Here is a 57671-nt window from a genome sequence, read left to right as displayed (position 1 = left end):
CCTGTTCCAGGTTGCACCATCCGGTCAGGGGATACAGGTGCTGGAAGGGCGGCGGCGGGGGCATCTCCGCCGCCACGCGCTCGGCCAGGGCGGCCAGTCGCGGGCGGTCGACGTCGCCGACCAGGGCCAGGGCATCGGCCAGGTCGGTGTTGCCGCCGCCGAGGCCGTACCCGTTCAGGGAGCCGTCCACGAGGTCGAAACCCGACTCCAGCGCGACCCGGGAGTTGGCGACCGCGTGGCCGAGGTTGTCGTGGGCGTGGAACCCCGCCATGCCGGGCCAGGCCGCGCGTACGCCGGTGAAGAGTTCGGCGGCGCGCTCGGGCAGCAGGGCGCCCCGTGAGTCGGCCAGGTAGATCCAGTCGGCCACGCCCGCGCGGTCGACGCGCTCGACGGCGGCGACGATTTCCTCGGGTTCGTAGGCGGTGATGCTGATGAGGTTGAGCGAGCAGGTCACCCCGGTGGATCTCACGGCCTCCGCGGCGGCGAGCACGTGCTCCACCCGCTCCACGAAGCAGGTGAGCCGGACCACGTCGAGCACCTCGGCGCGCGGCCGCAGCAGGGCGGCGACCTCGCTCGGGCTCCTGCCGTTCACACCGAGCATGGCGACCACACGAGCCCGTCCGGTGTCCTCGCCGACCTGGCGCAGCAGGTCGGGGGCGCACTGGAGTACGGGTTCGAGCGCGGGGTCGTCGTTGACGTAGCCGACCTCCACGTAGGGCACGCCCACCTCGCCGAGGACCTTGGCGTGCTCGCGCACGGTGGCGTCGGAGAAGCGCCAGGCGTTGAGATAGCCGCCGTCGCGCAGGGTGACGTCCAGGACGCGGGGTCTTCGGGGTTCGGTGGCGATGTGTCGAGCGGGCAAGGTGTGCCTCCTGACAAGCGCCGAATGTTCGCTTTGAGTAAGCTGACCACTACCCAGAGCAGTCAAACATTCGTGTGGCGGTACGCCCACTGTTTGGGTCGCCCGTTCCTCCGGGTAGTGGGGAAGCGGGGTCCGCGCCGTCCGCGGCACGCTCCGGGCGGTCACGGGCGGCGGGGAAAGGAAGACGAGGACATTCGTGGCGGGGGGCTTGTCATGGCTGGAAGAAGCGGTGCGACTGGGCGGCAGCCGGACCCGGTCGCCGGGCCGGTCGCGCCACCGGGGCCGCGCGGGGCGTCCGACGAGTACGCGGGGACCGACCGTCTCTCCGATGAGCAGGAGCTCCTGGTGGGGACCGACACCATCGAGGGCGACGACGAGTCCAGCTTCATCGTGCTGGCACGGCAGACCTGTTTCAACCTGCTGGCCACACGCGACGTCGGCCGTGTGGCCTTCACCATCGAGGGCGACGCCGCACCGACGGTCCTGCCGGTGAACTACGCGATGGTCGACGAGGGCATCGTGTTCCGTTCGGCTCTGGCGGGTGCGATCATGCGCCACGCGCGCGGCTACGCCGCCTTCCAGGTCGACAGCCTCGACGAGGAGCGCCACGAGGGGTGGAGCGTGCTCGCCAGCGGTCGCTGCGAGTGGGTCCGTGGGACCGAGGAGCTGTCCCGCATTCCGCAGGGCCGCCTGCCCCAGCCGTGGGCCGAGGGCGTACGCGACCAGGTCCTGCGCATCACCCCGGGCAGGTTGAGCGGGCGGCAGATCCACCAGCACTGACATCGCACCGGTACGGGTCCGGCCATGTTCCCGAGGGTGTGTAGCCAGCCGGGGCCCGTGCCTCTTCGCCGGGGCTTGGGTCGCGGTCAGTCGGCCGGACGGTGCAACAGGAACGCTCCCGAGTAGACGGGCCGGTCCAGGCGCTGGTCCTCGGTGGCCACGTACTCGTCCAGGACGGCGACGATGCGGCGGTCCAGCTCCGCCACCTCCTCGTCGGACAGGTGCAGCACGAAGCGCGCGAAGGTGCGCACCGACTCCGATCCGGCCTCGGCCAGTTCCTGTTGGAAGGCCTCGACCGGCGCGGCGGCCGAACCGGTGTCGGTGTCCAGGAGGGGCCCGTCCAGCCACCAGGTCTCCCCGGTGGCGCGGTAGGGCTTCTCCAGGGCGCCGCTGGCCCCGGTGCGTACGGGCGCGGGCAGGAGCAGCCCGGCGTCCACGAGCTGGCGGACGTGGTACAGGACCGTTCCCGGGGTGGTCTCCAGCCGCTCGGCGAGCTCCTTGTTGGTGAGCTCCCGGGCCAGGCAGAGCCGGAGGATGCGCACGCGCATCGGGTGGCCCAGGGCCTTGGCCTCCTGAACCGTGGCCGGGCGTCGCGTACGGGGACGGGGTGCGTCCCCACTCTGTTCCTGTTCACCCATGGCTCCGAGCGTAACAATGATCGATTTTCGTGGAATCGATTGAGTTTTCTCAATCGATCTGCCAATCTCAATCATATGACGAACGACTCCCCCCGCCGCTCCGAGCCCGCCCCGGCTCGACGCACCGCGCCGCTGGGCGCCGCCTTCTGGAACCTGTGGACCTCCTCGGCGCTGTCCAACCTCGCCGACGGCGTCCTGAAGGTGGTGCTGCCGCTGGTGGCGCTGCGCTTCACCGACTCCCCCACCCTCATCGCCGGGGTGACCTTCGCGCTGACCATCCCGTGGCTGCTGTGCGCGCTCCCGGCCGGGGCCCTGGCCGACCGGCTCGACCGGCGCCGGGTGATGCTGGGCGCCAACCTCGTCCGGGCCCTGCTGCTCACCGCCCTGGCGCTGGGCCTGGCCCTGGACCTGGGGTCGATCTGGCTGCTGTACGCGGTGGCGCTGGGCGTCGGGGTCACCGAGACCCTCTACGACACCTCGGCGCAGTCGATCCTGCCGCAGCTGGTCGACCGCGACCGGCTCCCACGCGCCAACGGACGGCTGCACACCGCCGAACTGACCGCGAACCAGTTCCTCGGGCCTCCCCTGGGCGGCCTGCTGGTGGCGGTGGGCGCGGCGGTGTCCTTCACCGCCCCGGCCGCACTGTGGCTGGTGGCGGTGGGCGCACTGTGGCTGGTGCGCGGACGGTTCCGGGTCGGGCGGGAGACACGCACCAGCATGCGCGCCGACATCGTCGAGGGGCTGCGTTTCCTGGTGCGCCACCGGGTCCTGCGCTCGTTCGCGGTCATGGTGGGTGTCAGCAACTTCGGCACCAGTGCGGCCTTCACCGTCCTGGTCCTCTTCGCGGTCGGCCCGGGCTCCCCCATGGGGCTGTCCGAGCCCGCCTACGGCCTGCTCATGACCACCGTCGCGGCGGGCAGCGTGGTCGGAGCCCTGTGCGCCGGGCGGGTCGAGGACCTGCTGGGGCGGGCCTGGTCGCTGCGGGTCTCCGTGCTCACCTTCGGCCTGCTCGTCGGCGTTCCGGCGGTGACCGCCGATCCCGTCCTGGTCGCGGCGGGCTTCTTCGTGGGCGGGCTGGGGATCGCCGTGTGGAACGTCATCACGGTGTCGCTGCGCCAGCGCGTCACCCCCGACGCCCTGCTCGGACGGGTCAACAGCGGATACCGACTGCTGGCCTGGGGCACCATGCCGCTGGGAGCCGCCGCGGGCGGGCTCATCGCCCAGTTCCTCGGCCTGACGTGGGTGTTCGCGATCATGGGGGCCCTGTGCCTGGGTCTGCTCGCCGGGCTGGTCCGGATGGACGACGCGACCCTGGCCGCCGCCGAGCGCGGGGCCGACGCGAGCCGGTGAGGACGGTGAAAAGAGGTGGACTCCCCCAACCGCCTGGTGGAGCATGGGGTGCCATGACCCCACCCGACGAAGAGGTGCTGGAGGGCGGTAACGTCGCCGACCAGGTGGTGCGCGTGGGCCGGACCGTGCGCAAACCGTGGCGGCACTCCTCCCGCTCCGTGACGCTCCTGCTCAGGTACCTGCGTCTGCGCGGCTACGAATCCTCCCCTTCCGTGCTCGCCAGGGACCGGCGGGGCCGCCAGACACTCGGGTACGTGCCCGGAACGATGGCGGACCGGATGGCGCCGATGACGGAGGAGGAACTGCGCCGACTGGGCGGGATCATCCGCCGCCTCCACGACCTGACCATCGAGTACCGCCCCGATGAGGAGCCGGTGTGGGAGGTGCCCATCCCGCACGAGCGCGAGGAGCTCGTCTGCCACAACGACCTGGCGCCGTGGAACCTGGTGCGGGACGGTGACGCCTGGACCTTCATCGACTGGGACAACGCCGGTCCGGGCACGCGCATGGGCGACCTCGGGTACGCCGCGCACGGCTTCGTTCCCCTCCATGAGGGCGGCGATCCGGAACACGACGCGCGGCGGCTGCGCGTCCTGGCCGACGGGTACGGGTGTGACGACGACCAGCGCCGGGAACTGCCGGACGCGGTCCTCCAGCGCGTGCGCGGCATGTACGACCTGCTGGTGGAGGGGGCGCGGACGGGCCGCCAGCCGTGGGCGCGCCTGCACGCGGAGGGGCACGCCGACCACTGGGGAGCAGCGTCGGAGTACGTGGAGCGCAACCGCGAGGTGTGGCTGGCGGCGTTGTTGGCGTGGTGCGGTGACCGGAAAGGCCCACCGAATTCGCCGTGATCCCGTACTCGTGGCGAGGTTCGGCGGTCGAGACGCGCCGTGAGTACGGGATCGGCGCGGGTCGGGTCGCACGCTTCACACCGGAGACGCTTCCGGCCGACTCACCGGGACGCGGTCCAGACGAAGGCGGCCGAGATCGGGTGGCCCCGGAACCTCTCCCACTTGGGTTTGGCCGCGACCCAGGTGTCGTCCACGGTGGCCTCGGACATCTCGGCGAGGGTCCACCCGGCGGCCGTGGCGGCGCGCACGTGGTCGCTGATCAGGTGGACGTGGGTGGCGATGGCGATGTCCTCGCCGGAGGCGTCGGTGTAGTGGGTGGGCATCCCCGAGACCATCGAGAACTGCGGGTGGTAGGCGACGAGCACGCAGGTGCCGCCGGGCCCGGTGAGCCTTCGGGCCTCGGCGTAGAAGGGCGCCAGGTCGGGCAGGTGCTCGTCGATGAGCGAGGCGATGACCAGGTCGTAGGCGCCGCCGGGAAGGCCGGTGTCACGCACGTCGCCCCGTGTGAGGGTGTCGTGGGCGCCGCGCTTGTCGGCCAGCGCCAGCATGCCGGAGCTGAGGTCGACGCCGTCGACGCGGTCGGCCCCGTGGCCGCGGAGCCAGGAGCCGGTGCGGCCGGTGCCGCAGCCCAGGTCGGCGACGCGGGTGAGGGACGACCAGTCGGGGACGGTGAGGCCGTCGAGGAGGGCCAGGTCCATGGCGTCCAGGACGGAGTCCTCGTAGGTGGTGGACCAACCGTCGTAGCCCGTGGCCACGTCGACGGTGCGGTAGTGGCGGGTGTCGAAGTCCGCGAAGTTCGGCATGGGGGCGAGTATGGCGTGGTCAGCGGCGCGGGGGCCAGCCCTTTTCGGTGGGAACGGCCGCCGGAGCCGGCCGCCGGAAAACCCGTTGCCCGCGTTTCGGGCGAGCTCCTAGGCTGGTCGCCATGTGCTGCTTCTGCGGTGTCACCGACCGGGCGTCCGCCTGGTCGGTGAACTCCCACTCCCTGGTCGTCCGTCCCCGGTCCGCTCGCCTGGACCGGTAGGTCGGTCCCGGCCGCCGCACCCCTTCGGGGGTGGTCCGGCCGCCGGGAGACCTCTTTCCCGCCCGCGCCCCGTGCGTGCCCTGACGGTACGCGCGGGGGTGTGCGCCGTGGCGCCCACTCCCCCGCTCCGCCGTCGGCGGAGCCCGCCCGGGTCCCTTCCCGGCCGTACCGCCGACGTTGGTCGGCGCGGTGGCGTTCGCGGGCGACGTTCCCCGCGTGGTTTCACCGGTCCAGGTCCAGTCGCGTCCTCCTCTCCTCGGACGGGCTGCCCGGACCTTCCTTCCGTGCGCGCCGTGTGGCGTGCCCGTTCGTGCCGCCCGTCCTCGTCGGCCGCCTCCGGGCGGCTGGAACGGACCTTCCTGTGGCACGTACCGAACACTCGCGGCGCACGAACACCCGTGGCGACCGGCGCCGCCTCTCCCAGAACTTCCTGACCGACCGCGCGTGGGCCCGCCGCGTGGTGCGGGTGGCGGGCGTGGGCCCCGAGGACCTGGTGGTGGAGGTGGGCCCGGGCGACGGCGCCATCACCCGCTTCCTGGCCCCCGCCGTTCGCGGGGTCCTCGCCTACGAGATCGACCCGCGTCTGGCCGAACGGCTCTCCGCCCGTTACCGCGACCCCGCGTCCGGGGTGCGGGTGGTGCGCGCCGACTTCACCCGCGTGCGTCCGCCGCGCGGGGAGTTCCACGTGGTGGGCAACATCCCCTACGCCCGCACCGCCGACATCGTGCGGTGGTGCCTGGGCGCACGGAGTCTGTCCTCGGCCACGCTCGTGACCCAGTGGGAGTACGCGTGCAAGCGCACCGGCGGATTCGGCAGATGGAGCCGGTTGACGGTGGCCACCTGGCCGGAGTGGTCCTGGTCGCTGGCCGGGCGGATCGACAGGCGGCGGTTCCGTCCGGTGCCGCGTGTGGACGCGGGGGTGCTGGTGCTGCGCAGGCGCCGCACACCCCTGGTGGACCCGGGGCGGATGGGCGGTTACCGGCGCATGGTGGAACTGGGATTCGGCGGTGTGGGCGGGTCGTTGGGCGCGTCGCTGCGCCGCGCCCATCCCGCACGGCGGGTGGACCGGGCCCTGGCACGGGCCGGGATCGCACCGGACGCCCCGGTCGGGCACGTGGCCCCCGAGCAGTGGCTGGAGGCGTTCCACGTGCTGGACACCTGAGGTCGCGCCGCCTCCGGCACGGGGGTTCGACGGACGCCCCGGGCGCGCTCCCTCAGTGCAGGAAGTCCAGGAGGGCGGCGGTGAGTTCGGCCGGCGCGTCCTCCTGGACGAGGTGACCGGCCCCGGGCAGGGTCCGCAGGCGCGCGCCGGGGATCGCGTCGGCGAGCCGCCGCCCGCGTTCCGGGGGAAGCCAGGTGTCCTCCCGTCCCCACACCACCAGCACCGGCAGGTCGAGGTCGGCGTACCCGTCCTCGACCTCGGCGGTGTGGCGCTCGTCGGCCTGCGCGATCTGCCGGTAGAACGCGGGCTGTCCGTCCGCGCCGAGCCAGGGGCGCACCAGCGCGTCCAGGGTGTCGGCGCGCGGTTCACGGTGCGCGGCCGAGGTGACGTAGGCGCGTACCAGGGCCTCGTGCAGGTGCGGGGGCAGCGCGGCGAACACGTCGGCGTTGGCGTTGACGAGACGGAAGAAGTCGCTGCCCCACGGGCGGACACTGACGGCGTCGACCAGGGCGAGGCGGTCGTAGGGCACCTTGTCCAGGACGGCCGCGCGCAGGGCGACCGCGCCGCCGAAGTCGTGCGCCACCACGGCGGGGCGTTCCAGCCCCCAGTGGTCCAGCAGCGCGGTGAACGCGGCTTGTTGGGCGGGCAGTGACACGTCCTGCCCGTCGTACTTGGCCGAGGCCCCGTAGCCGGGCATGTCCCACACGTGGACGGTGTACCGGGTGCTGAGCGCGCGGGCGACGTGGCGCCAGACGCGGGAGGAGAAGGGCGTGCCGTGCATCAGCACGAGCGGGTCCCCCTCCCCGAAGCGGGCCCAGCGCACGGTTCCGTTGTGCGCCTCGAAGCTCTGGTCGAGTGTCCAGGCGTCGTCGCCCATGGCGTGCCTTTCCGTCGTGGGGTCGTTGGCCGTACGAGGGTAGGGGGCGGCGGTGACGATCCGGTGCCGTACCGCCGCTCCCGAGCGCGACCGTCACACCCGCAGGATCGCGAAGCACTCCCCCGGCACGCTGACGGTGGTTCCGGTGGTCCTCGGCTGACCGTTGGCGAGCAGGAGTTCGCGCGGGGCCGTGTCCAGTTCCACCTCGGCGCCGTCGGGGTCCAGGTTGCACACCACCCGCAGGCCGCCCNNTTGGCCACGACCGCGAAGCGGTCCAGGCGCGGGTCGGACAGCTCCGGTTCCAGGCGGCGCAGGGCGATGAGCGCCTTGTAGGTGTCCAGGACCAGCCCGTGCGGTCCGCGTCCGGCCTGGGACCAGTCCAGGACCGCGCTGTCGCGGGTGGCCGGATCCATGGGGTCGGGGACGTCCTCCTCGGCCCATCCCAGGGCGGCGAACTCGCGGCGTCGGCCCTCGCGGACCCCCCTGACCAGGTCGGGGTCGGTGAAGGAGGCGAAGAACGGCCAGGGCGTGGTGGCCGCCCACTCCTCCCCCATGAAGATCATGGGTGTGTGGGGTGAACACAGCACCAGGGCGGCGCCGCAGGCGAGCAGGCCCGGGGAGACGTGTTCGCCCATGCGGTCGCCCCGGGCCCGGTTGCCGATCTGGTCGTGGGTGCTCAGGTAGGCCAGGAAGCGGCTTCCGGGTACGCGCACGGTGTCCACGGGCGCGCCGTGGACGCGGCCGCGGAAGCTGGAGTGGGTGCCCGCGTGCCAGAACACGCGGGTGAGTGTGGTGGGCAGCGCGTCGGGGTCGGCGAAGTCGGCGTAGTAGCCGTGGGTCTCGCCGGTGAGGGCGACGTGCAGGGCGTGGTGGAGGTCGTCGGACCACTGGGCGGTCATGCCCAGGCCGCCCGCCTCGCGGGGCAGGACGGTACGGGGATCGTTGCGGTCGGACTCGGCGATCAGGGACAGCGGTCGGCCCAGGGTCGTGGCCAGGGCGTCGACCTCCTCCGAGAGTTCGGCCAGCAGCGGGGTGGCGCGGTCGTCGCGTAGGGCCTGCACGGCGTCCAGGCGCAGTCCGTCCAGATGGTAGTGGCGCAGCCAGTCGCGGGCGTTGTCGATGACCATGCGGCGGACCGGGTCGGAGTCGGGGCCGTCCAGGTTGAGGGAGGGTCCCCAGGCGTTCTCCCCGCTGAAGTAGGGGCCGAAGCGGGGCGTGTAGGCGCCCGAGGGACCGAGGTGGTTGTAGACCACGTCGAGCAGGACGGCCAGGCCGCGGGCGTGGCAGGCGTCGACCAGGGACTTGAGGGCGTCGGGGCCGCCGTAGGGTGCGTGGACGGCCGCCCACAGGACGCCGTCGTAGCCCCAGCCGTGGGTGCCGTCGAAGGCGTTGACCGGCATGAGTTCGACGTGGGTGACGCCGAGGTCGACCAGGTGGTCGAGGTGGTCGGTGACGGCTTTCAGGGTGCCCTCGGGGGTGAAGGTGCCCACGTGCAGTTCGTAGACGACCGCACCGGCCAGGGGGCGTCCGGTCCAGGTGGTGTCGGTCCAGGCGAAGGCCGCGTGGTCGTGGACGCGGCTGGGCCCGTGGACGCCGTGGGGTTGGTGGAGTGAGCGCGGATCGGGCAGGGGCTGGGGGTCGTCGTCCAGGAGGTAGGCGTACTCGGTGCCGGGTCCGGCCCCGTCGACCCGTGCGCGCCACCAGCCGTCGTCGTCGCGCCGCATGGTGACGTCCCGCGGCCCCGGGGAGCCGGGGTTCTCGGTGCCCGGGGTGCCGTCGGGGCCGTAGAGGCGCAGGCGGACGCGGTCGCGGTGGGGTGCCCACACGGCGAATTCGCCGTCGACGCCGATCCCGGGGATGACGGGGGTGACGTGGGTGTCGGGTGTGGTCAGGACGGTTTCCGGTTCGATCACGGAGGGTGATATACCCCGTCGCCGTGCCCGCCACCCGCCCCAAGGGCCCTGCCCGTTCCGGGCCCGGTCGCGGTTGACGTCCCCTGCTGGGAATGACGGGATTCCACCATCCCTGGCGAGCGGTGGATGCGGGGGCGGCCCTGGCGGCGACGGTCGTCCACAGGCGCGGACCGGGGCTGGCGGCGCGGGTGCCCGCCGCGGTTTCCTGGATACACGGGGGTGCTCGGCGTCCGCCCGCTTCGGCGTGCCCGCACCCGGCCAGGGTCAGAGCCCCTCGCCGTGCACCGACGTCGGCTGCGGCTGCGGCGACCAGGATGGCGACGACACCGGGAACAGTGAAGGCCACCGGGACGGCCCCGCTCTGCGTCAGCGCCTGCCACCCGGGGAACCGTGCTCCCGGGCATGCGGGGACGGCCCCAGGCACCGCTGAGCGCACAGCTTCTCGTGGTGCTGCCCGCACCGTGGCGCTTCGGGGCCGCGGGCGGTGTGACGGCGCGCCTCAGGGACGCGGGCGGTAGGTGTGCAGGCGCACCGCGCCCGTGACGGCCACCGGTTCGGGTAGGGCCCCGATGCGGGCGCGCAGGTCCCCGGGGTCGATGTGGCGGGCGCTGGGTCCCATGCCGACGACGGTCGCGGTGTCCGCGTGGTCCAGGTCCATCGTGAACCGCAGTTCCTCCACCCCGGACGGGGCGAAGCGCCCGTGCAGGGACTCGGCGAGGCGCTCGTCCTTGCGCGGGTCCACCTCCAGCAGGCCCAGCGGCCCGCGGAGTTCGGCGAGGTGCCCGGCCTCGGGGACGACCACCAGTAGCACACCGTCGGGCCGCAGGACCCGGTGGAACTCGGCGGCGTTGCGCGGCGCGAACACGTTGAGCAGGGCGTCCGCCGAGGCGTCGCGCAGCGGCAGGCCGCGCCAGGCGTCGGCGGTCACGGCACCGCCGCGTTCGTGCGCCCGCGCCGCCTTGCGGGCGGCGAACTTGGACACGTCGGCGGTCAGCCCCACGGCGTTCGGCAGGGCCTCCAGCACCCGGGTCAGGTGGTACCCGGTGCCGCCGCCGACGTCGGCGACCAGCGGCGCGGACGCGGTGAGTTCTCGGTCCAGGGCCGCGGCCAGCGCCTCGGAGATCGGGGTGTGGTGCCCCGCCTCCTGGAACCGGAGGCGGTCGGCGACCATCTCCTTGCTGTCGCCGGTCCCGGGCGGGGTGGCCCCGGTGAGCAGGCTCGCGTACCCCTCCCGGGCCACGTTGAAGCTGTGCCCGCCCGAGCAGGAGAGTCCGCGCTCGCCGAGGTCGAGTCCGCGCCCGCAGGCGGGGCAGGCCAGGGCCGCCGCGACGGGGCCGGGCATCCGCAGTCCGGGGCCGGTGTGGTGTGTGGTGTTCGTACGCGCCATGATCGCGCTCAGCCTATCCACGCTTCCACCGGACCGGGGCACCCCCGTGGTTCCGCCCCGTGGTTCCGCGACGCAGCGCCCGCCTCTGGGTCCGCCAGGGCCCGGTCCTTCCCGGGCCGGTCTCCGTTCCCCGGTCCACGGCGCCGGGCCCGCTCGCCCCACCGCCACGCGAAATCCGCCCTCATCCCCGGGTCAGGACCGCCACCGGGTATCGGTCCAGCACTTCGGCGAGGCGTGCCACGGTCAGCCCGTCCGCGCGTTCGGGCGCCAGGACCCGGCCCGTGAGCCGGTCGGTCCACACACCCGGCCCCGAGGGCAGCGCCACCATGGTGTCCGCCCAGCCGCCCNCCGGCAGCCGGGTGGCGACCACCGCCAGGTCGGGTCCGGAGGATCCCGGCGAGGCGCGGGCGAAGGCCAGGGCGTGGTTCCGGGCCGGTCCGGAGGCGGTGAGCGGCAGGTATCCCGCGGGGCGCAGCTCGCGGCGGACGCGCAGGCAGGTGCGTACCAGGTGGAGTTTGGCCGCGCCGGTGGCGTCCACGGGCGGGCGCCATCCCTCCTCGATCCGCGCCAGCAGGTCGGCGCGGGCCTCGTGGTCCACGGGCCTGCGGTTGTCGGGGTCCACCAGGGACAGGTCCCACAGTTCGGTGCCCTGGTAGACGTCCGGGACCCCTGGTCCCAGCAGCTGCACGGCCTTCTGTCCCAGGGAGTTGCTCCATCCGGCCTCGCGCACCGCCTCCACCATGGAGGCCACCTCGCCGCTCAGGACCCCGTCGCCCAGGACCCGTGCGGGCCAGGTGCGGACCCGCTCCTCGAAGTCGGGGTCCTGGCGGGTCCAGGAGGTCCCCAGCCGCGCCTCCCGGGCGGCCTTGAGCAGGTACTCGCCCAGCCGTTCCTCTCCGATCGGCCAGGCGCCGACCAGGGTCTGCCAGCCCAGCAGGTTGAGCGCGGGCTCGGGCAGGGGGCAACGACCGGTCCAGCGGCGTACGGCGTCGGCGAAGTCCGCCGACACCTCGCTGAGTGCGGCCAGCCGGGCGCGCACGTCCTCGGAGCGCTTGGTGTCGTGCGTGGACAGGGTGGTCATGGTGTGCGGCCGGGCGGCCTCGCGGCGGGCCGCGCCGTCGTGGAACCCCTCCGGCGCGACCGCGAAGTCGGCGGGGTCGCCGCCCACCTCGTTGAGGGCGACGAACCGGGTGGTCCGGTAGAAGGCCGTGTTCTCGGTGCCCATGGCCACGACCATCCCGCTGGTCTGCTGGATGCGCCGCGCGGCCTCGCCCCGGGGGTCCCGGCGCACCCGCAGGTCGACGGCCTCCAGGTCGGGGGCCAGGTCCGGGCGTCGGCGGGCGGCGGTCTCCACCGCCCGGGCCCAGTCACGTTCCCCCTCGGGCAGGTAGGAGCGGTACACGTCGAAGGCGCACAGCAGCTCGGCGACGGCCTCCTCGCGCTGGCGCACCGCCTCGGGCGGGGGCTCCTCCCCGTTCCCGTCCGGTCGGGGCGGCAGCAGGGCGGCGATCCTGCGCACCTCGGCGCGCAGCAGTACGGTGGCGGCGTGGCGGCGGGCCCGTGTGTCGGCCTCGGTGACGTCCACCTCCACCCCCTGGTCCAGGGCCAGGGCTGTCAGGTCGGCCTCTCCTGAGGGGTCCACGAACACCCCGCAGATCTCGCGCAGCGCGTCGTACCCGGTGGTCCCGGCGACCGGCCAGGACTGCGGGAGGTTCTCTCCGGGGGCGAGGATCTTCTCCACCACCATCCAACCCCCGAAACGTTCGGTGAGCCTGCGCAGGTAGCCGCCGGGGTCGGTGAGCCCGTCGACGTGGTCCACCCGCAGTCCGTCCAGCTGGCCGAGTTCGGCCCAGCGCAGGATCTCGGCGTGGGTGGCGTCGAAGACGCCGGGGTCCTCCACCCGCACGGCGGCGAGTTCGCTGACGTCGAAGAACCGGCGGTAGGTGAGTTCGCCGTCACCGCGCCGCCAGGACACCAGGCGGTAGTGCTGGCGCTCGTGGACCCGCTCGACGGGGTCGCCGGGCGCGTACGTGCCGGGGGCGAGCGGGTAGCGCTTGTCGTGGTAGGCCAGGCAGCCGTCGGCGAGGGTGAGCTGGTCCAGGGCGGCCCGTCCGCCGTCGCCGTCGTCGCCCAGAACGGGGATGAGGATCGGCCCTGCGGCGAAGTCGACGTCGAAGCAGCGCGCGTACACCGAGTCCCGCCCGTGTTCGAGGACGTCCCACCACCAGCGGTTGGCGTCCGCGTGGACCACGGAGACGTGGTTGGGCACGATGTCCACGACCACGCCCAGGCCCCGTTCGCGCGCCTTGACGGCCAGGGCCTCGCGGGCGGTGTCGCCGCCCAGCTCGGGTGAGACGCGGGTGGGGTCGACGACGTCGTAGCCGTGTTGGGAGCCCGGCGCGGCGGCGAGCACGGGGGACAGGTAGACCGCGCCGACCCCCAGGCGGTCCAGGTAGTCGAGCAGGTCCGCGGCGTCCTCCAGGGTGAATCCGGGGCGCAGTTGCAGACGGTAGGTTGAAACCGGGGCGGTGGACGTGTCGTGGGTGCTCATCACGCATCTACCCGTGCCCCTCCCGTCCGCGTGTCATGCGTACCGGCCGGATGAGCGCCATCCCACACGGGTCCGCCTTGGGGGTGTTGGTCCACCGATGATTAAATTCTTCGGCGGTGCTCCATCACCAGCGACGACGCTCCCGTTCGGGATGCTCGGCGGTGAACGCAGACCAGGACCACCGACACCGACGAAGGGGATAGAAGCAGCCGTGCTCCCGTCCAACAAGCGCACCAAGACCGGCGTCCTTCGCCACCGAGGCCCCCAGTGGGGGGCGGCGTCGGCCGCGCTGGCAGGCCTGCTGCTGGCCACGACCGGCTGCGGTAGCGACCAGGCGGTTCCGGAAAGCGCCGCGCCGCCGGTCCCCGAGGACCTGGAATGCTTCTCCGGCAGCCTCACGGGGGCCGGTTCCAGCGCCCAGGAGAACGCGATGACGACCTGGATCGCCGGTTACCAGTCGGCTTGTGAGGACTCGCGCGTCTACTACAACTCGATCGGTTCGGGCGGTGGGCGCAGCCAGTTCATCGACGGGGCGGTGGCCTTCGCCGGGACCGACGCGGCGATGGACCCGGAGGAGAACGCCGACGCCCGTGAGCGGTGCGGCGGCTCGAACGTGCTCAACCTGCCCGCGTACGTGGTGCCGATCGCGGTGGTGTACAAGCTGGAGGGCGTGGAGTCGCTGAACCTGCCTCCGGAGACGTTGGCGAAGATCTTCAACCAGGAGATCACCCGCTGGAACGACCCCGAGATCGCCGAGGCCAACCCGGACGCGGACCTGCCGGACATGCGGATCACCCCGGTCAACCGCTCCGACGACTCCGGGACCACCGAGAACTTCACCAACTACCTCAACGCCGTGGCGCCCGAGGCCTGGCCGCACGAGCCGAGCGGGCAGTGGCCGATCGTCCCGATCGAGTCGGCGCAGGGCAGCAGCGGTATCGCCGACACGGTCGGACGGGCCCAGGGGTCGATCAGCTACGTGGAGATGTCGCACGCGCACGGTCTGCCCAAGGCGAACATCGGCGTGGGCGGCGAGTTCGTGGAGATCTCCTCGGAGGCCGCCGCGCAGGTGGTCGCCAACTCCCCGCAGCGCGAGGAGAACGCCAGTGAGTACGACCTGGCCCTGGACCTGGAGTACGACACGACCGAGGCGGGCAGCTACCCGCTGGTCCTGGTCAGCTACGAGGTCGTGTGCCAGGACTACCCGGACGACTCCCAGGCGGAGAAGGTCAAGGCGTTCCTGCGGTACGTGGTGAGCCCGGAGGGCCAGTCGGCCGCCTCCGAGGAGACCGGTTCGGCTCCGGTCAACGACGACCTGCGCGCCAAGCTCCTGGAGTCGATCTCCGCCATCAGCTGACGGGTGCCGCCCTCGGAAGGTGCCGCGCGGAGCGCCTCCGGCGGGCGATGGCGGGTGACGAAGAGGGAAAAACCACGGCCGAAGGCCACCGTTGAGGGCGGTAGCCCGCCCCCACGCGAAGCGCCCCCGGCGGGCGATGGCGGGTGACGGGTGGGAGGGACCACGGGCACGCCGCTGAAGCGGCGTGCCCGTCGCTTGTCCGTCCCCTCCGGGGCGGGAGCGGCGGACGCCCTCCGCCGCGCGACGTCCCGGCACGGCTCGCGCCGCGTTCCCCCTCAGTCGACGGCCGCCCGGCCCCGGCGGTCGCGGCGCAGCCGCTGGCGGGCCCGCTCCCATCCCGAGCGCAGCCACCCCGGGGACCGCGGGCCGCCCCGGCCCGGGTCCTCCTCCGCCATCCCCTGTTCACCACCCGCGACCCGCGTCGTGGAGGCGGCCACCTCCACCGGGTCCGGTTCGGCGCGCGGGGGCGGCGGCACCGAGCGGTACAGCGACAGGTCGGTCAGCGTCTCCTCCCCGGCGTGGATCCGGTAGCGGCCGTGCAGTGCGGCGACGACGTCACCCAGGTCCTCGCCCTCGTCGCGCACCCGCATGGCCCGGGCCAGGGCGCGGGTGCGCCACAGCCGCACCCCGGCGTCACGGGTGGGCGAGGCGGCGGGAAAGAGTTCGGTCAGGCCCGCGCGGGCGCGCTCGGCGCTGGCCAGCAGACGGGACAGGGCGACCTGGCCCAACCCCCAGGCCACGGGCACCTGGAGCAGGAACGGCGAGGGGAATCCGGTCCGGGGCGCCGAGGTGGCGAAGGAGACCCGGGGTTCGCCCAGGTAGTTCGCCTGGATCAGACGCAGGTCCAGGTGGGGTCCGCCGACGTCGTTCCTGCCCTGACCGGCTCCCTCCCAGTCGGCGACCAGGGTGACGGACAGGTCGGTCTCGGTGCTGTCCAGGAGCCGGTCCACGCAACCGCGGACCAGGTCGTAGGGGGCGCCGGAGACGTCGACCACGCCGTGGACGAGCGGGACGCGGCGCCGGTGGGCGGGTACCCGCTCGCGGTAGACGTGCGGATGTGGCATGAACTCGGCGAGCACCTCGGTGCGGAAGCGTTCGGAGGGCAGCCGGGTGCGCACGGTGCCCGCGCGGCCCANNNCGGGTTCGGGCAGCAGGACGGCGCCCGCCTGCCAGAGCCGGTAGCCGAACTCGGTGTCCTGGCCCAGGTTGAGGTCGGGGTCGACGCCTCCGGCGGCCTCGTAGAGGCTGCGGCGCACGGCCGCCGCCGCGCCGACGTAGGCGTGGAACCCCAGGTGGTCGGCGTCGCGCAGGCCGTCGCTCTCGGCGAGGACGCGTTCGACCCACTCGTGGTGGCGGCCGGTGTCCAGGGTCCGGTGGAGGGCTCCGGTGCGGGCCAGGGCCAGGACCTCGGTGGGGTTGTCGGGGCCGGTGTCGGTGAAGCGGACCCGTCCGAGCGTGACGGCCTCGGCGTGCACGTGGTGCCAGCGCGCCTGGGCCTCGACGAACTCGGGGCACACGACCATGTCGGCGTCCATCCACACCAGGACGTCACCGGTGCTGGAGTGGGCGCCGAAGGCACGGGCGTACCCGGCGCCCCAGCCGCCGACGGGCGCGGTCAGGACACGGCAGTGCGCGGGCCGCACCGCGGGCAGGCGCAGGGGCCGGGAGGAGTGGTCGTCCACGACCACGACCTCCAGCAGGTCCTCGGGATAGGTCTGCCCGGCCAGGGAGGCCAGGGCGAGGTCGAGGCGCTGTTGGCCGCCACGCGCCGGGATGACGACGCTGACGCGTAGTTCGGGGCTCCAGCGGCCGAGGGAGGGCGGTGTCAGCGCGCTCCAGTCGTTGCGGAAGACACGGGTGGGGACGCGTTCCACCCGGCCGCGGTGAGACACCCCGTCAACATGAGACCCTACGTGCTTATTCGGTGACACACAGTCACCATACCCCCGCTTGGCCGCACGGCGGAGACCTTCACCCATGTGTCACGAAACGGTCTCGCCCCGCTCTGCTCCGGACAACGGCGCGGGGACGCGCCGCACCGAGGTGCGACACGTCCCCGCGGAGGCCCAGAAAGACACTGACTACCGGTACCGGCCGTCGGACTGGGCCTTGAGCATCCGGACGCCCAGAAAGGCCACGCCCACGACCAGTCCGATCATCACGAGCCAGATCAGGAGGCCCACCAGGGCGGAGAGGATCCAGAAGAAGGCGATGACGACCGCGATCCCGGCGGCGACCCTGAGCAGAAGACGTCCCATGCGCCACAGAATACGTTGATCGTCCCGGTCATCGGATACCTCCGCCGGTGGTCACCGGGCCGGGGCACCTCAGCCCACGCGGACGGCCGCGGTGAGGACGCCGTTCCAGTAGCCGTCCAGGGAGACCTCCGCGATCGGCTTGGACGGGTTGGAGCCGTGGATCATGTTGCCGTTGCCGGAGTAGATCCCCACGTGGCTGGGCGCGGACTCGCTGTAGAAGAACAGCAGGTCACCGGGCTGGAGCTGGTCAAGCGGAACCTGCGTACCGGCGTTGACCTGGTCGTAGGTGGTCCGGGGCAGGTTGACCCCGGCCTGGGACCACGCGGCCTGGACCAGTCCCGAGCAGTCATAGGAGTCGGGACCGGTGGCACCCCAGACGTAGGGCTTGCCGATCTGGGCGCGGGCGAAGTCCAGGACGGCCTGGACGTCCCCGGACGCCGCGACCGTGGCGCCGCCGTCGTCGCCGCCCGTGGAGGCCTCGGAGACGGTCGGGTCCTGCCCGCCCAGGCCCTCCAGGACCTCTGCCTGCTCGTCCAGGGCCGCCTCGCCCTCCTCCTTCGCCGTCTCGGCCTCGGTGAGCGCCTCGGCCGCCTCCTCCTCCGTCTCGGCGGCCCGGTCGCGCAGAATCTCGGCGCGCTCCACCTCCGCGACGTAGCCGGCGAGGACGGCGTCCTGCCCCTCGGAGAGGTAGTTCAGGTCGGCGATGTTCTGGAGGGACGCGTCCGGGTTCCCCTCGAACAGGACCGTGAAGAGGCTGTGGGTGGACTCGGTGTAGGTGGTCCGGGCGATTCCGGAGACCTGGTCGGACATGGCCTCCAGTTCCTGCTGGGCCGCGGCGAGCTGCTCCTCGACCTCCTCCAGTTCGGCCTCGGCCGCCTCCTGGTCCTCCTGGGCCTGGTTGTAGGCCTCGTTGAGCCCGGAGAGCTCCTCCTGGAGCTGTTCGTAGCGCTCCTGCGCCTCCTCCTGGGTGGGTTCGGCGAGGGCGACGCCCGAGGACAGGACGACCGCGCCCAGGGCGGCGAAACCGACGGTCGCGACACGGCGCCTGGCACGCCTTCCGGGTTCGGGGTTGCGAGTCAAGGGATCGACTGCCTTTCTCCCACACCCGTCTACCAGCGCAGGGCACCCCGAGGACACGCCTGGTACAGGCGTGCGGGGATGTGGTGTGAGGGGGATCCCGGCGAACGGCGTGAGAGGGGCCGCGGGAGGTGTGCCGGCGTTCTGCGACGGCCTCTGCTCCTGGGAAGAAGGAGTACGGATGAGCAGAGTGCGACGGGAACCGGACGCCGTCACCCTTGTGGTGACTAACGGGGGCGTTCCGGCCTGAGGGAACACTAATCCACCACCGGGGACGTACGCGACCCTTTCGTTACCTTCCCTTGGGCAACCCTCTCACCAGCGGTTCCATAACAAGAGGCCAGGAATCCCCGCGCACGGGCCGAAACGGGGATTTATTCTCCCCGGTCGGCACGCACCAAAACGGGGTCAAGTCCACCAGAAAAGTGACGTGTCTCACTCGAATCGAGGGAAGGGGCGGGGGCGCGCCCCCGCCCCGACACGGGACGTCACAGGTGACGCTGCCACCAGTCCAGGATCGCCTCGAAACGGGCGACGCGGTGGCTGGGCAGGCCCGAACGCGACAGTTCGTGTCCCTCACCGGGGAAGAGCAGCATCTCCGCCTCGTGGCCGCGCAGCCTGAGCGAGACGAACAGGCGCTGCGCCTGCTCCACCGGGCAGCGCCAGTCCTCCTCGGAGTGGATGATCAGGAACGGGACGCTGATCTGGTCGGCGTAGGTGAGCGGGCTCTCCTCGGCCCAGGTCTCCGGCGGTCCGTACAGCGGGCCGGGGAAGAACGACCCGATGTCGGAGGAGCCGTGGAAGCTCTCGATCGCGTTGACCGCGCGCTCGCTGATCGCCGCACGGAACCGGTCACCGTGGTGGGCGGCGATCCAGGTCGTCATGAACCCGCCGTGCGAGCCGCCCATGACGCCCACCCGGGAGGAGTCCAGCCGTTCGTCCCCGAGCGCCTCGTCCAGGAAGGCCAGCACGTCGGTGGCGGTGGTCGCGCCCACCGAGCCGATGACGGCCCGGCCGTGCTCGTGACCGTAGCCCGAGGAACCGCGCGGGTTGCACATCACCACCGCGTACCCGGCCTCCGCGTAGACCTGGACCTCGTCGAAGAGCTGGTGGCCGTACTGGGCGAAGGGGCCGCCGTGGATCATCAGCAGCACCGGATGCGGGCCCTCCCCCTCGGGGACGGTCACCCACCCGTGCACGGGGTAACCGTCGGCGGTGCGCGCCGTCAGCTCCGTCATCGGCAGCGGGTCCAGCTCCCCGGCGAACTCCGTGAGCGCGCGCGTGCCCGTGTCGGTGACCAGGACCAGCTCACCGCTGCTGCGGCCGTCGGCGACCACCGCGACGGTGACCCCGCCCGCGCTGTCGAAGGACTGGACCTGCGTCCTACCACCGATGACCGTCTCGGGCTCGCCGCCCGCGAAGGGCACCAGGACCAGGTCCACCGCTCCCCTGTTCTCCGCCAGGCCGAGCACTCCGCGCCCGGTGACCACGGGGCCCCCGGCCATCCTCGGGTCGTGGTCGGGGGTCAGCCGGGTGGGCGCCGCCGAGGCGTCGGCGGGAACCGACCACAGGGCGGTGGTCTGCCCGACGAAGTCGTTGAGGTCCGGGCCGAGCTCGTCACCCCGGAAGTAGACGGTGGCGCCGTCCTCGGAGACGTCGCTCTCCACTGCGGCCAGGTTTCCGGCGGTGACCCGGCGCGGCTCGGCGTCCTCCTCCGGCGCGCACGCCCACACGTCCCCCACCAGGTCGGTGTCGCGGGTCTCGTGGCGTGCGGCGCTGAAGAGCAGCTCGGTGCCGTCCGGACTCCAGGCCACGGCGGAGTGGTCGACGTCGCCCCGTGTCACCTGGACCGGCTCGCCCACATCACCCGAGGGGTCCAGGGGAGCGGAGACGAACACGTGTGAGCGCCGGTCGTTGGTGAACCCGAGGTTGTCCAGCCGGTACTTGAGCCGCGTCACGCGCCGGGGCGGCTCCTTGCCCGGTTCGACGTCCACGTACCGGTTCGGTTCGGGGACGCGTGCGGTGTAGGCGATCCGGCTGGAGTCGGGGCTCCAGCGCGGGGCGCCCGCGCCCAGCGGGTGGGAGGTGATCCTCCACGGCTCGCCGCCGTCGGCGGGCAGCACGTGGATCTGGGGGCGCTTGTCGTCGTCGGGGCGCAGGAAGGCGATCCACCGCCCGTCCGGGGAGAAGACCGGGCCGTTGTCCCTGGTCCCCCGGGTGAGCCGTGAGGGCGGGGCCGAACCGTCCGTGGGGACGGACCACAGGGAGCCCAGGTAGGCGTCCTCCACCAGGTCCGGGCGGGTCACGGCGAAGACCGCGCGACGGCCGTCCGGGGACAGGGTCGGCGCGCTGAGACTGTGCAGGTGGGCGATGTCAGCAGGTTTCATACACGAAGACGGCCGTCCCGGCGCGGGGAGCGCCGCGGCCGCTCCCTTCCTTTCCCTCTGCGGCGGAACCGTCGTTCGGGGCCACCGCGTGCCAGGTACGGCGGAACCATGTCGGACACCGCCGTTCGAACTCGGGGCGCGCTCCGGTCCGGAGAACGCCCTGGAGGGACCTTATCCAGGCCCCTTACCGGAAATCCAGGCACTTTTCCGACACAGACCCCCTCTTTCCTCCCACATCCCGGACACCACGCCGAACCCGACGACCAGGGAACACCGAGGCGTGGAAGGCGACGGCCAGGACCCGCCTCCGACCGCGAGGCGCGCCAGCCGTCCCACCGACGGCTCCGGGGAAGCCCCCCGGGGGGCGCCTCGGGAGGGCTTCGACTTTCTCCCCCTCCTGAAGGAGGGAGGAGCCGATACGCGCCACGCGCGTATGAGCTCCGGGACCCGGCCCTCACGGGCTCGGTTTCCTGCTTCGTCGCCGACGGCGGAAGGGAGGCCCCCTGCCGTCTGACACCAGTTCACGCCCCCACCCTGCGGGCTTCGCCAGCATCGCGCGGCGGGGCCCGACAGCATCCGGGGCCGCGACTCGACCAGCCCAGGAAGGACCATGACCGTCCCGTCCCGGGGCGGACGACGGGGAGGGACCGGTGCGGCGGGCGGGAGCGGGCCGCCCACCGCGCCGGGGGCGGGCATCAGCCCGGCTCAACCGGCAGGCCCCGGTGACGGCCGGCGCCGTCGGTCTCCAGTCGGGTGCACACCCATCGGCCCCCGTCCCGCCGGGCACGGAACGCGAACACCCGGGAGCGCCGGTCACAGCGGATCACGGCGTTGGCCTCCATCTCGTCGGAGTCCACGGGCTGGTGGAAGACCCGTGCCAACCGCGGCGCGAGTTCGCAGGCGACGGTGCCGCGCATACGGCGCAGCTCCTCGCGGACCGGAACGGTCACCTGTGCGCGCAGGGCCTCGGGGGTACGACGACCCACCAGGACCTCCGCCACGCGCTGGGCCAGCAGGTGGAGGTCGCCCGGGGTCCGGTGGCCCGCCAGGGGCGGGGGCCCGCACCGGCGCACGGGAACGCGGCGCTGGGGCGTGCGCGCGGGGGTGCGGACCGGACGGTGGTGCGCGGACGCGCCGCGGGTACAGAGGGGGCGGGGGCAGTGATGGCGGTGAGGGGTGTACGACATGAACAGATCCCTTCCGGGAGGATGACGTCCGCCTTCACCCCCGCACAGAGCGGCCACGGCCTCCCCGCGCCACCTGGTATTCCAGGTTTCGCCCCCGTCACCCGCCACCAGGGCGGAGAGGAACGACACGGCCCATAACCGGCATACTGCAAGGGTGACTTCCGCGTACCTCTCCTCCCCCCTGCCCGTGGCCCTGGCCCACCGCGGCGGGTGGATCACCGATGACCAGGGCGTGCGCCGCACCGAACTGGAGAACACGGCCGCGGCCTTCCAGCACGCCGTCGACCTCGGCTACACGTACCTGGAGACGGACGTGCACGCCACCAGCGACGGCGTCCTCATGGCCTTCCACGACGACACCCTGGACCGCGCCACCGACATGAGCGGCGCGATCGGCGACCTGCCCCACCGGGAGGTCGCCCGCGCCCGCGTGGCCGGGCGCGAGCCGGTGCCGACGCTGGAGGACCTGCTCGGCAGCTGGCCCGAGGCGCGGTTCAACATCGACGTCAAGGCCGACGCGGCCGTCCTGCCGCTGCGCGAGGTGCTGCGCCGGACCAACGCCTGGAACCGCGTGTGCCTGGGCTCCTTCGACCAGCGCCGCCTGGACCGGACGCGGCGGCTCATGGACCGACCCGTCGCCACGTCCTGCGGCCCCCGGGACGTGGTCCGGCTGCGGGTGGCCTCCCTGTCCCCGCTGCTGCGCTCCCTGGCCAGCCGGGTCCCGGTGTGCGCGCAGATCCCGCTGCGCCACGGCACCTTCCCCGTGCTCAGCCGGGACCTGATCCGCACCGCGCACCTGTGGGGGATGCAGGTGCACGTGTGGACCATCAACGAGCCCCGCACGATGGAGTACCTGCTCGACGCGGGCGTGGACGGCATCGTCACCGACAACACCCTCGCGCTCAGGGAACTCCTCGTGCGGCGCGGCCGGTGGACCGGCCGCGCCCCCTCCACCGACGTCCCCCAGCCGAACGGATAGGTCCCCATGGCCCCCACACCCCCGGAGACGGACGCCGGCGGCGCCCCCTCCACCGATCCCCGGCAGCGCCGACGCGAACAGCGCGGGTGGTACCTCTACGACTGGGCCAACTCGGTGTTCATCACCTCGGTGGTCACCGTGCTCATCGGCCCCTACCTGAGCAACCTGGCGTGCGTGTCGGCCGGGGCCCCGGACTCCGCCTCCTGCCTGGACCCGTCGCTGTCCGTCAGCCCGCTGGGGCTGGACCCGCTCGCCCTGCACCCCAACGCGCTCTATCCGGCGCTGACCACGGTGGCGATCCTGCTCCAGATCGTGTTCCTGCCGATCGTGGGGGCGATGGTCGACCACTCCCGGCACAAGAAGCGGTGGCTGTTCTGGCTGGCCGCCGGCGGATCGCTGTGCACGGTGGGACTGTACTTCGCCACCGACGGCTACATGGTGGCCTCGGTGCTGTTCGTGCTGGCCAACCTGTTGTACGGGCTGGCGGGCGTGGTCTACAACGCGTTCCTGCCCGAGGTGGCCACGGCCGACGAACGCGACCGGGTGTCGGTCACCGGCTGGGGCATCGGCTACCTGGGCGGAGCCCTGCTGCTGGCCGTCCACCTGGGACTGGTGGTCGGCGCGCCGTCCCTGGGCATGGGCACGGACGACGCCGCGCGCATCGCCTTCGCCTCCTGCGGCCTCTGGTGGGCGGGGTTCACCGTCCTGGCGCTCCGGCCCCTGCGCAACCGCTACGGCGCCCTGGCGGCACGCGGACGGGGCCGTCCGAAGGTGGGCCGGTCACTGCGCCAGTTCGGGCGCACGCTCAAGGAGATGCGCGGGTATCCGAACACCCTCCTGTTCCTCCTCGCCTTCATCCTGTTCAACGACGGCGTGCAGGCGGCCATCCGCTACGCGGCGCCCTTCGCCACCCAGGACCTGGGGCTGGACCAGGACGTCCTGATCGTCACCATCCTCGTCATCCAGTTCGTGGCCTTCGGCGGCGCCTTCCTGACGGGTCTGGTCTCCCGTCACCTGGGAACGAAGAACACCGTGCTGGCCACGCTCGCGGTGTGGAGCGCGCTCGTGGCGGCGGCCTACTTCCTCCCGGCCGGGAACGTGCCGCTGTTCATCGCCATGGGCGTGGGGATCGGCATCGTGCTGGGCGGCACCCAGTCCCTGGCCCGGTCGCTGTACTCCCAGCTCATCCCCAGGGGTCGGGAGGCGGAGTACTTCAGCCTGTACCAGATCTCGGACAAGGGGTCGAGCTTCCTGGGATCGCTGACCGTGACCGTGGCCGTCTCCCTCACCGGCGGCTACCGGGCGGCGATCGTGTCGCTGATCGTGTTCTTCGTCGTCGGCGGCCTGCTGCTGTGGCGGACCCGCATGCGCGAGGGCATCATCGCGGTCGGCAACGAGGTCCCCGAGCGGCTGTGAGGTGCTCCTGAGGGGCTCGCCGGAGGTTCACCGGGGTCGTCGCGGTCTGTCGTGGGCCCCGGCGATACTGGGGCGACGGACGGCGACGACCCGGGAGGTGGAGTGCGGGTTCTGCACGGCGTGTGGACCGGGAGCGCACTGGCGGTGTGGGCGGAGGAGCCCCCCTCCGCTCCGGCCGCGCGCCCCCGCGGGGACGGCCGGGTGCGCCCGCATCCGTTCGCGGTGGACGCCCGCGGCCTGCGCGCGCTCCTGGATGACACGGGCGCCGGACCGGTCACCGCGACCGCCGGGCACCTGGAGCTGACCCTGCCCGGGGACACCTCCGCCCCGTTCCCCTCCACCGACGCCCCCGGGACCGCCCCGACCGCCTTCCACCCCTGGCGGGTGCCCGCGCTGCGCCTGGACGCCGCCTCCGCCGAGACACTCCTGGCCGCCGACCTCCCCGGGCCCGCCCCCGGCCCCTCACTGGTCCACCTGCGCGCGGTCCGCGCCTTCGCCGAGCGCCTGGTCGCCTCCGGATGCGTGCTCCCCGACCTCGTGGGCGACCCGCCCCGGGCCCGCTGGCGGCCCGCGCCGCTGGACTGGGCGGAGGAGCACCTGGCCGCGCTCACCGGCGCCCTGCCGCCCTCGGCACGCGCCCACCTGCCCGGGGAGCCGCCCGACGCGGTCGCCCGCGCCTGCGTGCTCGCTCCCCTGGAACTGCTCACCGACGCGGCGGCCCGCCGCCTGGCCGGGCCCCGCGCCGAGGGCCCGGACACCGACGGGCGGCCCGGCCGGCTGCTGGCCGCGGCGCTCACCGGCGGACGCACCGCGGTCGACGCCGACACCGCCGCCCGGCTGCGCGGTCCCCTGCGTGACTGGCGCTCCCGGGTGCGCGGCGCGGGCCGGGCCGCCCTGCTGTTCCTACTGCGCGAACCCGACCGCGACGGGCCGTGGACGCTGGAGTTCTGGGTGCGCTCGGTCGCCGATCCCGGCCTGCGCCTGCCCCTGGAACAGGTGTGGTTGGGCGAGGGGACCGCCTGGCTGCCCGCCGACGTGGGCACCACCGCCCTGGCCGACCTGCGCCGGGCCGCACGCCACCATCCTCCGCTGCACCGCGCGCTGCGCGACCTGGCACCGGCCCGCCTGCCGATGAGCACCGAGGACGCCCAGCGGTTCCTCGCCGAGGGCGCGCCCCGGCTGAGCGGTGCCGGGTTCGGAGTGGTCCTGCCCGAGTGGCGCACCAGGCCCGCCCTGAGCCTGCGCGTGACGGTCGACGAGGCGCCGCGCAGACGCCGGAGCGGGGGCGTGGGCCCCTCCGACCTGGTCAACGTGTCCTTCGAGGCACTGGTCCACGGCAGCGACGCCGACCCGCTCACCGAGGAGGAACTGACCGAACTCGCCGAGCTCGCCCGCCTCAAGCGTTCCCTGGTGCGCGTGCGCGGCCGGTGGACGGAGGTGGACCCCGAGCGGATCGGCGCCACCCTGGACCTGGTCAAGCGACGAGGCGGCCACTGGATGCGCACCGACGAGGCGCTGCGCACGGCCATCGGTGTCGAGGGCACGGCGCCCCTGCCGGTCACCGACACGGTCGCCTCGGGGCCGCTGGGCGCGCTGCTGGACGGGGGCGCCAAGGCCGAGCCGCGCCCGATGGGCACACCGGCGGGCTTCGAGGGCGCGCTGCGTCCCTACCAGGACCGGGGCGCCTCGTGGCTGCGTTTCCTGGGGGAACTGGGGCTGGGCGCGGTGCTGGCCGACGACATGGGTCTGGGCAAGACCGTGCAGCTGCTGGCCCTGCTCACCGACGAGCGCCGCGGGGGTCCGGCACCGGGGCCGACCCTGCTGGTGTGCCCGGTCTCGCTCGTGGGCAACTGGCGGCGCGAGGCCGAACGGTTCGCCCCCTCCCTGCGGGTGCACGTCCAGCACGGTCCGGACCGGCCGTCGGGCAACGCGCTGGCCCGCCTGGTGGGGTCGTGCGACCTGGTGGTCACCACCTACGGGGTGGTCGCCCGCGACACCGAGGAGTTGGCGGGCATGCCCTGGCACCGGGTGGTGTGCGACGAGGCCCAGGCGCTCAAGAACCACGGCACCCGGCAGGCGCGGGCCGTGCGGTCGCTGCCCGCGGCCACGCGGATCGCGCTCACCGGGACCCCGGTGGAGAACAACCTGGGCGAGCTGTGGTCGGTGATGGAGTTCGCCAACCCGGGGCTGCTGGGGACGGCGTCGGCCTTCGAGCGGGCGGTCGAGGGCGAGGAGGGGCCCGACACCGGCCTGGTGCGCCGCATGACCGGACCGTTCGTGCTGCGCCGCCTCAAGACCGACCGGTCGATCATCGCCGACCTGCCCGAGAAGCTGGAGATGCGCACCTGGTGCACGCTCACGCCGGAGCAGGCGTCGCTGTACAAGGCGGTGGTGGACGAGATGGGCGAGCGGTTGGCCGAGGCGACCGAGAAGGAGCGCAAGGGGTTGGTGCTGGCGACGATGTCGCGGCTCAAGCAGATCTGCAACCACCCGGCGCAGTTCCTGGGGGACGGTTCGGCCCTGTCGGGGCGTTCGGGAAAGCTGGAGCGGCTGGAGGCGATCCTGGGCGGGGCCGTGGCCGACGGCGACAAGGCCCTGTGCTTCACCCAGTACGCGCGGTTCGGCGACCGGCTGGCCCCCTACCTGCGTTCGCGCCTGGGGGTGCCGGTGCTGTGGCTGCACGGGGGCACGCCGAGGGCGGAGCGCGAGGAGATGACCCAGCGCTTCCAGGGCATGGACGGCCCGGCGGTGTTCCTGCTCTCGCTCAAGGCCGCCGGGACGGGGCTGAACCTGACGGCGGCCAACCACGTCGTGCACGTGGACCGGTGGTGGAACCCCGCGGTGGAGAACCAGGCCACCGACCGGGCCTTCCGGATCGGCCAGCGCCGCGACGTGCAGGTGCGCAAGCTGGTGTGCGTGGGCACGCTCGAAGAGCGGGTGGACGAGATGATCGAGCGCAAGAGCGCGCTCGCCGACAGCGCCGTGGCCACGGGTGAGGAGTGGCTGGCCGGGTTGTCCGTGGCGGACCTGCGCGAGGTCGTGCGGCTGTCCCCGGAGGCGGTGGCGGGGTGAGCGTGCGAAGGAGTGGAAGCGCATGAGCACGTGGTCGTCCCTGTTCGCCGGTGCTCTGGGGGAACCCGGCCGTGTTCCGGGGGGTACGCGGGTCGAGCGGCTGACGGTGCGTCCGGGCGAGGTCGCGGGACGGGTGCGCGGCCCGGGCTCGCACGAGGTGAGTCTGATCCGTCCGGTACCGCCGGAGGGCGAGTGGGAGCGCCTGTGCGGCGCGCTGGCCTCCCAGCCGGTGTTCCGCGCCCGGATCCTGGCCGGTGAGCTGCCGGTGGCGTCGGCCCGGGTGTTCTCGCTGCTGGGATGGGACCTGGTGCCGCGCGGGTGGGGCGCGCTGGTGGCGACCTGTTCCTGTGACCGGTGGGACTCCCGGTGCGCGCACCTGGCGGCGGCGGTCGCGGAGCTGGGCGCCGAGGCCGACCGCGACCCGTTCACGCTGACCCGCTGGCTGGGCAGGGAACGCCGTGCGCTGGTGGCGCAGGTCAGAGCACTTTCCTCGACCACCACAAAAGGATCTTCGGGCGAAGACGAGACATTCGAGGAAAATGACGGAGGGGAAGGGAAGACCTTTGACACGGCGGACGTTTCCTCTCACCCGACGGACGCGGATCCCTCCTCGGCCGCCGCGTTCTGGTCCGCGCCGCCGCCTCCCGCGCCACCGCACCCGCCGGAGGGCGCCGGAGAGCGCCTCAGGGCCGCCGCTCCCGGTCTTGTGGCCGATGATCTGCCCGGTTTCGGACACACGTGAACTGAGACCGGAACATGGCGTGTGCCCCCTCGAATACGCGGCTCGAACTTTGTTGTGGAAAACTCCGGTAAGGCCGCGGAAACACGGTTACCATTCGGCCAGAGAACGCTCTTCGCCACTTCTTCGGATGGGTATCCTCATGGCCGATCACTTTCCTCCCGACATCGACATGGAAACCCCCAGCATCGCACGCATGTACGATTTCCTGTTGGGGGGCAAGGACAACTTCGAGGCCGACCGCAAGGCCTGTGAGGCGCTCGCGGAGAACATTCCCGAGCTGGTCGCCTTCGCCAACGACAACCGCGCCTACCTCTCCCGTGCGGTGGAGTACGTCGCGGCCCAGGGGGTGGAGCAGTTCCTCGACCTGGGGGCCGGTCTGCCCACCGCCAACAACACCCACCACGCGGCCCAGCGGGCCAACCCCCGCGCCCGGGTGCTCTACGTCGACCACGATCCCATCGTGCTCGCGCACGGGCGGGCGCTGATCAGCGACAGCGCGGACACCGCCTTCCTGCTGTCCGACATCCGCGACACCGACCGCGTCCTCGGCGCCCCCGAGACCACCCGGCTCATCGACACGGACCTGCCGGTGTGCGTGATGCTGGTGTCGCTCCTGCACTGCCTGCCCGACGACAGCGACCCGTTCGGCATGGTGCGCTCGCTCATGGACCGCCTCGCGCCGGGCTCGTGCGTCATCTTCTCCCACATCGTCTCCGACAACCCGGCCTCCGGCGAGTGGATGACCGACAAGATCCTGTCCTTCGGCACCCCGTGGGGACGGGTGCGCAGCCCCGAGGAGGCCTCCGTGGTCTTCGAGGGCCTGGAACTGACCAGCCCCTGGATCGACGGACGCGACGAGGGCCCCTTCGCGGTGGACTGCGCCACCTGGCGCATGCCAGGAGTCGACCCGGTGTTCCGCCCCACCGATGCCAACGTCAAGCTGTGGGAGCTGGCGGGCGTGGCGTTCAAGCGCTGACCGGAGCACCACCGCCGGGGGGGTGGCGTTCCCAGCGGAGCCACTCCCCCGAGGAACCGAGGAACCGAGGAACCGAGGAACCGAGGAACCGAGGCGAGCGTCCCCGACCGGTGTCCTCGCCCACCTCCACCGGACCACGTGTGGAGACGGGTACAGACACCCCGCCGTCCCTCCGCCCGGACCACCCGCGAGAGGTGTGCTGGTCAGCGCACGCCACCGACCAGCACACCCTGGGCCGGCATCCCTACTCGTACTCGGCGAGGACCTCCTGGGCGATGCCGAACGCCCTGTTCGCGGCGGGCACCCCGCAGTAGACCGCGGCCTGGAGGAACACCTCACCGATCTCGTCCGGGCTCAGCCCGTTGCGCAGCGCCGCGCGCACGTGCATGGCCAGTTCGTCCCAGTGGCCGTGCGCGAGCAGCGCGGTGAGCACCATGCAGCTGCGAGTACGGCGGTCCAGCCCCGGGCGGGTCCAGATCTCACCCCAGGCGTAGCGGGTGATGAGGTCCTGGAACGGCTCGGTGAAACCGGTCGTGCGCTCCTGGGCGCGGTCCACGTGCTCGTCGCCCAGCACCGCGCGGCGCACCCGCGTCCCCGAGGCGTGGCGGTCGGCGGACGCGAAGTGCTGGGTGAGCAGCGTGTTCACCTTGGCGCTCTGCTGCCAGGAGAGCAGGTGCGCGGCGTCCTCCAGCACCACCAGACGCGCGTCCGGGACGCGCTCGGCGATCAGTGCGGCGTTGCCCTCGGGCGGTGTGGACGGGTCGTCGGCACCGCCGATGACGAGTGTGGGCGCCGTGACCCGGTGCAGGTCCTCACGCAGGTCGTAGGTCTCGATGGCCCCGCAGCAGCCCGCGTATCCCTCCGGCGCGGTCGCCGCGATCTGGTCGCGCAGCCGGGTGACCTCCTGGGGGCGCTCCTTGACGAAGGCCGGGGTGAACCAGCGCTCCACCACCGAGTCCGCCACGGCCCCGGTGCCCTCGGCCCGCACCAACGCGGCCCGGTCCCGCCAGTTCTGGGCCGGTCCCATGTAGGGGGAGGTGGCCAGCAGGGCCAGGTGGTCGATGCGCTCCGGGTGGTGGACCGCGAGCCACTGCCCGACCATGCCGCCGATGGACAGCCCGGCGTAGTGGGCGCGCTCGATGCCCAACCGGTCCATCAGCGCGATGACGTCGCCACCCAGGTCGGCCATGGTGTACGGCCCCTCGGGAACCGGCGAGCCCCCGTGCCCCCTGTGGTCGAAGCGGATCACCCGGAAGACGGTCGAGAGCGCCTCGACCTGCGGCTCCCACATCCGCGTGGTGGTGCCCAGGGAACCGCCGAGCAGCAGCGGCGGCGCGTCGGCCGGTCCGCTCTCGGTGTGGTGGAGGTCAACGCTCATGGAATCCTCGTGCTCCTTCTTCGCTCGGTGGTGTCGTCCGCGCGGCGGTCCTACCCGCTCTGGCCCCGGTGACCCTGCCGGTGAACACCGGGGCGGCGCCCAGGTACCCGGACGGGTCGAGCAGGGCGCGGATCCGTTCGGGGGTGCGTACGCCGTCGAGGCGCTCGGCGAGGACGTCGGCCAGGTCGCGGGCGGCGTCGACGGCCTCCCGGCAGGCCTCGGTGACCAGGTGGTGGGCGTCCACGCGGCCGAGTTCGGGAGCCAGGTCGGCGGTGACGCGCTCGGACAGGGCCAGGCCCCCGGTGGCGTCGAGGTTGGCGCGCATCCGGGCGGGGTCGACGCGCAGCCGGGCGGCGCTGGTACGTAGCCAGGCCACGGCGGAGCCGGTGCGGCGCAGCAGGTCGGTGAGGGGCNGGTCGGTGAGGGCCAGCCACTCGGAGTGCCAGCTTCCGGCGGCCCTCTGGTGCTCCTGGATCTGGGCGGCGAACAGGGTCGCGACCAGCCCGGGGGCCTGGCGTGCGTTGGCCAGGGCGCTGACGGCCGCGACGGGGTTGCGCTTGTGCGGCAGGGTGGAGGAGCCGCCGACCCCGGGGCCGCCGTCCTCGACCAGTTCACCGACCTCGGTCTGGGCCAGGAGCACGACGTCCTGGGCGGCGGTGCCGACCGCTCCGCAGATCCGGCCCAGGGCCGCGGCCAGTTCGGTGATCCGTCCGCGTTCGGTGTGCCAGGGCAGGACGGGTTCGGCCAGGTCCAGGCGTGCGGCCAGGGCCGCGGTCACGGCGGGTCCGTCCTCGCCGAGGGAGGCCAGGGTGCCCACGGCACCGCCGAACTGCACGGCCAGGCGGTGGTGCAGCACGTGGTCGAGCTGGTCCGCGGCCTCGCCCAGTCCGTTGGCCCATCCCGCGACGACCGCGCCGAAGGTGGTGGGCAGGGCCTGCTGGAGCAGGGTGCGGCCGGGCATGACCGTGGTGCGGTGGGCCTCGGCCAGGTCCCGCAGGTCGTCGGCGAGCGCGCGCAGGTCCGACAGCAGGGCGCCGCCCGCGCGGCGGGCGATCAGCATGGCGCCGGTGTCCATGACGTCCTGGCTGGTCGCGCCCCGGTGCACGTGCCGCGCGGCGTCGGGGTCGTGCTCGCGTACCCGGGAGGTGAGCTCCCGGACCAGGGGGATGACCGGGTTGCCGCCGCCCGCGGCGGCCCTCCCCAGGGCGGCGGGGTCGTAGCGGTCGGCGCGGCAGGCCGCGGCGACGGAGTCGGCCCGCTCCCCGGTCAGGGTTCCTGTGTCGGCGAGGGCGCGCGCGAGGGCGGCCTCCACGTCCAGCAGAGCCTGGAGCCATGCGGTGTCGTCGGTGAGCGCGGCCAGGGGGCCGTGGTCGAGGACACCGTCGAACAGGCCGGTCATGGGTTTCCCTCCGGGGCTCGGGCTGTCGGGACGTGCGGGGTCGGGACGGTGCGGGGCCGGGCACCGTGTCACCGTCGACCACGGGGCCGGCCCTGGTGCGCTGGGCGGATACGCCGCCGGTACGGCCGAAGTGCTCCGCCCTCGGATGATCGGGTGAACCTGGTGGGCCTTTCCGGTCACCGCGCTAGACGTCGAAGAAGACGGTCTCCCCCTCACCCTGGAGGCGGATGTCGAAACGGTATCCGTCCTCCTCACGGCGGGCGACGAGGGTGGCCCGGGCCTCCGGATCACCGATGCCGTTCAGTACCGGGTCGGCGGCGTTGGCCGCCTCCTCCTCAGGAAAGTACAGGCGGGTGACCACCCGGTTCAGCATGCCGCGCGCGAACACCGACACGTCGATGTGCGGCGCCTGGTCCCCGTGCGGGCCCGGGACGGGTCCGGGTTTGAGGGTGCGGATCCCGTACGCGCCGCTGGCGTCGGTGGGGCAGCGGCCGAAGGCGCGGAAGCCCGGGTGGGCCCTGGCGCCGCGCGGGTCGTCGGGGTGGTCGAAGCGGCCCTCGGGGTCGGCCTGCCATGTCTCGACGAGGGCGTCGGGAACGGTCGCGCCCGCGCCGTCGTGGACGGTGCCGCGGATCCACAGCGCGCCGGGGACGTCCTCGTCGACGGCGTAGGGCCCGTCGGGCCAGGGCAGGCCGATGTGCAGGTAGGGGCCGACCGTCTGGGAAGGGGTGGTGGGATACGTGCTCACTCGTCGTCCTCCAGGATCTCTTCCTCGGACTCGAACGGGGTCTGTTCGCGTCCGCGCAGCACGACGTCCCAGCGGTAGGCCAGCGCCCACTCGGGTTCGGTGGCGTCGTGGTCGTAGCTGGCCAGCATGCGTTCACGGGCCTTGGGGTCGGGCACCGAGTTCCACATGGGGTCCTGGAAGAACAGCGGGTCGTCCGGGAAGTACATCTGGGTGACGAGCCGCTGGGTGAAGGCCCTCCCGAACAGGGAGAAGTGGATGTGCGCGGGCCGCCAGGCGTTCCGGTGGTTGCGCCAGGGGTAGGCGCCGGGGCGGATGGTGACGAACCGGTAGTGGCCCTCGGCGTCGGTCAGGGCTCGGCCGACGCCGGTGAAGTGGGGGTCCAGCGGAGCGGGCCAGTTGTCGCTGGTGTGGCGGTAGCGGCCGCCCGCGTTGGCCTGCCAGATCTCCACCAGGGTGTGCGGAACGGGGCGGCCGTCGCTGTCGCGGACCTGGCCGTGCACGATGATGCGCTGCCCCTGGGGCTCCTCCTCGTGCTGGCGGGTGAGGTCGTGGTCGAGCTCGCCGAGGCGGTCCTGGCCCAGGACCGGCGCGGTGATCTCGGTGAGCATGTGCGGGAGCAGGGTGAGCGGGCGCTTGGGGTGGCGCAGCGCGGTGCTCCCGTACTCGGGGTAGTCCAGTGGCGGGTGGGTGTCGGGGTCGCGGACGTAGCCGGGCACGTGCAGACCGGACGGCGTTCGCGTCGCGTCGGAGGGTGTGGGAGGTGTGGACATGGGAGGTGTTCCTTCGTTCGTGCGGTACCGGCTACCGGGGTCCCGCGTGACGGTCGACTGTGTCGTGGCTCCGCTTCGCTCTGCTCGCCCGTCGCCCTCCCCGTCCCCGGCGGACGGCGACGGCCGCGCTCTCTTCCCCGTTCGGGCGCCCTCACCGGTTCCTACGCCTGGAGGACGACGGCCAGTCCCTGACCGACGCCGATGCACAGCGCGGCCAGGCCCCATCCCCCACCTCGCCGGCGCAGCTCGTGGGCGAGGGAACCGAGGATACGGGCTCCCGAGGCGCCCAGCGGGTGACCGATGGCGATGGCGCCGCCGTTGGGGTTGACGATGTCGGGGTCCAGTCCCCTCCAACTGCGGACGCAGGCCAGGGACTGGGCGGCGAAGGCCTCGTTGAGCTCGACCACGGACAGGTCTCCCCAGCCGATTCCGGCGCGTTCGAGGGCGATCTCGGCGGCGCGGACGGGGCCGATGCCGAACACGTCGGGATCGACCCCGGCGGCCCCGCGTCCGGCGATGCGGGCCATGGGGACCAGCCCCGCGGCCTCGGCGGCGTCCCGGGTGCCCAGCAGCAGGGCGGCGGCCCCGTCGTTGAGCGGTGAGGCGTTCCCGGCGGTGATGGTGCCCTCGGCGCGGAAGGCGGGCTTGAGGCCGGCGAGCTTGTCGGCGGAGGTCTCGCGGATGGACTCGTCCCGGTCCAGGTGCGCGTCGGGGACCTGGACGATCTCGTCGTCGAAGACGCCCCCGGCCCAGGCCTCGGCGGCCCTGGCGTGGCTGGCCAGGGCGAAGGCGTCCTGGTCGGCGCGCGAGATCCCGTGCTGCCGGGCCAGGCCCTCGGTGCCCTCGCCCAGGGAGACGGTCCACCGCCCGGGCATGCGCGGGTTGACCATGCGCCAGCCGAGGGTGGTCGAGTGCAGGGTGGCGTCGGTGGCGGGGAAGCCCCTGGCCGGTTTGGGCATCACCCAGGGGGCGCGGCTCATGGACTCCACTCCCCCGGCCACGGCCAGGGAGGCGTCGCCGACCTGGATGGCGCGGCTGGCCTGGATGGCGGCCTCCAGGCCCGAACCGCACAGGCGGTTGACGGTGACTCCGGGCACCGAGGTGGGCAGCCCGGCCAACAGGGTGGCCATGCGGGCGACGTTGCGGTTCTCCTCGCCCGCGCCGTTGGCGTTGCCGAGGGCGACCTCGTCGACGGCGGCGGTGTCCAGGCCGGGCGCGCGTTCGACGAGGGACCTGACGACGTGGGCGGCCAGGTCGTCGGGGCGGACCCCGGACAGGGCGCCGCCGTACCTGCCGAAGGGTGTGCGGACGGCGTCGAGGACGTGGACGTCGGTCACCGTGGACCTCCTGGTGTGCTGCGGCCGGGGCAGGTCCCGGGCGCGGACGGACTGGAACCTAACGTTGTTAGGTAACTGTAGGGTGCCGCCTTCCCCGCGGCCTCAGGCGGCCCCGGTCAGGGAGCGGACCACCGACAGTTCGGCTTCGGTGGGTTCGGGGGTGACGGCCAGGTCCCCGGACACGACCAGGTCCCAGCCGGTCGCCTCCCGGACCGCGTCCGCCTCCACACCCGGGTGCACGCCGGTCAGGACGAGTTCGCGGGTGACGGGATCGGGTTCGAGCACGCCGAGGTCGGTGATCACCCGCACCGGACCGGCACCGCGCAGGCCCAGGCGCTCGCGGTCGCCGGGACCGGAGCCGTGGCCGACCGAGGTGACGAAGTCGACCTTCTCGACGAAGGCGCGGCTGCTGTGCCGCATGATGACGATGACCTCGCGGCAGGAGGCGGCGATCTCGGGGGCGCCGCCCGCTCCTGGCAGGCGCACCCTCGGGTTCGCGTAGTCGCCGATCACGGTGGTGTTGATGTTGGCGTACCGGTCGATCTGGGCGGCGCCGAGGAAGCCGACGTCGATCCGCCCGGCCTGCAACCAGTAGTTGAAGACCTCCGGAACCGGGACCACGGTGTCGGCGGTGTCGGCGAGGATCCCGTCGCCGATGGACAGCGGCAGGTGGTCCGGAACGGTGCCCAGGGTGCCGGACTCGTAGACCATCCACAGCCCCGGCGCGTGGGTGCGGTGGGCCACGTTGGCGGCGGTACTGGGCAGTCCGATGCCGACGAAGCAGGACATCCGGTCACGCAGGGAGCGGGCCGCGGTGACGGTCATGATCTCGTCGGAGGTCCAGTTCGCGGTGGTCACAGGCCCCTCCCAGCGGGCTCGGACACGGCGGGGGTGTCGGTGAGCTCCTTGAGCCAGGCACCGAAGGACTCGCGGTCGCGCCCGACGGCGTCCCAGGCACGGTAGGCCTCGTTGTCGCGCTCGTAGTAGCCGTGCGCGTAGGAGGGCGCCGCGCCGCCGGGAACGACGCTGACCCGGTTCACCACACGCGCGGGCAGGACGACCTGCCCGGGGACGGGGTCGAGGGTGTCCACGACCTCCTCGACGGTGACCAGGGCGCGGTCGGCGGCCAGGACGGCCTCCTTCTGGATGCCGGTGATCCCCCACAGCTGCACGTTGCCGTCGCGGTCGGCGCGCTGGGCGTGCACGACGGTGACGTCGGGGTTCAGGGCGGGCACGGCCGCGAGCTCCTGCCCGGTGAAGGGGCAGGTGACGGTCCTGATGTTGGGGTTGTTGGCGACCAGGTCGGTGCCGGAGTAGCCCCGCAGGATGGCGAAGGGCAGGCCGGAGGCGCCCGCGACGTAACGGTTGGCCATCCCGGCGTGGCTGTGCTCCTCGATCTCCAGGGGGACGGGCCAGGAGGAGGTGACGGCGTCACGGAAGCGGTGCAGTGAACCGACACCGGGGTTGCCGCCCCAGGAGAAGACGAGCTTGCTGGCGCACCCGGCGCCGATGAGCTGGTCGTAGACGATGTCGGGGGTCATGCGGACCAGGGTGAGGTCGCGCAGGCCCTGGCGGATGATCTCGTGCCCCGCCGCCACGGGGATGAGATGGGTGAACCCTTCCAGGGCGACGGTGTCGCCGTCGTGGACGAGCTCGCGTACCGCCTCGTCCAGGGGCACGATCATGAGGCACTCCCGTTCGGATAGCGAATAGATGTTCTCAGAGCGAACATCTGGGATATGACGGTAGCGCCGATCCCGGACGTGGTCAAGGGATGTGTGACGCGCCCCGCACGCGGGGGACACGTTCCCTTCCGGCGCCAGCTTCCCGCCACACCACCGTGAACTGGGGCCTCTCCCCGCACATGGCAGGCACGAGGGCCCGGGCACCCCTTCGCGCGCGAGGGCCCCGCGCCGGGGGACACGTCCCGAGGCACACCCCGGGGTCGGCGCCCCGCACACCGCCTTCGTGGGCCGCCAAAGCCCTCAGTAGCGTTGACCGGGTTCATACGGGCGAGAACGTGGAGCGCGCATCGATGGTCTTTCCGCACGAGGATCCCCCGGAGCAGGGCGGGTCGGGGGCCGAACACACGGACCAGGGCGACGACGCGCTCGGAAGGCACTGGCGGACCCACCGGCAGCGCCTGAAGACCCTGGCGCCCTTCGTCTGCGGGATGCTCGGCGGATCGGCCACGCTCACCATCGCCTTCATCGCCCCGGACAGCGCCTTCGCCGAGGCCGGGTGGCGGGTCGCGGCCGTCCTCGTACCGCTCGGTGTGCTCGCGGGACTGCTGTACAACCACTTCGCCCCGTTCGGGAACCGCGTCCGGGTGGCCGTCCACGAACACGGTGTGCGTGTGCTGCCCGAAAACGGACCCGCCGTGACGTGCGTACCGGCGCGGGTGACCACCGTGGCGGATCCCGGGGCCCCCGTCGACAAGCAGCCGCTGGCCCTGGCGTGGCCCGCACCAGGGGGCGGGACCGCGTCGGCCCGCCTGGACTCCTTCGGTTCCGCCCGCGCGCTGCGACGCGCCCTGGTGGACCGCGAGTTCTCCGGGGACCCCGGGCGTTCACGGGCGGTGGCGGCGGCGGTCGCGGCCGTCGCCCTGGTGCTGTTCTACGCCTGGTTGTTCGTGCCCCGCCCCCTCGCCGTACCCGAGGAGTACGAGCACCTGCGAGCGTTCTGCGCCGACCCGGAGATGGTGTTCACGGACGTGCCCGCCTACGAGGGCGAGGGGCCGCACCACCTCTCCCTCGTCGAGGAGCAGCGGTACCTGAGGCCGGTCGAGGAGGTGTCCTTCCCGGACCTCGGCGCGCGGATGGAGGAACGCGGCTGGTCCACCGACATGGAGGACGCCGCCCTGATCGCCTGCGGCCGGATCAGCCTGGGCGAGGAACTGGACACCTGCTCCTACACGCCGTCGTTCAGCGGCCTGCCCAGCGGCCACGACGACAGGACCGTGCCCCTGCACCTGACGCACTTCGAGTACGACCTGTACGAGGCGACCACGCACAGGCACGTGGCCACCGTGGAGGCGACCGGGTCGGCGGTCGAGGACTGGGAGTGCCCTCCGCGGATCCGAGAGGACCAGGACGCGATCACCGTCGAACAGGACTACGCAACCGTCGTCGACACACTCGCCCCCTACGTCGAAGACCGTGCGGAGGGCTGACGCCCGCAGAGTTCGGGGAGGACGGCCGGGCACCGTGGCCTGAGCGGCCGGAAGGCGACTCCGCGAAAACCGCCACGGCCCACCGCGCGGGAGCGTGCCAGTGAACGGGGCGGGCCCTCCGCGAAGAGCGGGGCGCGTACGGTCCGACTTCGGCACGCCGTCTGTGCGGTATGAGAACATCTCCGGGGATTCGGTCTCCCGCACCCGAACCCCGCAGCCACCACCGCTCCCGAGCCTGGAAGAGCACATGCCCACCGAAGAAGACGAGGCCCGCGGCGCCCACTTCGTACAGTCCCTGGAGCGCGGCCTGACCGTCATCCGCGCCTTCTCCGCGGAACGGCGCTCCATGACCCTCAGCGAGGTCGCGCGCGAGACCGACCTGACCCGTGCCGCCGCCCGCCGCTTCCTGCTCACCCTGGTCGACCTGGGGTACGTGCGCACCGACGGCAGGCTGTTCTCGCTCACCCCGCGCGTGCTGGAACTGGGCTACGCCTACGTGGCCTCCGCCGGGCTGCCGGACGTGGCCCAGCCCCACCTGGAGGACCTGTCCGCGCGGGTGCACGAGTCGGCCTCGGTGTCGGTGCTGGAGGGCGACGACGTGCTCTACGTGGCGCGTGTGGCGACCTCGCGGATCATGGCGGTCGCCATCACCGTGGGCACCCGCTTCCCCGCCTCGGCCACCTCGATGGGCCGGGTGCTGCTGGCCGGTCGCGACGACCGCGACCTCGACGCCTACCTGGAGCGGGTGGAACTCAGGCCCCTGACCAGGTTCACCATCACCGACCGGGCCGAACTGCGCGCCGAACTGGAACGGGTGCGCGAGCAGGGGTACGCGATCGTCGACCAGGAACTGGAGGAGGGGCTGCGCTCGCTGGCCGCGCCCGTCCGCGACGTTTCGGGCAGGGTGATCGCCGCCGCGAACGTGTCCGCGCACGCCAACCGGTCCTCGATCGAGGACGTGCGCCGCGACCTGCTGCCCGCGCTGCTGGAGGCGACCGCGCGTATCGAGGCCGACCTGGCCTCGGTGGCGCGCCGGGACGCGGGCGTGTGACGCGGCCGCCCTCCCGTGGCTGGCACGTGCCGACGGCCGGGAGGCGTGATCCGGCACGCGTCCGCCCGGCCCGCGCGCCCCGTGGCGCCTTGCGGGTGCCCGCACCTCCTGAGATCCTGCCCGCTACACCGCCGGGAACGCGGCTCCCGCGTACGCGGGAGCCGCGCGGCGTACCTCTCCCCGAAGTTCTTGAGCACGCGGCCACAACGCCGTCTGGAAGGGACACCGTGACCGACCTACACGCCACTCCACAGATCGCCCGAGAGTCGGGAACCCTCTCCATCGGCGGCGACCTGCCGGTTCACCGCCTGGGGTTCGGGGCGATGCGGATCGTCGGCGAGGGGGTGTGGGGACCGCCCCGTGACCGGGACGAGGCGCTGGCGGTCCTGCGTCGTGCGGTCGAGCTGGGCGTGACCTTCATCGACACCGCCGACTCCTACGGTCCGCAGATCAGCGAGCAGCTGATCCGGGAGGCCCTCTACCCCTACCCCGACGACCTGGTCATCGGCACCAAGACGGGGTTCGCGCGCACCGGCCCGGCGCAGTGGTACCGGTTGGGCCGCCCCGAGTACCTCAAGCAGCAGGTGGAGCTGAGCCTGCGCAACCTGGGCCTGGAGCGGATCGACCTGCTCCAGCTGCACCGCATCGACCCGGAGGTGCCGCTGGCCGACCAGCTCGGCGCCCTGGTGGAGCTGCGCGAGCAGGGCAAGATCCGCCACATCGGGCTCAGCGAGGTGAGCGTGGACGAGCTGTCGGCCGCCCGCGCGATCACCCCCGTGGCGTCGGTGCAGAACCAGTACGCGCCCTCCTTCCGCCACTCCGAGGACGTGCTGGAGCAGTGCGAGAAGGACGGGACCGCGTTCCTGCCGTGGGCGCCTGTCGGACGCGGCGAACTGGCGGGGCCGGAGTCGCCGCTGACCGCGATGGCCGCCGAGCACGGGATCACCCCGGTGCAGCTGTCCCTGGCCTGGCTGCTGCACCGCTCGCCGGTGATGCTGCCGATCCCGGGAACGTCGCGGGTGGCGCACCTGGAGGAGAACACGGCCGCCGCCGCGGTGCGCCTGTCGGAGGCCGAGACCGAGCGCATCAGCCAGTACCTCGGCACCTGAGGCCGCTCTCCCGACGTCGCGGCCCCCGGGAGGCCCCGTAGCCGCGCTTCCCCCACCAGCGCCAGGAGGGGTTCGCCCGGGCCGGTCCGCCACTGTTCCCGGTCGGCTGGGCCCCGCGACCGAAGCGGCCGGGCGCCGGACGCGAACGCGCGGCCCGCCGGAGGGGATACCGGCGGGCCGCACGCGTCTCGGTCAGCTCGGGCGCAGGCGGAAGACCTGCAAGCGCATGTCGTAGTACTTCTCGGTCTCGCCGACCCACTCCATGCCCAGCCTGCGCGCCACGGCGATCGCCCGCTCGTTGTGGGGGCGCGCGACCGCGAAAACCTCCTCGATCCCCTGTTTGAACGCCCAGGAGATGATGGCCTGGCTCGCCTCCGTGGCGTACCCCTGACCCCACACCTCCGGACGCAGCGCCCAGGTCAGCTCGAAGTCCTCCTCGAAGGGCGGGAGAAGCTTGAGTGAGAGTCCTCCCACCAGCTGTTCGTCCTCCTTACGGACGATGGCCCAGCGTCCCGCGGGCGGAATCAGGTTGGGCCCCGCCTCGATCCAGGCGTGCAACACCGAGCGCATCGCTTCGGTGTCGTTCACCGCATGCCATTCCGGCGTCAACCAGTGCGCCACCTCGTCGGCCCCGTAGATCTGGAGGGCCTCCTCGGCGTCGTCCAGGTGCCACTCCCGGATGAGGAGTCGGTCGGTTGGCAACTCAAGGCTCATAACACCACCGTAACCCGGGACATACCACCACGACAGGGGGGAGGGTCAACGGACTGGATTCCCGGCGGGACGGGTCCGCGGCCCCACACGGAACGCCCGGAAGTGGTACTCAGACCCCGGAGTCACGGGCTCTTTACAGGGGGTATCACGACGGTTAGGGTGGCCTCCATGCCTGGGAGCGCTCCCAGAACTCCGCCCGCGCCGGGAGTCCTGGCAGGCGGAAACGGGCTGGTGAAAAGGATTCGCGACGTCCCGACTCCCGTTGCGATACTGGACAGCCCGGACCGGGCTCCGTCGCGCGCGCGGCGGGGCCCGGTCACGTGTCCGTGCGTTCCCGCGCCTTCCCGCCCCAGGAGTCAGCCGTGCAGTTCGTCCGCGATCCCCACCACGACGGATCCCCCGACCACGTCAGCGTCGAAGACGGCCGGGTGAGGCTGCGCGTACGCGTGCCCGGGGGCGCGGACGCGGTGTACGCCCACGTGGTGGAGGACGGCGAGGGCCTCATGTTCCGGGCCGAGAGAACGCGGGCGGTGGGCGACACCGTCTGGTTCGAGGCGACCGTGCCGCTGCTCCCGGTGGTCACCGGCTACCGGTTCGCGATCGTGCGCGGCACCCGGTACACGTGGCTCAACCAGGAGGGCGCCCACGAGCACGAGGTCACCGACGCCGCGGACTTCCGGGTGGTCAACGGCCCCCAGCCGCCCGCGTGGGTCACGGGAACGAGCGTCTACCAGATCTTCCCCGACCGGTTCGCCCGTGACGACGACTCCGTCGAACCCCTGGCCGAACACCCCGACTGGGCGCTGCCCCGCTCCTGGGACGACGAGCCCGCCGGTTTCGGCGCGACCGCCTCCCGCGAGTACTTCGGCGGCACGCTCGACGGGGTGCGGCGCCGCCTGGACCACCTGGCCGCGCTCGGCGTGGAGGTGGTCTACCTGACGCCCGTCTTCCCGGCCCGGTCCGCGCACCGCTACGACGCCTCCACGTTCACGGAGGTGGACCCGCTGCTGGGCGGCGACCGCGCCCTGCGGGAGCTGGCGCGGGCCGCGCACGAGCGCGGCATGCGGGTGATGGGCGACCTGACCACCAACCACACCGGGGACGCACACGAGTGGTTCGTGGCCGCCCGGGCCGACGCGGACTCCGCCGAGGCCGGGTTCTACTACTTCACCGACCACCCCGACGAGTACGTGGGCTGGCTGGGGGTGCGCAGCCTGCCGAAGCTGGACTACTCCTCGCCCGAGCTGCGGCGCAGGGTCTACGGTGCGGACGACTCGGTGCTCGTGAGCGGGCTGACGGGGCCGGACCCGCTGGACGGTTGGCGCATCGACGTGGCGAACATGACCGGACGCAGGGGCGCGCAGGACCTGAACCGGGAGGTGGCCGGGGAGATCGCCGCACGGATGCGCGAGGTGGACGCCGAGCGCGGCGGCGACGGGTCGTGGCTGCTGGCCGAGCACTTCCACGACGCCGGTCCGGACACCCACCACGACGGGTGGCACGGGGTGATGAACTACGCGGGGTTCACCCGGCCGGTGTGGACCTGGCTGAACACCGCGCCCGAGGGGGTGCACTACCTGCACACGGACGCGCCCCTGCCGAGGAGCGGGGCCGACCAGGCGGTGCGGGCGGTGCGCGCGGCCAACGCCGGGATGCCGTGGCGGGTGCTGACGCACAGCGTGAACGCCCTGAGCACGCACGACTCGGCGCGGTTCCGGACCGTGGTGGGCGGTGACTCCGGACGGCACGAGGTCGGGGTGGCGGCACAGGTGACACTGCCGGGTGTGCCGTTCGTGTTCGCCGGCGACGAGATCGGTATGGAGGGCACGGACGGGGAGAACTCCCGCAGGCCGATGCCCTGGCACCGCCCCGAGGCGTGGGACCGTGAGGCGATGAACGCCCACACCCGTCTGCTGGCGCTGCGCAGGGAACTGCCCGCGCTCCAGACCGGGGGGCTGCGCTGGCTGGACGCGGGGCCGCACCACATGACGTTCCTGCGCGCGCTCGCCGGTCAGGTGGTGTTGGTGCACCTGGCCGACGGTCCGCACGGGCGGCTGTCGGTGGACTACGCCGACCTGGACGTCACCGGCCTGGAGGCGGTCGCCCAAGGCGGCGGGGTGGGCGCGCGGACGGACGGGGCGGTGGAACTGAGCGCGGACGGGCCCGGCTACGTCATCGCGGTGAGCGTCTGAGCGTTACGCGGCCTGGGCGGGGAGAGGCCGTCTCCGGTGCCGGGTACGGCCTCTCCCCCGGGTCCGCGTGGGCGGGCTCGTGTCAGCCCTGCTCGTGGCCGGTGGTGAACGAGGTCAGTCGACGTCCCCACCGGTGACGAGGCGGCGCGCCTCAAGTCGGGCCCTGTGGCGGTCCCTGCGGTTGCTGGCCCTGTTCAGCTCGCCCATCTCCCTCTTGGCGGCACGCCCGTGGTCGCCCGCGCAGCAGGGGCTGCCGAACCGGTCGAACAGCCACCAGCAGTGCGTGTCCAGCTTCTCCCGGGTCGGTTTCGGAGGCAGGTCGCAGGAGCCGTGGCGGTGATCGTGCATCGGCCGGGGGTCATGCTCCGCGCAGCGCACCCACAGCGGCTTGGTCCTGTCCGTACGGGACATCTCGCTCCTTCGGAGCCCGCCGCCCGTGCTCCCGGTCCCTCCGGGCGGGCGGCCGGGGCAACCGCTCCATGGCGAGATCACGCTCCTTCCTCGGGCCGGGGCACCGTCCCCTCGCCAGGGGACGCCCAGGAGGGTACACGCGGGCGGTGGTGCCGTCCACGGTTCCGGCACGGCTGGCGTCAGGAGTCCCGGGGCAGGACGGCGTGGACGTCCTTGGTGATCCGGGTGGCCACGTCGCCGGCCCGGCCGACGAAGTAGAAGTGCCCGCCCGGCAGGAGGTGGTGCTCGACCGGCCCCTCGGCGTGGTCGTCCCAGGCGGCGAGTCGCTCGGGTGGAACGCCGGGGTCGTCCTCGCCGCCGAAGACCGACAGCGGCACGCGCAGCGGCGGGGTGTCGGGGTCCGGACGCCAGCCGTCGACGAGTCCGAGGTCGGCCCGGATCAGCGGTTCCGCCGCCTGCCACTGGTCGGGGTCGGCCAGGGAGCGGGCGACGGCTCCGCCCATGCGGGCGACGCTCTCGCGCAACCGGTCGGAGGTCATCAGGTGGCGGGGCTCGTCCCGCTCCGGTCCGGGGGCCGGGCTCCACGCCGACGCCCCGAGCCAGGCGGGCCGCGCGGGGCCCTCGGCGGCCAGCAGGTGGGCCAGTTCGTAGGCCACCAGGGCGCCCATGCTGTGTCCGAAGAGCCCGAAGGGGCGGTCCAGGGCGGGCGCGAGGTGCCCGTGCAGGTGACGGGCGAGGTGCCCGGCGTTGCGGAAGGGCGTCTCCCGTTCCGCGGTTCCGCGTCCGGGCGCCTCCACCAGGCACACCTCCCAGTCCGCCGGGAAGTGGCGCACCCATGAGCGGTAGCCCAGGGACGACCCGCCCGCGTGGTGGAGCAGGAAGAGCCGGAAGCGGGCGTGGGGGACGGGTCGGGGCCGGGTGAGGACGCCCTCGTGCACTGGTGGTTTCCTCGCTGTCTGTGTCCGGAAGCGGCCGTACGGCCATCACGACACGGCGAACTTACCAGTCGGTAGTACCGACGGGTAACAACGTTTCCCGCCCCCGAAGACGTGCTTCCCCTCCCGGAACACGCGGGAACGCCTTCGCTCCCCCATCCCCTGCCCCGAAGCCAGCGTGAGGCCACGTGACTTCCCTCTCCCCGGAACGCCCCCGGCCACGGGGAGGAAGGCCAGGAGGGCCCCGGGCGCGTCCCTCCGCTCAGCTGAGCGCTGCGGCGGTGAGGGGAACGCCCCGCGGGTCGCGCGAACCGTGACCGACGCCCCACGGGTGGCCGGCTCCGCCACCGCCGAAAACCAGTCGCCGGATCCGTGGGGCCACCGGCACACTGGGGGGCGTTTCGCACCCCCGGAGGAGGCCCACGATCGGTTCACCCCCGCTGCCCGAAAGCCTGCGGCACCGGGGGTTCCGGACCTTCCTCACCGCCAGGGGCGCCAGCGAACTCGGCTCGGAGATGCTCCCCGTGGCCCTGGTCGGCCTGGTGCTGGCCGAGCACGGGCCGCTGGTCCTCGGCCTGGTCCTGGGGGCGCGCGGTGTCGCCGGAACCCTGTTCGTCCTGTTCTCGGGCGCCCTGCTGGGCAGGGTCCGCAGATCCACGGCGCTGGCCGCCAACGACCTGGTCCAGCTCGCGGTCATGCTCGGCTTCGCTTTCGGCCCCGGCGACACCGCCTGGTTCCTGTGCCTGGCCGCCCTCAGCGGTGTCGCCGGATCGGTGGGCGAGCCCGCCGCCGGGTCGGTCATGCCGCTGCTGGTCCCCGGGCACCGGCTCCAGGAGGCCAACGCCCTGCGTAGCATCGTCGGGCGCACCATGGGCGTGACCGGCCCCGCCGTGGCCGGGGTGCTGGTCGCCCTGCTGGAGGCGCGTACGGTCCCGCTGCTGATCGCCGGTGCCTTCGCGGTCGGCGCCGCCGTGATGCTGTGCGTGCGTGAGGCCCCGCCGCCCGCCGAGTCCTCCACGACGATGGGCGCGAACCTGCGCGCGGGGCTGCGGGAGGTGGTGCGGCGGCCCTGGGTGTTGGCGATCATCGCGGTGGCCACCGTACAGGCACCGGCCACCCTCGCACCCGGGTTCACGCTGCTGCCGATCGTGGTCGCCGACGCCTACGCCGCGCCCGTCTACGGGCTGGCGCTGTCGTGTATGTCGGCGGGCCAGCTCCTGGGCGGTGTGGTCGCCGCGCGCTGGAGTCCCCGGCACCCGGGCCTGGTGTCCCTGGCGGGCGTCCTCGTCTATCCGCTGGTCCTGCTGGGCCTGGCCGCGACCGTGCCCGCGTGGCTGCTGCTGACCGGCTACGCCGCCACCGGCGTGGGCTTCATGCTCTTCGGCGTGTACTGGTACACCGCCCTCCAGTGGGCGGTCCCCCAGGACCTGCTCGGCGTGGTGATCGGCGCCGACCAGGTGGGCAGCTTCGGGCTGGAACCGGTCGGGTACGCGGTGTCCGGTGCCCTCGCCGAGGCGGTCGGCCCCCGTCCCGTGCTGGTCGGTGCCGCCGTGGTCGGGCTCGTCACCACGCTGGCCCCGCTGGCCGTCCCGGGCGTGTCCCGCCTGGCCGACTCCCCCGGCGACGACGGAAACGGCCGTTGACCCCCGCCCGGACCGACCGCGACGACGGCATCCGGTGCCCGCGCGTACCGTCGGCCGGTGCGAGGACCGGTACGAGAGGGCTTCCAGCACGTCCGCTCCGGCTTCGACGTCCTCCGGTTCGAGGAACCCACGGCCGGGAACGCGCCCCGCGCGGATCCGGCCGCGCGGCCACGGGAGGCGCGCCCCCTCCGTCCCGGGCGGAGCACCCGGCGGCGGACCCTCAGCCGCCCACGCGACCGCGCAACCAGCCCAGGGCCGCCGCCGCGGACCTCTGGACCCCCTTGGCCACACCGGTCAGCCGACGGCGCCACGCGGGCACCGCGGTCTCGGCCCGGGGTTCCGCCGGAACCTCGCCCGTCCCCGAGACCTCGGCCAGGGCGACGCGCTCACGCAGGCGGCCTCTGACCTGCTCGGGGGTGTAGGCACGGCGCTGCCGCTCGGACCGGGCGATCACCGCGCCGGTCGCGGCGACGCCCACGAACGCGGCCACTCCAAGAGCTTTCCACCAACGCATGTGCCTAGGCTAACCGTGTGGCAGACACGAGCATGTCCCTGAGCGAGGCGCTGGAACTCACCCGGACCGGTGACGTCTGGGTCTTCCGCGGCACCAGCGCCGCCGACCGCGCCATCCAGATCACCACCAACAGCCCCGTGAACCACGTCGGCATGTCCATCGTGGTGGAGGACCTGCCGCCGCTGATGTGGCACGCCGAACTCGGCCGCTCCCTCCAGGACGTGTGGACCGGCAGGCACCAGCGCGGCGTGCAGCTGCACGACCTGCGCGACGCCGTCCTGGTGTGGGGGCGCAGGTACGGCCAGCGCGGCTGGCTGCGCCAGCTCGAACCCGTCGCGGACGACGCGATGGAGGACGCCGCCCTGCGCACGGTCGCCCGGCTCGACGGCACCCCCTTCCCCTCCACCACCCAGATGGCCGCCCGCTGGGCGCGCGGACGCCTGCCCCTGCGCCGCATGCCCTTCGGTGGCCGGTCCCGCGAGCACACCCTGGAGACCGCCTACTGCGCCGAGGTCATCGCCCTGACCTACGAGGCGATGGGGTTGCTGCCCGGGGGCAGGCACCCCGGGTACTACGACCCGGGGCGCTTCTGGAGCGGGGACTCCCTGGAGCTGGAGGGCGGCGCCTCCCTGGGCGGGGAGATCCGCGTGGACCTGCCCGACGAGTGACACGGCCGGAACCGTTGCCGGTGTGGGCGGAGTGCCCGACCTCGAACGGTCTCGCACCCACAGCGGGGTCGGGGCGCCGAGGCGCGCCGTGAACACGAGATCACGGCGGACGGGGGACAGACCGGTGAACCTTTCCGATCACCGTGTCGGGTCCCCGGCNCTCGGAGCGACCTGGCCTCCCGGCCGGTCAGCCGAGCCGGAAGTCGGCCACCCGGATCGGCGTGGAGGGCTCCGATCCGGCCTCCTGGTAGAGGACGGACAGCACGCCCTCGGAGGCCACCCGGGACCTGTCCACCAGCACCTCGCCGAACGCGTCGACGTCCGCGCCGTCGTACACCATCGTCCACTCGCTCCACCCGGTGTCGGCGGTGGCGGCCATGATGCGGCCGAAGGGCATCACCACGTAGGCCGTGTCGTCGGCGGTGAGCACCAGCTGGGAGCGCCCGAAGGCGTTCAGCGGCTCGGGCAGCTCCACCTTGTGCCAGGTTCCGGCCTCGTCCCGGTGCAGGTGGAAGACGCGCCCCTGCCGCCTGCGGTCCTCGACGAAGTCGGTCGAGCAGTGCCCGAACCGGCCCGGACGGTAGCTGACGACCACGTGCGGGTTGCCCGCCGAGTCGGTCGCCTGCGACTCCTGGTTCATGAGCGCGTAGTCGGGCGGCAGCGGGTCCACGACGTGGCCCGGCGTGTCCACCGACACCCGCAGGCGGGTGCCCGTGACCGCGGCGAGCCGGGCGTCGTCGGTGCGCCAGGTGCGTCCGCCGTCGTCGCTGTACACGTACCCGGTGTCGTGGTTGGACAGCCCGCCGGGGTGGCACAGGATGTCGCCGCCCGCCGCGCTCTCCCGCCACGTGAACGAGGCGTGCAACCGGCCCTCGTCGTCGTAGCCGATCCCGTGCAGGTACATGTTGCGGCTGTGGCTGACCGCGCCGTTGGCCTCGTAGGCGCCGTCCGGTGAGGACCAGGCGCCCAGACCGGTCCACTCCCCGTCGGAGTACTCGGCGAGTTCCTGGGTCCCGTCGCCCGAGCCCCCGGTGCGGTAGGCGAACTGGAGTCCGCCGTCGGGCGTGGGGACGAAGCGGGGATAGGTCATCGACCCGAGGTCCAGGCCCGCCAGGTCGCGTTGGACGGGCTCGAAGGAGTCGGCGCTCCAGGGCGCGTCGCCCGTGACCAGGCCGGGGACGGAGCGCGTGTAGTGGATCGGGTTGTTGTGGGTGTCCATGCCCACGTGCAGGCGCCCGTCCTCGGCGGAGACGCCCAGGGAGATGGAGTTGTGCGAGTCGTTCCGGCTCAGCTCGTGGGGCAGGCGGATGGTCCGCCACTCCCCGTCGCCGCCGTCGAGGGAGCGGCGGGCGAGGACGGCGTGGCGGTCCTCGGTGTACCAGGCGGCGTACTGGTACCGGCCGTGGGTGAGGATGCCGGACTGCTGGTAGGAACCGTTGTTGACCAGGCCGTCGTAGGAGACGAAGTACAGGGCGTTCTCGTCCAGGGTCCGGCTGCCCAACGGTGTGGCCGAGGGCGTGTCGGCGGCCGTCGTGGCGGTGGTCGTGTCGGCCGCGGTGGTCGCCGGAGCGGCGAGGGCGGCGGTCAGGGTCAGCGCCAGGACGCCGGAGGCGCGTCCGGCCAGGGCGCGTAGCGGGGAGCGGAGGGTGGGGGGCAACGCTGTTCCTCGTTCGTTCGTGATCCGTTCCGGTCGGCCCCGCCGAAGGAGCCCGCCGGACTGGTCGGCGACGGGCCGGTCCCGTCGCGGTCGTGTGTGCGCCCGAGGTGGCTTCTCGGGGTGTCAGGGAAGGTGGAAGATCTCGATCAGCGGCACCATGCCCTCGTCCGGGCGTCCGGGCAGGTTCTCGAAGAACGGCGCCATCTCGGCCTGCCAGCGGGCGTTGACCTCGGTTCTGGCCATCGCGGCGCGGGCGGCCTCGAAGTCCTCGGTCTCCAGGTAGCCGACGACCGTGCCCTCCTCGGTGCAGAACAGCGAGTAGTTGTGCCAGCCGGTCGCGCTGAGGGCCTCGCGCATCTCCGGCCACACCTCGGCGTGCCGTTCCCGGTACTCGGCGAGGCGTTCCTTCCTGACCTTGAGGACGAAGCAGACGCGCTGCACGGGATTCCTCCCTGGAGGTGGAGACTGGACGAAAAACGACAGAACATGACGGATCTGTGCAAAGTTGTGCTGATTGATGCACACCGGGCCGGGCGAGGTCGCCCGGGCCCGGTTTCCAGGCGCTCGGAGGGCTCCGGGGCCGCCTCCGGTCGGGAGGGCGGCCCCGGAAGGCGGGCTCAGAAGTCGAAGTCGTCGACGTTCTCGGCGTCGAAGATCTGCGGCGGGCCGAGCACGACCTCACCGTCGGTCTCGAACGTGAACTCGCCCAGGCGCCCGGCCTCGAAGGTCTCCCCCTCGGCGCCGGTGATCTGCCCGGCCTTGAGCGCGGCGCCGGTGTACCCGGCCAGGTAGCCCAGGTCGTTCGGGTTCCACAGGGCGAACTGGTTGACGGTGCCGTCGTGCACGAACTCGCGCATCTGGTTGGGGGTGCCCAGGCCGGTGACGGCGACCTCGCCCTTGTACTCGGACCCGCTGACGTAGCGGGCCGCCGCCGCCAGGCCCACCGTGGTCGGCGCCACCACGCCGCCCAGGTCCGGGTGGGACTGCATGAGGCCCTGCATCTCCTGGAAGGACTCCAGGTCGTCGTCGTTGCCGTAGACGGTCTCGACCAGCTCCAGGTCGGCGTACTCCTCCTCCGCGAGCACCTCCTCCATCGCCGCGATCCAGGTGTTCTGGTTGGTGGCGTTGGGGGTGGCCGACAGCACCGCGAAGGTGCCCTCGCCGCCCAGGTCCTCGGCGATCATCTCGACCAGGGTGCGGCCGATGAGCTCGGTGGAGGACTGGTTGACGAACACGTCGGTGCAGTTGGCGTTGGAGTCGTAGCCGACGACGGCCGCGCCGTTGGCGCTGGCCTCGTTGAGCGCCGGGCAGACCGCGTCGGGGTCGTTGGCGGCGATGACGATGACGTCGCTTCCGGCCTGGCTGGCGGCGTTGATGTACTCCACCTGGGAGTCTGCCGTGGCCTCGGTGCCGCCGCGCTCGGTGGGCGTTCCGCCGAGTTCCTCGACGGCCTCGAAGCCGCCCTGGTTGACGATCTCGAAGAACGGGTTGTTGAGCTGCTTGGGCAGGAAGTCGACCCTGAGGCCCTCCGGGATCTCCGCGTCCGGGTTGGCGGTGCCGGTCGGCCCCGTGTCGTTGCCCTGCTGCGCGTCCTCGATGGTGGTGCCGCCACCGCACGCGGCGGTCATCAGCACGGTCAGCGCGGACGCGGCCAGGAACAGCAGGCGTGGACGTGTGTGGGTCATGATGCTTCTCCCTTGGTGGGGGCGGACGCGGCCGACGGAGCGGGCGTCGGTTCGGAGGGGGGCCCGGGGACGGGAGCGCGTCTGGCGCGTACCCGGGCCACGAGGTTGGGGGTGACGACGGAGGCGATGAGGATCAGGCCGGTGACGACCTGCAACACCTCGCTGCTGATGCCGAACAGCTGGAGGGCGTTGCGGATGGCGCCGAGCAGCACGACGCCGCTCATCACGCCCAGGATCGAGCCGATCCCGCCGAAGATGGACACCCCGCCGAGCAGGACGGCGGCCACGACCTGGAGTTCCAGGCCGAAGGCGGTGTCGGCGCGGGAGGTGCCGTACTGGAGGGTCCAGAAGAACCCGGCGCTCCCGGCCACCACGCCGCTGAGCGTGAACAGCCAGAACTTGGTCCAGCGCACCGGCACCCCGGCGAAGTGGGCGGCCTCGTCGTTGTTACCGATGTCGAACAGTGAGCGGCCGACGGCGGTGGCGTGCAGCAGCACCCCGAACGCCACGGCCAGGACCAGGATCGCCACGGCGATCCACGGCAGCCCCTCGATGCCCAGGAAGGGCGCGCGTACGCCGCCGATCCAGCTCTGGGGGTAACTGGCCACGGCGCGGTCGCCGAGCAGCACGTAGGCCAGGCCCCGGTACAGGGCCATGGTGCCGATGGTCACGGCCAGGGACGGCAGTCCGCACACGGTGACCAGGAACCCGTTGAGGGCGCCCAGCAGCGCGCCCACGGCCAGGCAGATCCACAGGGCCGTCTCGATGGCCACCCCGGCCTCCCACAGCACGCCCAGGGTGGCGCTGGTCAGGGCCAGGGTGCTGGCCACCGACAGGTCGATCTCGCCGGTGATGACGATGAGCGTCATCGGCAGGGCCATCAGGGCGATGGCGGCCACGCTCAGCAGGAGGAAGTCGATGTTGCGCCCGGTGGCGAACATGTCCACGAACAGTCCGGCCGCCAGCAGCGTGACGACGAGCGCGCTCACGACCGGCGTCTCGCGGGCCGACAGCAGCGAGCGGATACGGGACGCGGGACGGTCCCCCGCCCGGTTCGGGGCGCCCTTGGGGGCCCGGTCCGGGGCGGGCGCGGTGACGGTGTTCTCAGGCGCCACGGGCACCTCCTCCTCGAAGCCTGCGCGCGGTACGCAGCGCGAGCAGCCGGTCCAGGCCGATGGCGGCCAGGATGAGCGCGCCCACCACGGCCTCCTGCCAGAACTGGTTGACCTGCCAGATGGGCAGTGCGGCGGTGATGGTGGTGAGCAGGACGGCGCCGAGCGCGGCGCCGTAGACGGTGCCCACGCCGCCCGCGATGGCCACGCCGCCGACCACGGCCGCGGCGACGACCTGGAGTTCCATGCCGGTGCCCACGGTGGAGTCGACGGTGCCGTAACGGGCGGCGAAGAGCACTCCGGCGAGTCCGGCCAGGGCGCCGTTGGCGGCGAAGGCCAGGGTGACCCGGCGTGCGGCGGGGATGCCCGAGAGCCGTGCGGCGTCGGCGTTGGAGCCGATGGCGTACAGCTCGCGGCCCGAGCGGTAGCGGGCGAGGTAGAAGCCCACGACGGCGACCACGGCGATGGCGATCGCGGCGGGCAGGGGCACGCCCAGGACGCTGAAGCTGCCCAGGAGCAGGAAGGACGCGGGCATGTCGTGGGCGTTGACCTGTTCGCCGCCCGCCCACCAGTGGTTGAGGCCGCGGTAGGCGTACAGGGTGCCCAGGGTGACGACGAGGGCGGGGACCTGGACGGTGGTGACCAACAGGCCGTTGACCAGTCCCGCGACCAGGCCGATGCCGATCCCGGCGAGCATGGCGACGGGAATCGGCAGGCCGGGGAAGGTGACGAAGAGCAGGCCGGTGCCGAAGGCCGACAGTCCCATCACCGAACCGACCGACAGGTCGACGTTCCTGGTGATGAGGACGAGGGCCTGGCCGACGGCGAGGACGGACAGGACGGTGGCGCCCAGGAACAGGTCGTGTACGCCCTGGCTGGACAGGAACCCCGGGTTGTACAGCCAGGTGGCGACGAGGATGATCACCACGGCCAGGAGCACGCCGAGTTCGCGGAACTGGATCTGGCGGCGTGCGGAGCGTCCCTTCGGGCGGGGCGGGGCTCCGGCGGTGGAGGTTTCCGGGGCGGTGGAGGTGTCCGCGCCGGTGGCGCCGGACGCTTGGGGTGTGTGGGGTGCGTTCATCAGGCGGCCTCGTTCGGTCGCTGTCCGGTGGCCGCGTACATGACCGACTCCTCGTCGGCCTCGTCGCGGTCGAGTTCGGCGGTGACGCGTCCCTCGTGCATGACCAGGACGCGGTCGGCCATCCCCAGGACCTCGGGGAGTTCGCTGGAGACCATGACGATGGCCAGCCCGCGTCCGGCCAGGGTGGAGAGCAGGCGGTGGACCTCGGCCTTGGTGCCCACGTCGATGCCGCGCGTGGGTTCGTCCACGAAGAGCACGCGGGGGTCGGTGGACAGCCACTTGGCCAGGACGACCTTCTGCTGGTTGCCACCGGAGAGGGTGGAGACCGGGTCGGTGATACGGCCGAACTTCAGGCTCAGGCGCTCGCCCCAGTCGCGGGCGGAGTCACGTTCGGCGCGCGGGCGCAGCAGTCCCAGGCGGCTGAGCGGCCAGCGCCGGGTGGCGGTGGCGTTGCGCTCGATGGAGGACTCCATGACCAGGCCCTGCTGGCGGCGGTCCTCGGGGACCAGGGCGATCCCGGCCGCCATGGCGGCCCGGGGCCTTCCCGGCGGCAGGGTCTCGCCGTTCACGCGGACGGTGCCCGCGTCGTAGCGGTCCACGCCGAACACGGCGCGGATGACCTCGCTGCGTCCGGCGCCGACGAGGCCGGCCAGGGCGACGATCTCCCCGGCGCGCACCTTCATGGACACGTCGGCGAACACGCCGTGGCGGGTCAGGCCGTCGACCTCCAGGAGGACCTCGCCGCGTTCGGCGTCCTCCTTGGGGTAGAGGCTGGTGACCTCACGGCCGACCATGCGGCGTACGACGGTGTCCACGTCCAGGTCGGAGGTGGGGTCGCAGGAGACGAACGCGCCGTCGCGGACCACGGTGACGCGGTCGCACAGGGCGAAGACCTCGTCGAAGCGGTGGGAGATGAACAGCAGCGCCGCGCCGGAGTCGCGCAGGGTGCGGGCGACGGTGAACAGGCGCTCGGCCTCCACGCCGGACAGCGCGGCGGTGGGTTCGTCCATGACCAGGACCCGTGCCTGACGGGTGAGGGCCTTGGCGATCTCCACGAGCTGCTGGTCGGCGATGGACAGGCCGCGCGCGGGGCGGTCGGGGTCCATGTCCACACCGAGGCGGGTGAAGGCCTCCTCGGTGTCGCGACGCATGCGGGCGCGGTCGATGGTGCGCAGGCGGGTGCGGGGCTGGCGGCCCACGAAGATGTTCTCGGCGACCGACAGGTCGGGGAACAGGGTGGGTTCCTGGTAGATGACCGCCACCCCTGCGCGCTGGGCGTCCACGGGCGCGGCGAACCCGGTGGGCGAACCGTCGACCAGGACCTGTCCGCCGTCGGGCCGGTGCACTCCCGCTATGGTCTTGACCAGGGTGGACTTGCCCGCCCCGTTCTCGCCCACGAGCGCGTGGATCTCCCCCGAGCGCAGTTCCAGGGACAGTCCCCGCAGGGCCCGGACGCTCCCGAAGGACTTGGTGACGTCGACCAGTGCGAGGGGTGGAGGGACCTCTGCTGGGTCCACGTGCGCCCTCCTTCTTCGAAGCCGGTCCGGCGCGGCTCACGCCGAACACAGCAAAAACGTTTTAATATGATGAGGATGTTAAGTGCCACACACACCACCGTCAAGAGGATCACCAGGAATCCGCAGGTATCGCCCTGATAACGAGCTCCCGCCTGGTAAGCCCTTTCCAGCACCCGAGAGACCTGGCGACGCTCCCGGCGAGCGGCTCATTGACACGTTTCAATCCAGGTGTGAGCATGAAGCTCCGGACCGTGGAAACCCCGCTGCCGCGGCCGGATCAGTACGATGCCTCGCGTCGCCTCTGACGGCCGCTTCGCACATGCACGGGAGAAGCCCCTTGTCCACCAGGTCCCGAACCGCCCGCCGCACCGTGGGCATCACCGAGGTCGCCCGGCACGCCGGGGTCTCCCCCGGAACCGTGTCCAACGTACTGAACCGCCCCGAGCGGGTCGCCGAGGCCACCCGGCTGCGGGTCGAGGCGGCCATCGCCGAACTCGACTACGTGCGCAACTCCTCCGGCAGCAGCCTGCGGTCCGGGCGCAGCGAGTCGGTGGGGTTGCTGGTGCTGGACGTGACCAACCCGTTCTTCACCGAGGTCGCGCGCGGGGTGGAGGACGAGGCGGCCGAGTCGGGGCTGGCGGTGGTGTTACTCAACTCGGCCGAGGCGCGCGAGCGGCAGCGGCGCAACGTGCGGTTGCTGGCCGAGCAGCGGGCGGCGGGGGCCGTGGTGATGCCGATCGACGACGACCTGTCGGACCTGGTGTGGCTGAACCGGCAGGGGACCGCGTGGGTGGCCCTGGACCGGGGTGATGTCGCCGAGGACGTCGGGTGCAGTGTCAGCGTGGACAACCACGCCGGGGGGATGGCGGCCGGTCGGCACCTGATCGGGCTGGGGCACGAGAGGGCGACGTTCCTGACGGGACCGTTCGCCATCGAGCAGGTACGGCGGCGGCACGAGGGACTGCGGGCCGCGTTCGAGGAGGCCGGGCTGGACCCGGACGCGTGCGTGCGGGTGGTCGAGCAGCCGCTGCTCAACCCGGAACAGGGTGAGCGCGCGGTGGACGCGGTGTTGGCCGGGGGGCCGAGGCAGCGGCCCCAGGCGGTGTTCTGCGCGAACGACCAGTTGGCGCTCGGGGTGATGAAGGGCCTGGGGCAGCGGGGACTGCGGGTGCCCGAAGACGTGTCGGTGGTGGGGTACGACAACGTGGACTTCGCCGATCTGGTGCACCCGGGGCTGACGACGGTGGCGCAGCCGAAGTACGAGCTGGGCCGGACGGCGATGCGGCTGCTGAACTCGGAGCTCAACCACGGGGAGCACGTCCACGAGCGGGTGCTGTTCACCCCGGAGCTGGTGGTGCGGGGTTCGACGGCGGCCTACCGGGACTGAGCCGCCGTCGGGAGGCGTCCGGCAGGGGAAGGCCCCTGACGCGGGGCCCCTGACGCGAGGAAGGCCCCCGTTCCAGGAGGTGGAACGGGGGCCTTGCTGTCTCAGGGAGGGGGGTTACGTCTCGGGGCAGGGATCACGCCTCCGGGAGGAGTTATCCCCGGTCTGACGCCAACGGGGATAGGAGGGAGGTCCACTCGCGGCGCTCGAAGCCGAGGTGGCCCAGCTCCCGGTTCTGCGAGTCGCGGACCAGGGTGTCCCGGCCTTCACCCACCTCAACACAGTGAGCACCATCGTTGCTGTACGAACTCTTGTGCCACTCGCGCATAGAGCAACCTCTTCAAAGCTTGCTGGTGACCACCAAGGAGGCCCACTCGCGGCGGTCGAAACTGAGGTGACCCAGTTCCCGATTCTGAGTGTCCCTGACATCAGCGCCTGACACGTGCTCACGCGCTTCCACGCAAGATTCAGCACCCGACGAATACGAACTTTTGTGCCATCTGCTCACAGCAGCTTCTCCAGAACCTCTCGTGACTGAGCAGTGGGGAGAGCACTACCCAGCGCGCGCTTGACCAGACCATGGAGTCGGTCATACCCGGTCGTTTCCTGGTAGAAGACGTTACCGCGAACATGATCCGCACTCGCGGCCTTCCCACCGTCTCGCAGATGGAACATCAGCAGCATGCTGGTCACGCCAACCAAGATGGAGCCCTCTGGAACCAGATGGACCATCACCTTCTCCCTTCGGGAAACAGACAGAAGGTGCGCAACCTGCTCCTTACGGACATCGTCAGGAACACACGTCAGCGCCGTAACGGGGAACACAGCAACCACATCCGGATCGTTCTTGCTGACCAGGTACTGGTAGCGAGCGGAACGGAGCGTTACCAGCCGTTCGATCTCCTCCGGAGACCCCGGATGAAGCCCTTCGCGCATGACGAGCCGAAGATACCGGGAGGACTGAAGCAATCCAGGCACCACATGAGGAGATATCAGCTCAATCGTCTCTGCTGCTTCCTCAAGACGTCCCATATCGTGCATCCAAGGAGGAAGGCCACCAGAGGTCGCAAACTCCCACGCAGAAACCAAGCGGCCGTTGACATCCAACGCTTCGTCCACCCTCTCCACATCATCCCGCATTGGGGTTACATGACCGTTTTCCCAACGCGAAAGAGTGGAGGCGGAGCAGTTCACGAGCGAAGCAAGCTTGCGAAGTGTATGGCCCGCCTGATTGCGCTCATGCGCGAGGATTGCCCCGAATTCCTGTTCCATCATAGCCCTAAGGCTAGCCACAAAGTTGCATGAACAACCATTCCTTTTGGGTTAGAGCGCACTTACTGTGGAACACAGACCTCAGGCCGAATGCTGGAAACATGAACGGAATCAAGAAGCCTTCCGAAGACATGTTCGCCGCAGCCATCGCCGCATTCGAAAACCAGCGGGGCCTGATCTTCAGCATCGAGTGGCGCCGTTTCCCCTGGTCCCACGGCCCGGAGGTCGAGCGGGCGCTCGTCGGTCCCTCCTACCTGGGCAACGTCGCGATCGGCCTCAAGGACGGCTGGTCGTGGAGTTACCAGGACCAGAGCGGCAGGTGGAAGTACGTGCAGCGTGACCGACTCGACATCCTCGTCGAGGCCGTCATCTGGGACCGTGCGGGATTCAAACCGCCGCTGCCGAGCCGTTCCGCATACCGGCAGATTCGCGGAACAAGGTGAGACCTGGCAGACAAAAGCCGCACAAGCGGCATAAAATTCCCAGGATCCACCGCCATGTGCATTTCCGACAAGAAATGACACCTCGCGTTTCAGTAACCCTCGCCACACCCGTCACATGTCCACTGGCCGGGCATGGCAAAGCTCTGGCGAGCGGAATCAGCGCTCCCAGAGCACGGCCAGCACCTCACAAGCTTCACGGAAGAAGGATGCCGACATGGCCGTTGTGCCGCAGCCCGACTCCCCCACCCGTATCCGCCAGGTCCTCAACGCGCCCCGGGGACAGCGCTTCGTCCGCCCCAGCAGTCCCAGCAGGCCCAAAGGCGCCAGCCACACCACCGGGGCCGAGAGCCCGACCCGGGAACAGCTCCTCCTCACCCAGATGCGCGACAACCCACGCGTGGCCTACCGACTGGAACACGGCGAACTCCCTCCGTGGATGCACATCCAGTCAGACCGCATCCTCCAGGTCCAGGCCTCCCGCGCCTCCCGCACCGCGCGTTCCCGCAACACCGAGCCCGTCCGCTCGTCCCGCCAGCCAGCACCGCCCGTTCCACGCCCGCGACCGGCACCCGACGACACCCCTCGGCGGCCTCTTCCCCGGCGCCCGCGTCGCCACCGCAAACCCCGCCGCCG

50 protein-coding genes and 1 pseudogene (1 of these 51 running past the window's edge) are annotated in these 57671 nt (G+C 72.4%); 19 read left to right on the top strand and 32 right to left on the bottom strand.

The genetic code is table 11. From position 1 onward, the window contains the following. Positions 1–862: the 5' portion of a beta/alpha barrel domain-containing protein gene (locus D455_RS0100505; protein ID WP_017568803.1), read on the bottom strand. It extends 110 nt beyond the left edge of the window; the window shows 862 of its 972 coding nt (coding positions 1–862); it begins with the start codon at positions 860–862; its stop codon lies beyond the left edge, outside the window. A 213-nt stretch (positions 863–1075) separates the two neighbouring features. Between D455_RS0100505 and D455_RS0100500 the strand changes: the two genes are divergently transcribed. After that, positions 1076–1642 (top strand): pyridoxamine 5'-phosphate oxidase family protein, encoded by a 567-nt coding sequence (locus D455_RS0100500; protein WP_026122170.1) that lies wholly within the window; start codon positions 1076–1078, stop codon positions 1640–1642. 86 nt (positions 1643–1728) lie between these two features. On the opposite strand, the gene D455_RS0100495 is transcribed toward D455_RS0100500, so the two are convergent. Beyond that, the gene (locus tag D455_RS0100495) at positions 1729–2280 is read right to left on the bottom strand and encodes an ArsR/SmtB family transcription factor (RefSeq protein WP_017568801.1); all 552 of its coding nucleotides are present in this window, start codon (positions 2278–2280) and stop codon (positions 1729–1731) included. A gap of 75 nt (positions 2281–2355) precedes the next feature. Here D455_RS0100495 and D455_RS0100490 point away from each other — a divergent pair, with 75 nt between their 5' ends. Beyond that, complete coding sequence (locus D455_RS0100490) at positions 2356–3630, top strand: MFS transporter (protein ID WP_017568800.1); 1275 nt, start codon at positions 2356–2358, stop codon at positions 3628–3630. A gap of 53 nt (positions 3631–3683) precedes the next feature. Further along, positions 3684–4481 carry a phosphotransferase gene (locus D455_RS0100485; protein WP_017568799.1) on the top strand — a complete coding sequence of 266 codons (798 nt, stop codon included), beginning with the start codon at positions 3684–3686 and terminating at the stop codon, positions 4479–4481. A 101-nt stretch (positions 4482–4582) separates the two neighbouring features. Here D455_RS0100485 and D455_RS0100480 read toward each other — a convergent pair whose 3' ends face one another. After that, positions 4583–5284 (bottom strand): class I SAM-dependent DNA methyltransferase, encoded by a 702-nt coding sequence (locus D455_RS0100480; protein WP_017568798.1) that lies wholly within the window; start codon positions 5282–5284, stop codon positions 4583–4585. 582 nt (positions 5285–5866) lie between these two features. Between D455_RS0100480 and erm the strand changes: the two genes are divergently transcribed. Continuing rightward, entirely contained in the window at positions 5867–6667 is an 801-nt protein-coding gene (gene erm / locus D455_RS0100475) for an ErmE/ErmH/ErmO/ErmR family 23S rRNA (adenine(2058)-N(6))-methyltransferase (RefSeq protein WP_017568797.1), read from the top strand. 52 nt (positions 6668–6719) lie between these two features. Here erm and D455_RS0100470 read toward each other — a convergent pair whose 3' ends face one another. From D455_RS0100470 to treY, 4 genes and pseudogenes are all read right to left on the bottom strand, one after another. Beyond that, the gene (locus tag D455_RS0100470) at positions 6720–7544 is read right to left on the bottom strand and encodes an alpha/beta fold hydrolase (protein ID WP_017568796.1); all 825 of its coding nucleotides are present in this window, start codon (positions 7542–7544) and stop codon (positions 6720–6722) included. A 93-nt stretch (positions 7545–7637) separates the two neighbouring features. Next, positions 7638–9436, bottom strand: a pseudogene (gene treZ, locus D455_RS28765) (malto-oligosyltrehalose trehalohydrolase). 520 nt (positions 9437–9956) lie between these two features. Further along, positions 9957–10844 (bottom strand): putative RNA methyltransferase, encoded by an 888-nt coding sequence (locus D455_RS0100460; protein ID WP_017568795.1) that lies wholly within the window; start codon positions 10842–10844, stop codon positions 9957–9959. 181 nt (positions 10845–11025) lie between these two features. Continuing rightward, on the bottom strand, positions 11026–13395 hold the full coding sequence (gene treY / locus D455_RS0100455; protein WP_017568794.1) for a malto-oligosyltrehalose synthase: 2370 nt from the start codon (positions 13393–13395) through the stop codon (positions 11026–11028). A 211-nt stretch (positions 13396–13606) separates the two neighbouring features. On the opposite strand from treY, the gene pstS reads away from it, so the two are divergent. Further along, the gene (gene pstS, locus D455_RS0100450; protein WP_017568793.1) at positions 13607–14752 is read left to right on the top strand and encodes a phosphate ABC transporter substrate-binding protein PstS; all 1146 of its coding nucleotides are present in this window, start codon (positions 13607–13609) and stop codon (positions 14750–14752) included. 275 nt (positions 14753–15027) lie between these two features. Here the strand turns inward: pstS and D455_RS0100445 are convergent, their stop codons facing one another. The 5 genes from D455_RS0100445 to D455_RS0100425 form a co-directional block, all read right to left on the bottom strand. Beyond that, complete coding sequence (locus tag D455_RS0100445) at positions 15028–16626, bottom strand: glycosyltransferase (RefSeq protein WP_017568792.1); 1599 nt, start codon at positions 16624–16626, stop codon at positions 15028–15030. 207 nt (positions 16627–16833) lie between these two features. Next, positions 16834–17010: a hypothetical protein gene (locus tag D455_RS34370; protein ID WP_017568791.1), complete on the bottom strand. Its 177-nt coding sequence runs from the start codon at positions 17008–17010 to the stop codon at positions 16834–16836. 69 nt (positions 17011–17079) lie between these two features. Then, positions 17080–18090 (bottom strand): C40 family peptidase, encoded by a 1011-nt coding sequence (locus tag D455_RS0100435; RefSeq protein ID WP_017568790.1) that lies wholly within the window; start codon positions 18088–18090, stop codon positions 17080–17082. A 485-nt stretch (positions 18091–18575) separates the two neighbouring features. After that, positions 18576–20474, bottom strand: a complete 1899-nt coding sequence (locus D455_RS0100430; protein WP_017568789.1) for a S9 family peptidase — start codon at positions 20472–20474, stop codon at positions 18576–18578. A 695-nt stretch (positions 20475–21169) separates the two neighbouring features. Then, positions 21170–21661 carry an Rv3235 family protein gene (locus tag D455_RS0100425; protein WP_017568788.1) on the bottom strand — a complete coding sequence of 164 codons (492 nt, stop codon included), beginning with the start codon at positions 21659–21661 and terminating at the stop codon, positions 21170–21172. Positions 21662–21815: 154 nt separating this feature from the next. Between D455_RS0100425 and D455_RS0100420 the strand changes: the two genes are divergently transcribed. The 5 genes from D455_RS0100420 to D455_RS0100400 all read left to right on the top strand — a co-directional run bounded on the left by D455_RS0100420 (position 21816) and on the right by D455_RS0100400 (position 28846). Further along, positions 21816–22640 (top strand): glycerophosphodiester phosphodiesterase, encoded by an 825-nt coding sequence (locus D455_RS0100420; RefSeq protein WP_017568787.1) that lies wholly within the window; start codon positions 21816–21818, stop codon positions 22638–22640. Between the two features lie 6 nt (positions 22641–22646). Further along, the gene (locus D455_RS0100415; protein ID WP_017568786.1) at positions 22647–24056 is read left to right on the top strand and encodes an MFS transporter; all 1410 of its coding nucleotides are present in this window, start codon (positions 22647–22649) and stop codon (positions 24054–24056) included. 102 nt (positions 24057–24158) lie between these two features. After that, on the top strand, positions 24159–27128 hold the full coding sequence (locus tag D455_RS0100410; RefSeq protein ID WP_017568785.1) for a DEAD/DEAH box helicase: 2970 nt from the start codon (positions 24159–24161) through the stop codon (positions 27126–27128). Positions 27129–27150: 22 nt separating this feature from the next. Further along, positions 27151–27870 (top strand): SWIM zinc finger family protein, encoded by a 720-nt coding sequence (locus D455_RS0100405; protein WP_017568784.1) that lies wholly within the window; start codon positions 27151–27153, stop codon positions 27868–27870. A 139-nt stretch (positions 27871–28009) separates the two neighbouring features. Beyond that, positions 28010–28846, top strand: coding sequence for an SAM-dependent methyltransferase (locus tag D455_RS0100400; protein ID WP_026122169.1), 837 nt, complete (start codon positions 28010–28012; stop codon positions 28844–28846). Between the two features lie 244 nt (positions 28847–29090). Here the strand turns inward: D455_RS0100400 and pcaDC are convergent, their stop codons facing one another. The 7 genes from pcaDC to D455_RS0100365 form a co-directional block, all read right to left on the bottom strand. Continuing rightward, positions 29091–30224 carry a bifunctional 3-oxoadipate enol-lactonase/4-carboxymuconolactone decarboxylase PcaDC gene (pcaDC, locus tag D455_RS0100395; RefSeq protein ID WP_017568782.1) on the bottom strand — a complete coding sequence of 378 codons (1134 nt, stop codon included), beginning with the start codon at positions 30222–30224 and terminating at the stop codon, positions 29091–29093. Further along, positions 30214–31623, bottom strand: coding sequence for a 3-carboxy-cis,cis-muconate cycloisomerase (pcaB, locus tag D455_RS0100390; RefSeq protein WP_017568781.1), 1410 nt, complete (start codon positions 31621–31623; stop codon positions 30214–30216). The genes pcaDC and pcaB overlap by 11 nt, the downstream gene beginning before the upstream one ends. Before the next feature lie 184 nt (positions 31624–31807). After that, a complete protein-coding gene (gene pcaG / locus D455_RS0100385; RefSeq protein ID WP_017568780.1) occupies positions 31808–32371 on the bottom strand; it encodes a protocatechuate 3,4-dioxygenase subunit alpha in 564 nt (187 codons plus the stop codon). After that, the gene (gene pcaH / locus D455_RS0100380; RefSeq protein ID WP_017568779.1) at positions 32368–33141 is read right to left on the bottom strand and encodes a protocatechuate 3,4-dioxygenase subunit beta; all 774 of its coding nucleotides are present in this window, start codon (positions 33139–33141) and stop codon (positions 32368–32370) included. Before pcaH ends, pcaG begins: the two co-directional genes overlap by 4 nt. A gap of 161 nt (positions 33142–33302) precedes the next feature. After that, on the bottom strand, positions 33303–34478 hold the full coding sequence (locus tag D455_RS0100375) for a thiolase family protein (protein WP_017568778.1): 1176 nt from the start codon (positions 34476–34478) through the stop codon (positions 33303–33305). A 102-nt stretch (positions 34479–34580) separates the two neighbouring features. Further along, positions 34581–35336, bottom strand: coding sequence for a 3-oxoadipate--succinyl-CoA transferase subunit B (locus D455_RS0100370; RefSeq protein WP_017568777.1), 756 nt, complete (start codon positions 35334–35336; stop codon positions 34581–34583). Further along, positions 35333–36163 (bottom strand): CoA transferase subunit A, encoded by an 831-nt coding sequence (locus D455_RS0100365; protein WP_017568776.1) that lies wholly within the window; start codon positions 36161–36163, stop codon positions 35333–35335. Before D455_RS0100365 ends, D455_RS0100370 begins: the two co-directional genes overlap by 4 nt. A 350-nt stretch (positions 36164–36513) precedes the next feature. On the opposite strand from D455_RS0100365, the gene D455_RS0100360 reads away from it, so the two are divergent. From D455_RS0100360 to D455_RS0100350, 3 genes are all read left to right on the top strand, one after another. After that, on the top strand, positions 36514–37650 hold the full coding sequence (locus D455_RS0100360) for a hypothetical protein (protein WP_017568775.1): 1137 nt from the start codon (positions 36514–36516) through the stop codon (positions 37648–37650). A gap of 247 nt (positions 37651–37897) precedes the next feature. Further along, positions 37898–38701: an IclR family transcriptional regulator domain-containing protein gene (locus D455_RS0100355; RefSeq protein ID WP_017568774.1), complete on the top strand. Its 804-nt coding sequence runs from the start codon at positions 37898–37900 to the stop codon at positions 38699–38701. Between the two features lie 227 nt (positions 38702–38928). Next, positions 38929–39810 carry an aldo/keto reductase gene (locus tag D455_RS0100350; RefSeq protein ID WP_017568773.1) on the top strand — a complete coding sequence of 294 codons (882 nt, stop codon included), beginning with the start codon at positions 38929–38931 and terminating at the stop codon, positions 39808–39810. A 192-nt stretch (positions 39811–40002) separates the two neighbouring features. Here D455_RS0100350 and D455_RS0100345 read toward each other — a convergent pair whose 3' ends face one another. Then, the gene (locus tag D455_RS0100345; RefSeq protein WP_017568772.1) at positions 40003–40524 is read right to left on the bottom strand and encodes a GNAT family N-acetyltransferase; all 522 of its coding nucleotides are present in this window, start codon (positions 40522–40524) and stop codon (positions 40003–40005) included. Positions 40525–40886: 362 nt separating this feature from the next. Between D455_RS0100345 and D455_RS0100340 the strand changes: the two genes are divergently transcribed. Further along, positions 40887–42716 (top strand): glycoside hydrolase family 13 protein, encoded by a 1830-nt coding sequence (locus tag D455_RS0100340; protein ID WP_026122168.1) that lies wholly within the window; start codon positions 40887–40889, stop codon positions 42714–42716. Between the two features lie 114 nt (positions 42717–42830). Here the strand turns inward: D455_RS0100340 and D455_RS0100335 are convergent, their stop codons facing one another. Both D455_RS0100335 and D455_RS0100330 read right to left on the bottom strand, forming a co-directional pair. Beyond that, positions 42831–43127: a hypothetical protein gene (locus D455_RS0100335; RefSeq protein ID WP_017568770.1), complete on the bottom strand. Its 297-nt coding sequence runs from the start codon at positions 43125–43127 to the stop codon at positions 42831–42833. 179 nt (positions 43128–43306) lie between these two features. Then, positions 43307–44065: a thioesterase II family protein gene (locus D455_RS0100330; RefSeq protein ID WP_017568769.1), complete on the bottom strand. Its 759-nt coding sequence runs from the start codon at positions 44063–44065 to the stop codon at positions 43307–43309. A 386-nt stretch (positions 44066–44451) separates the two neighbouring features. Here D455_RS0100330 and D455_RS0100325 point away from each other — a divergent pair, with 386 nt between their 5' ends. After that, positions 44452–45705: an MFS transporter gene (locus D455_RS0100325; protein ID WP_394296609.1), complete on the top strand. Its 1254-nt coding sequence runs from the start codon at positions 44452–44454 to the stop codon at positions 45703–45705. Between the two features lie 220 nt (positions 45706–45925). Here D455_RS0100325 and D455_RS0100320 read toward each other — a convergent pair whose 3' ends face one another. Continuing rightward, on the bottom strand, positions 45926–46195 hold the full coding sequence (locus D455_RS0100320) for a hypothetical protein (protein ID WP_017568767.1): 270 nt from the start codon (positions 46193–46195) through the stop codon (positions 45926–45928). A gap of 56 nt (positions 46196–46251) precedes the next feature. On the opposite strand from D455_RS0100320, the gene D455_RS0100315 reads away from it, so the two are divergent. After that, positions 46252–46887 (top strand): hypothetical protein, encoded by a 636-nt coding sequence (locus tag D455_RS0100315; protein WP_017568766.1) that lies wholly within the window; start codon positions 46252–46254, stop codon positions 46885–46887. A 187-nt stretch (positions 46888–47074) separates the two neighbouring features. On the opposite strand, the gene D455_RS0100310 is transcribed toward D455_RS0100315, so the two are convergent. From D455_RS0100310 to D455_RS0100285, 6 genes are all read right to left on the bottom strand, one after another. Next, the gene (locus tag D455_RS0100310) at positions 47075–48544 is read right to left on the bottom strand and encodes a BNR repeat-containing protein (RefSeq protein WP_017568765.1); all 1470 of its coding nucleotides are present in this window, start codon (positions 48542–48544) and stop codon (positions 47075–47077) included. Positions 48545–48667: 123 nt separating this feature from the next. Further along, a complete protein-coding gene (locus tag D455_RS0100305) occupies positions 48668–48985 on the bottom strand; it encodes an L-rhamnose mutarotase (RefSeq protein WP_017568764.1) in 318 nt (105 codons plus the stop codon). 176 nt (positions 48986–49161) lie between these two features. Next, positions 49162–50229, bottom strand: coding sequence for a rhamnose ABC transporter substrate-binding protein (gene rhaS, locus D455_RS0100300; protein WP_017568763.1), 1068 nt, complete (start codon positions 50227–50229; stop codon positions 49162–49164). Further along, on the bottom strand, positions 50226–51350 hold the full coding sequence (locus D455_RS0100295) for an ABC transporter permease (RefSeq protein ID WP_017568762.1): 1125 nt from the start codon (positions 51348–51350) through the stop codon (positions 50226–50228). The genes rhaS and D455_RS0100295 overlap by 4 nt, the downstream gene beginning before the upstream one ends. After that, complete coding sequence (locus tag D455_RS0100290; RefSeq protein ID WP_017568761.1) at positions 51334–52422, bottom strand: ABC transporter permease; 1089 nt, start codon at positions 52420–52422, stop codon at positions 51334–51336. Before D455_RS0100290 ends, D455_RS0100295 begins: the two co-directional genes overlap by 17 nt. Next, entirely contained in the window at positions 52422–53939 is a 1518-nt protein-coding gene (locus D455_RS0100285) for a sugar ABC transporter ATP-binding protein (RefSeq protein ID WP_017568760.1), read from the bottom strand. Before D455_RS0100285 ends, D455_RS0100290 begins: the two co-directional genes overlap by 1 nt. Before the next feature lie 337 nt (positions 53940–54276). On the opposite strand from D455_RS0100285, the gene D455_RS0100280 reads away from it, so the two are divergent. Further along, on the top strand, positions 54277–55326 hold the full coding sequence (locus D455_RS0100280; RefSeq protein WP_017568759.1) for a LacI family DNA-binding transcriptional regulator: 1050 nt from the start codon (positions 54277–54279) through the stop codon (positions 55324–55326). Between the two features lie 151 nt (positions 55327–55477). On the opposite strand, the gene D455_RS32375 is transcribed toward D455_RS0100280, so the two are convergent. The 3 genes from D455_RS32375 to D455_RS0100275 are packed head-to-tail and all read right to left on the bottom strand — an operon-like array spanning position 55478 to position 56598. Next, positions 55478–55651 carry a DUF397 domain-containing protein gene (locus D455_RS32375; protein ID WP_017568758.1) on the bottom strand — a complete coding sequence of 58 codons (174 nt, stop codon included), beginning with the start codon at positions 55649–55651 and terminating at the stop codon, positions 55478–55480. 12 nt (positions 55652–55663) lie between these two features. Then, positions 55664–55831 carry a DUF397 domain-containing protein gene (locus D455_RS32370; RefSeq protein WP_083922085.1) on the bottom strand — a complete coding sequence of 56 codons (168 nt, stop codon included), beginning with the start codon at positions 55829–55831 and terminating at the stop codon, positions 55664–55666. Further along, entirely contained in the window at positions 55828–56598 is a 771-nt protein-coding gene (locus D455_RS0100275; RefSeq protein ID WP_026122166.1) for a helix-turn-helix domain-containing protein, read from the bottom strand. The genes D455_RS32370 and D455_RS0100275 overlap by 4 nt, the downstream gene beginning before the upstream one ends. A 98-nt stretch (positions 56599–56696) precedes the next feature. Between D455_RS0100275 and D455_RS0100270 the strand changes: the two genes are divergently transcribed. Then, positions 56697–57038 carry a hypothetical protein gene (locus tag D455_RS0100270; RefSeq protein WP_017568756.1) on the top strand — a complete coding sequence of 114 codons (342 nt, stop codon included), beginning with the start codon at positions 56697–56699 and terminating at the stop codon, positions 57036–57038. A gap of 214 nt (positions 57039–57252) precedes the next feature. Then, positions 57253–57671: hypothetical protein (locus D455_RS28760; protein WP_051064551.1), on the top strand; the 419-nt coding region annotated here is incomplete at its 3' end.

Source organism: Nocardiopsis halotolerans DSM 44410, from assembly GCF_000341065.1.
Lineage (GTDB): Bacteria > Actinomycetota > Actinomycetes > Streptosporangiales > Streptosporangiaceae > Nocardiopsis > Nocardiopsis halotolerans.
This window is presented reverse-complemented; position numbering and strand designations above follow the sequence as displayed.

Coding starts and splice junctions, on each gene's coding strand:
- D455_RS0100500 (WP_026122170.1), top strand. CDS start 1,076: ATGGCTGGAAGAAGCGGTGCGACTGGGCGGCAGCCGGACCCGGTCGCC.
- D455_RS0100495 (WP_017568801.1), bottom strand. CDS start 2,280: ATGGGTGAACAGGAACAGAGTGGGGACGCACCCCGTCCCCGTACGCGA.
- D455_RS0100490 (WP_017568800.1), top strand. CDS start 2,356: ATGACGAACGACTCCCCCCGCCGCTCCGAGCCCGCCCCGGCTCGACGC.
- D455_RS0100485 (WP_017568799.1), top strand. CDS start 3,684: ATGACCCCACCCGACGAAGAGGTGCTGGAGGGCGGTAACGTCGCCGAC.
- D455_RS0100480 (WP_017568798.1), bottom strand. CDS start 5,284: ATGCCGAACTTCGCGGACTTCGACACCCGCCACTACCGCACCGTCGAC.
- D455_RS0100470 (WP_017568796.1), bottom strand. CDS start 7,544: ATGGGCGACGACGCCTGGACACTCGACCAGAGCTTCGAGGCGCACAAC.
- D455_RS0100460 (WP_017568795.1), bottom strand. CDS start 10,844: ATGGCGCGTACGAACACCACACACCACACCGGCCCCGGACTGCGGATG.
- D455_RS34370 (WP_017568791.1), bottom strand. CDS start 17,010: ATGGGACGTCTTCTGCTCAGGGTCGCCGCCGGGATCGCGGTCGTCATC.
- D455_RS0100430 (WP_017568789.1), bottom strand. CDS start 20,474: ATGAAACCTGCTGACATCGCCCACCTGCACAGTCTCAGCGCGCCGACC.
- D455_RS0100425 (WP_017568788.1), bottom strand. CDS start 21,661: ATGTCGTACACCCCTCACCGCCATCACTGCCCCCGCCCCCTCTGTACC.
- D455_RS0100415 (WP_017568786.1), top strand. CDS start 22,647: ATGGCCCCCACACCCCCGGAGACGGACGCCGGCGGCGCCCCCTCCACC.
- D455_RS0100405 (WP_017568784.1), top strand. CDS start 27,151: ATGAGCACGTGGTCGTCCCTGTTCGCCGGTGCTCTGGGGGAACCCGGC.
- D455_RS0100400 (WP_026122169.1), top strand. CDS start 28,010: ATGGCCGATCACTTTCCTCCCGACATCGACATGGAAACCCCCAGCATC.
- pcaDC (WP_017568782.1), bottom strand. CDS start 30,224: ATGAGCGTTGACCTCCACCACACCGAGAGCGGACCGGCCGACGCGCCG.
- pcaH (WP_017568779.1), bottom strand. CDS start 33,141: ATGTCCACACCTCCCACACCCTCCGACGCGACGCGAACGCCGTCCGGT.
- D455_RS0100365 (WP_017568776.1), bottom strand. CDS start 36,163: ATGATCGTGCCCCTGGACGAGGCGGTACGCGAGCTCGTCCACGACGGC.
- D455_RS0100360 (WP_017568775.1), top strand. CDS start 36,514: ATGGTCTTTCCGCACGAGGATCCCCCGGAGCAGGGCGGGTCGGGGGCC.
- D455_RS0100355 (WP_017568774.1), top strand. CDS start 37,898: ATGCCCACCGAAGAAGACGAGGCCCGCGGCGCCCACTTCGTACAGTCC.
- D455_RS0100345 (WP_017568772.1), bottom strand. CDS start 40,524: ATGAGCCTTGAGTTGCCAACCGACCGACTCCTCATCCGGGAGTGGCAC.
- D455_RS0100335 (WP_017568770.1), bottom strand. CDS start 43,127: ATGTCCCGTACGGACAGGACCAAGCCGCTGTGGGTGCGCTGCGCGGAG.
- D455_RS0100315 (WP_017568766.1), top strand. CDS start 46,252: ATGTCCCTGAGCGAGGCGCTGGAACTCACCCGGACCGGTGACGTCTGG.
- rhaS (WP_017568763.1), bottom strand. CDS start 50,229: ATGACCCACACACGTCCACGCCTGCTGTTCCTGGCCGCGTCCGCGCTG.
- D455_RS0100290 (WP_017568761.1), bottom strand. CDS start 52,422: ATGAACGCACCCCACACACCCCAAGCGTCCGGCGCCACCGGCGCGGAC.
- D455_RS32375 (WP_017568758.1), bottom strand. CDS start 55,651: ATGCGCGAGTGGCACAAGAGTTCGTACAGCAACGATGGTGCTCACTGT.
- D455_RS0100275 (WP_026122166.1), bottom strand. CDS start 56,598: ATGATGGAACAGGAATTCGGGGCAATCCTCGCGCATGAGCGCAATCAG.
- D455_RS0100270 (WP_017568756.1), top strand. CDS start 56,697: ATGAACGGAATCAAGAAGCCTTCCGAAGACATGTTCGCCGCAGCCATC.